Source organism: Mycoavidus cysteinexigens (assembly GCF_003966915.1).
Taxonomy (GTDB): domain Bacteria; phylum Pseudomonadota; class Gammaproteobacteria; order Burkholderiales; family Burkholderiaceae; genus Mycoavidus; species Mycoavidus cysteinexigens.
The window spans coordinates 2,537,544-2,593,262 of record NZ_AP018150.1 but is presented as its reverse complement, the minus strand read 5'-3'; the positions used below and the strand labels follow the sequence as shown (position 1 = coordinate 2,593,262).

The window sequence follows — 55,719 nt, the reverse complement described above, 5'->3', positions numbered from 1 at the left end:
TCACACATTTGCAAGAGTCTGTTGATTACTGGGGTTTGCTGTCAACCGGCTCGAGCAATTTGCCGGCGACGGTTTGGCGCGCTTGGTCAACCAGCAGCACGGGAATACCATCTTGAATTGGATAAGCGAGCTTATCCACCTGGCAAATCAATTCATCTGTCGTGCGATCATGAGTCAATGCGCTTTTGCACAAAGGGCACACCAAAATTTCAAGTAAGCGAGTGTCCACGGACTTTCTCTGTAATAAGGGTCAGTAGGCGCGCATCAAGTGTCGTCTCAGCGGGGACAACCCAGAGTCGAGGGTCGCGCCAATCCTGACATTTTACTGCATCCTTTTCGGTAATTAGAATGATTTCAGCGGAGACATCGACAAACGGATTAGTCTCGTAAGCGAAATGATCGGGGAGCGCGCGGGTAGCGGTTAAAGCTAGACCTTGTGCGCGTAAAGTTGAAAAGAAGCGTTCAGGCGCGCCGATGCCCGCAGCCGCCAGGATGCGCTTGCCAATAAATTGACTTAATGGACGGCGCACAGCAGGATGCTCTAAATGCCAAGCGGTGTTTGCGGTTAGCTTTAAGGCAAAAGTATTTGGCGAATTCGGCAGCGTATAAGAGGAAGGGCAGTTAATCAAAGTTGCGTCGCGCCGGCGCAAGAGGGGTTCGCGCAATGGACCTGCGGGCAGGAGGAAACCATTCCCGCCGAGCCGATGATCAAAAACTACCAATTCGACTGTGCGCGCTAGCCGATAGTGTTGTAAGCCGTCATCACTGATAATGAGATCTACATCTGGGTGCTGCGCGCAGAGCGCGCGCGCGGCGGCTACTCTATCGGGGCAAACCCAAACGGGTGCGCCGGTGCGCTGGGCAATTAAAAGGGGCTCATCGCCCACTGCCGTGGCGACGGATTGCGCGGTGACGGCGCAAGGCGCTTTGATCTGCACGCCATAGCCTCGTGCAATCACGCCAGGATGAAATCCCGCCTGGCGCAATCCTTCGATCAAAGCGATTACAGTCGGTGTTTTGCCCGTACCGCCGACGGTGACATTGCCAACAATAATAACGGGCACTGCAAGAGACTCAACGCGGCGCAAGCCGAAAGCAAAACTAGCATAGCGCAATGCAGTGACTATGCCGAACACAAGAGACAACGGTAGCAGGCCCCACGCAAATATGCCCCGACGTTGCCATTCACGCCATAAAAAATGTTCGAGATGCAACTTCCAGTGTTTGAGCATATTGAGACTGAAGTACTTTAATTGCCTTGGGCGGATTAAGATAGTGCCTAAGTCATTTAGGCAGAAGGCGTATTCTATGCAATATTTGTTGGCGGCAATAGGGTGGCTCTGTGGCTTGCAGCTAGCTATGACGCAACGTTGCCGCCTCTTTGAGAGTTTGCCTGACTAAACTGTCTGAGCTCTTGATTATGTCTTAAAAGAGCACTTTTTACGTACAATTAGATAAAATTTGCAACAAAATAGTTTTAAGCGAATGTAAGGTAAATGGAAATAAAAACCAGTTGGCCCATAGCGAGTAACGGCGAAGCCGTTGTTTCAGTTTCATCTTTAAATTATGCGATTAGCACAACCCTTGAGCGGACTTTTCCGCTCATCTGGGTCGCCGGTGAAGTGTCGAACTTTACCTGCGCAGCAAGCGGCCATTGGTATTTTTCTTTGAAAGATAGCGCGGCCCAGATGCGTTGCGTGATGTTTCGCACGCGTGCGCAGGCCATGCAGTTTGTGCCAGCGAATGGCGATCGAATTGAAGTGCGCGCATTGGTCACAATCTATGAACCAAGGGGTGAAGTTCAATTAAAGCTTGAATATATTCGCCGTACTGGACAAGGGCAGCTTTATGAGGCCTTTTTGCGGCTTAAGCAAAAACTCGAAAGCGAAGGGCTATTTGCGCCGGAAAGAAAGCGTGTGTTGCCGGCTTATCCGCGTGTCGTCGGGATTGTGACGTCATTGCAAGCGGCGGCGTTACAAGATGTTTTGACTACACTCAGGCGGCGTGCGCCGCATCTTTCAGTGATTGTGTATCCAGCACCGGTGCAGGGTGTCGAGGCGGCGGGCAAGCTGGCGGAAATGGTCGAATGTGCGAATCGGCGCGCTGAGGTTGAACTTTTGATAATTTGCCGCGGTGGCGGGTCGCTAGAAGATTTGTGGGCCTTTAATGAGGAAAAATTAGCGCGTGCGATAGCGGCTAGCCGCTTGCCGGTGGTCAGCGGGGTGGGGCATGAAACGGATTTCACCATGGTCGATTTTGTGGCGGATTTACGCGCACCTACTCCGACTGGGGCTGCTGAGCTCGTGAGCCCGGCTTATGAAATGTTGGTGCGCGCGCTTGAGCACTCTCAGCAACAACTTAGACGAGCGTGTACGCGTTTAATGGAGCGTCATGCGCAGCAGCTAGATGGGTTAGCGCGTGGTTTATTAAGTCCCACCGAGCGCTTAAGGCGGCAGAAAATTCAGTTACAGCAACACGCCACGCGTCTAGCTACAGTATTTGCTCAGCGCTATGAACGACGCTCCGCAATGGTGCGTGAAGCGGCGGCAAAAATTGATCTGTTAAGCCCGCAGCGCACGCTGGAGCGTGGTTATGCTGCGGTATTGGATCCCGTCAATCAGCAAGCGTTACGCTCACCTGCTGCGTTAGCTGCAACCTCACGGATTGTGGTGCATTTGGCGCAGGGCAGCGCGGAGGTCGAACTGGCTCAGGTGCAGGTGCGCTCACAGGCTGAGTTCTGATTGATGAAAGCCGATGAGATGGGGAATCCGCATGGCTGGATGGTGGCCATTGCTAGCGTATGCCAAGTCGCCTAAAATGAACGGTTCAATCCTCAAATTTACTTAATCCTACTAATCAGTCATCGATACAAAAAAGGAATTTACCCATGGAACACACTCTTCCTGCTCTGCCCTATGCAAAAAATGCTCTCGTTCCGCATATGTCAGAAGAGACGCTTGAATTTCACTATGGCAAGCACCATCAAACTTATGTCACGACCCTCAATAAATTAATTGTGGGTACAGAATTTGAAAATTTGTCGCTTGAGGACATTATCAAAAAGGCTTCTGGCCCGATTTTTAATAATGCTGCGCAAATCTGGAATCATACGTTTTTCTGGCATAGCTTGTCGCCACAAGGCGGCGGACAGCCAACGGGGGCGCTGGCTGAGGCAATCCAGCAGCAATGGGGTAGCTACGAGCAATTTAAGGAAGCCTTTACTAAGGTGGCAATCGGCACTTTTGGCTCTGGTTGGGCTTGGCTGGTTAAAAAGACGGATGGTTCGCTTGATCTGGTTTCAACCAGTAACGCAGCGACGCCACTGACGACCGATGCAAAACCACTCCTGACATTAGATGTTTGGGAGCACGCTTATTACATTGATTATCGCAATGTGCGTTTGAAGTTTGTAGAAGCGTTTTGGAATATGGTGAACTGGGATTTTGCAGCGAAGAATTTCGCGGCTTAATCTAGCGCTACCGGGCTGGCAAGAAGCGGATGCGGGCGTAAGCGCTAGCGAGAAGTTTCTTGCCGTTATGGCAAGCCACGAATAGCCGCGCCAGGCTTGATGCCTTTTGCTGCAAACCATCCCTGATTCATCTCCAGGGCGTAGCGGCCAGCTCGCCGCGGACAGTGATTTTCTGTGGTTTCGGGCTTCATTTCAGCAATATCGGTGATGATGCCGGACTCATCAATAAAGGCAATCGAGAGCGCGAGCTTAGTATTTTTCATCCAGAAGCAATGTTGAGCGTTTTCATCAAAGACAAAGAGCATTCCGTCATTAGGTCCAAGGCTGGTACGATGCATTAAACCCTGCTGGCGGTCAGCTTCTCGGCTCGCGACCTCAGCGTTTACTGAATATAAGCCGATTGTGAGCATGGTTATAGGGAGTGTGCTGTGCTGCTTGGGTGAGGCAGGCTGGGCCTGAGCGAGCCTGGGAAACAGCGCCATGCCGCTGATACTGACGATAGCGAGCGCCAATGTAGTGAGCGTAGCCAGAAATAAAGGACGTGACAAAAAGCGCACGAGAGGGCTCCTTAGACAAAACAATGACGCATAAGTATAGAGAAAAAACCGAGCGACATAAATAAAAGGCAGATCATACAATGATGATCTGCCTTAAAGGCGGTCAATTAGGAGTGGCCTTGCTGTTGGGGGGCCGCCCCAAAGTCCCGCCGCACGAAGCTCTATGGCATGTTTGCCAACTTTGAGCTTTACTTTACTCGGCGCTGGTGTTGCCGGTGCTTGCCTCTTTTGCTTTTTTGCTAGTATGTTTGCCAGCATGGGTTGTTTTTTTGGTTTCTTTGCTCGCTGCTGGTGCAGTAGGAGCGACGGCAGCGGCCGGTGCGGTGGTGGCAGCAGCATCTGCTACTGGAGCGGTGGCTGAATATTCGCCAGTGGCAGCGAAAGCGGTTGCGCTCATCAAGAAGCTAGCAGCCAAAACAGTGATCAGTTTGCTCATTTTTATCCTCGTAAGGTTGGGTATTAGTCAAAGACTCGAATTCTTGAGTCATGTCTATAAACGAACGATCAGGTATTCGGTTGACAGCGATTTCTAGCAAATTTAGAGAAACTTAAATATTGGAAAATAATCGAGTATAATTCTTATGTCTTATATAAGAGTTGACTGAGTTTTTTGAGTCTCTTACGTCTATCCAGCCAAGCCTTTTATTGGAGTCAGTTATGCCATACCAACATATCAAAATTCCATCTGGCGACAAAATTATCGTCAATGCAGATTTCTCAATTCATGTCCCTGATCAACCGATCATCCCTTTCATTGAAGGGGATGGGATTGGCGCCGATATTACGCCGGTTATGATCGAAGTCGTCGATGCGGCAGTGCGTAAAGCCTATGGCAGCAAAAAAAAGATTAATTGGATGGAAGTCTTTGCAGGTGAAAAATCGACCAAGGTTTATGGGGCGGATGTTTGGTTGCCTGGCGAGACGTTGGCCGCACTAAAAGAATATAGTGTTTCGATCAAAGGGCCGTTAACCACTCCGATCGGAGGCGGTATCCGCTCGTTGAATGTGGCGTTGCGTCAGGAGCTTGATTTGTATGTCTGCTTGCGTCCGGTGCGCTATTTTAACGGCGTGCCGTCACCGTTGCGTGAACCAGAAAAGACCAATATGGTGATTTTTCGTGAAAATTCAGAGGATATTTATGCAGGCATTGAATGGGCTGCGGATTCTGAGCAAGCGAAAAAAGTCATTCGGTTTTTACAAGAGGAAATGGGCGTAACGAAAATTCGCTTTCCGCACACGTCAGGGATTGGCATCAAGCCGGTGTCGCGCGAAGGGACTGAGCGGCTGGTGCGCAAAGCGCTCCATTATGCAATCGATAACGATCGTCAATCGGTAACATTGGTGCATAAAGGCAATATCATGAAATATACAGAAGGGGCATTTCGTGATTGGGGTTACGCGTTGGCGCAAAAAGAATTTGGCGCACAGTTGATAGATGGCGGTCCCTGGGCAAAATTGAAAAATCCCAAAACAGGTCGTGACATCATTGTTAAAGATGTGATCGCAGACGCATTTTTACAACAAATTTTGTTGCGCCCGGCTGAATATGATGTGATAGCGACGCTGAATCTGAATGGAGATTATATTTCGGATGCGCTGGCTGCCCAAGTGGGTGGAATTGGCATTGCGCCCGGCGCGAATTTGTCGGACTCAGTGGCTATGTTTGAGGCTACGCATGGCACCGCACCCAAATATGCGGGTAAAGACTATGTGAATCCAGGCTCAGAGATTCTTTCCGCTGAAATGATGTTGCGCCACCTCGGCTGGTGCGAGGCCGCCGAGATTATTATTTCAGCTATGGAAAAGTCGATCCTGCAAAAGCGGGTCACTTATGATTTTGCGCGCTCGCTTGAAGGGGCGACGCAAGTCTCTTGCTCCGGTTTTGGCCGAGTCTTAATTGAAAATATGGAATAGCCACAATAGGCCAGCCATAAAAGAAACGGCCGCATTCAGAATGCGGCCGTTTTTTAATGCAAGGAACTACTTAAATAAACAGACTTTAGTTTACTTTCTGGATATTTGAAGCCTGTTTACCTTTAGGTCCGTCTACGATGTTAAAGCTAACTCTATCACCTTCAGCTAATGATTTAAAACCATTAGATTGAATTGCTGAAAAATGGGCGAAGAGATCCTCCCCCCCTGTGTCAGACGTGATAAAGCCAAAGCCTTTGCCGTCGTTAAACCATTTGACGGTGCCTAGGCAGCGATCTGCGTTCTGATCATTCATATACAACTTCCTTCTACTCTTGTTACTTCAACCACGAGCGCGGTTCGAAAAGCTAGACGGCTTGCGCCGCTCCCTCCTCACTTAAGCTCACCTCGGCGCTTCTCTTATAAAAAACGCGCCACCCCGATTGTTGTTGCTCTTGCTCCGTGTGTCAAGCTTTTTTTGATGGCAGTAACGTTTTCGTTCTAAATAATTGCGCCACAGGCGGCGCAATCAGGCTGCTGAGCAATGTGTAAGAGACGCCAATGCATATGTAATGCATCTAGCGATAAGAGCCGGCCGCTTAGGGGGGCTTCTGCGTGAGCGATAAGACGTAGGGCTTCCGCGGCTTGCATAGAGCCAATCATGCCGACCAGGGGCGCAAATACCCCGCTTCTAGAGCAACTCATTTCTGTTGGGGCAGGCTCTGCTGGGAATAAGCAGGCATAACAAGGGGAATGTGCTAGACGTAGATCAAAGGTGCTAATTTGCCCATCAAAGCGCAATGCAGCGCCGGATACGAGCGGTTTGCGATGCCTCAGGCAGGCTTGATTAATGATATGTCGGGTTGCGAAATCATCCGTGCAATCAAGCACTACGTTGGCGCGGGCAACCCATTCGTCAAGCAGGGACGCATCGGCGTGCACCGCTAGCGCATTCACGTGGATTTCTGGATTAAGGCGCAACAGCGCGGCGCGCGCGGCAGTTACTTTGGGCTGGCCTACAGTTTCAGTGGCGTAAATAATTTGCCGTTGTAAATTAGCAAGATCAACCGTGTCGCCATCGACCAGCGTCAACGTGCCAATGCCTGCGGCGGCAAGATAAAGCGCCGCAGGCGCGCCGAGCCCGCCAGCGCCAATCATTAAGATGTGAGCATCTAGGAAAAGCTGCTGCGCTTCAATTCCCAGCTCATCTAGAAAAATATGCCGGGAGTAGCGTAACAGTTGTGCGTCGTTCATTGCCGCTCCCGGCGGACTGCTTGATTAATTGGCCGGCGTCGCTGCTGGGCGAGCAGGTTGGTTGACCGCCATGGAGCGCTCGAGTTTAGATTTAGATAGCTGTACCGGCTCGCCTTTCAATTGATGCAAGGCTTGTTGCAACATAAAGTCTTCTTTGCTGCCAAAAGTAGGGGGTACGCGTTCTCGATCTTTTTCGCGTTGCTCAGGAGTTTTTTTCGCGTTGTCTTTTTCAAGTTCGCGTAATTGCTCGATGCGTTGCTGCTCGCGGAGCTCTTGCTCTTTTTTCTCGTTCGGGTCCTGTATGTTGGCTAGGTGGTTCAGATAATCCACTTCACGTGTGATGAAGACATCATTCGGATCGCCTTCGGCGTATTGATCAATCGGGACGTCGGGCACAATGCCTTTGTTTTGGATGGAGCGACCATTTGGCGTGTAATAGTAGGCCGTGGTTAAGCGTAGGGCGGTATCCGTCGTGAGCGGGCGTACGGTTTGCACCGAGCCTTTACCAAACGTTGCTTGGCCCATAATCAATGCGCGTTGATGGCTTTGTAACGCGCCCGCCACAATTTCAGACGCTGAGGCCGAATAGGCATTGGTTAAGACAACCATGGGCAGCGTTTTGAAAATGGACGGCAAATTCTTTAAAGGGTCGGAGTTGAGTGAAGGTAGGCGATAATGCTCAAAAGTGCCGCGGTAAGTTTCTTTGGTATGAGTTTCTTGACCATTGGTTGAAACTATCGTTGCGTTGGGGGGCAAGAAAGCGCTGGAGATACCTACCGCACTTTGCAATAAGCCGCCGCCATTATTGCGCAAATCCAAAACTAAACCTTTTAGGGGCTGCGTTGGGGGCTGTTTTTTGACAAGTTCTTCAAGTCTGGTGGCGAGATCGGCGACCGTGCGTTCCTGAAAACTGGTGATGCGGACCCACGCATAGCCCGGCTCGACTATCTTGGTCTTAACGCTTTGCACATGGATTTCAGCGCGGGTGATGGTCATCGGAACCATCCGATTGGCGCTTTTGCGATAAATCGTCAGCGTCACAGAGGTGCCTGCTTTGCCTCGCATCAGTTTAACGGCTTGATCAAGCGTCATGCCGCGCACGGGTTTATCATCAATGCGAGTAATGAGATCGCCAGGTTGGATGCCAGCCCGAAATGCAGGGGTATCTTCAATCGGCGAAATAATCTTGATCAGCCCGTCTTCTTGAGAAATCTCAATGCCTAGGCCAGCGAAGCGTCCCCGCGTTTGTTCCTGGAGTTCTTTATATTCTTTTTGATCAAGATAGGATGAATGCGGATCCAAGCTTGAGACCATGCCCTTAATTGCGGCGGTGATCAGTTTTTTGTCCTCAACGGTTTCGACATAGTCATGTTTGACTTGCCCAAACACCTCAGCTAAAAGCCGTAATTGATCTAATGGCAACGGCCCAACTTGATTATTTTGCGCGGCCGCGGAAAACTGCAGTGTAGCCAGTACTCCCGTGACCAGACCAAGGGCAATGAGGCTGATATATTTGAGATGTTTACGCATGAAAAATAGGGCTGAGATCTGTCAAAGTGGGTTTAATTGTGGCACATTTTTTAATCCAAATGCCAATTTGCCGAGATTAATTAGCTTACACTGCGCGCCGCATGACTGACTATGGTTTGGCCTACTGGTTGCAGGTCTGCGCCTAGATAACCACGCGCAATTGGCTGGAGTGTTGCATCCAGTTCATAAATCAGCGGCACGCCATTTGGAATGTTGACGCCAATAATATCTTGATCAGAAATGCCTTCAAGATATTTGATGAGGGCCCGCAAAGAATTGCCATGTGCGGCAAGTATAATGCGTTGCCCGGCTTTAATGGCTGGCGCAATTGATTCCTTCCATAAGGGCAAAACACGGGCCACCGTGTCTTTTAAGCATTCGGCAAGCGGCAACTCACCCTGCGGGATCTGCGCGTAACGTTGATCATTATAGGGCGCGCGTAAGTCCGTAGGGACCAGCGCCGGCGGTGGCGTTTCATAGCTGCGCCGCCATTGCAAAACTTGTTCTGCGCCATATTGCGCAATAGTCTCGGCTTTGTTTAAACCAGTGAGTGCGCCGTAGTGGCGTTCATTCAGACGCCATGAGTGGACTACGGGTAGATACAGCAGATCCATTTCGTCTTGAATATGCCACAGCGTGCGGATCGCGCGCTTTAAAACTGAAGTGTAAGCAAGATCGAAGGTGTAGCCTGCCTCTTGTAGCTGCCGTCCAGCTTGACGAGCTTCGTTTATTCCCTGCTCAGTGAGGTCGACATCCATCCAACCCGTGAAACGGTTCTCTTTATTCCACGTCGATTCGCCGTGGCGGATGAGGGCAATTTTATACATGTAAAATAAGGGTAGTAAGAAGTACAAAAAATAACGCAAACAGACAGCTTGCACCGAGGCTTTGAATAATTGGGCCAGATTCAGTAACCGTCAAGCGTTTATTTTATATAATGTGAAGGTCATTTTTTTAATATTGAAGAAATTCTCGTGAAATTTTTTGCTGATTACACCAATCTTGGGTTCATGCTGGCCGCTCTTATTTCGAGCGGGTTATTGCTCTGGCCGAGTTTGATGCGGCGCGGCCGCGACTTATCTGCGCAGCAGGCGACTCAATTGATTAATCACCGCAATGCTGCGGTGATCGACCTCAGAAGCGCTGATGAGTACGGACGAGGCCATTTGCCGCAAGCGCGTCATTTGGCCTTCGATGCGTTGCCCGCGAAAGTGATGCAGGTGGCGAAAAACAAGGCGCATCCGGTACTGTTAATTTGTCAGACTGGCCGGCGCGCGCACAAAGCGCAAGTAATTTTGCGCCAGGCTGGCTATACTGATGTGTTCGTTTTGCAAGGTGGTTTAACCGCGTGGCAACAAGCTGGGATGCCTGTCACACAATAAGGGTCGTCATGAAAAAAGTGCTCATGTATAGTAAGCAAGTATGTCCATATTGCGACATGGCTGAACGTCTGCTCAAGGCGCGCGGCGTCGAACATATAGAAAAAATCGCGATCGATAGTGATCCAGCTAAGCGTGATGAAATGATTCAGCGTACCGGTCTGCGCACGGTGCCACAGATTTTCATCGATGAAGCCCATATTGGTGGCTATGATAAATTAGCGGCGCTTGATCGTAATGGCGAGTTAGCGCCTTTGCTTACGGGGAACGCGTAGGTCGAAGAATTATTGAGTTTAAACTAAAAATTGTAAGGAATATGATGGCAACCGAAACTACACAGCAAAATGCACAACCTGTTTTTAATATTCAGCGCCTCTATCTCAAGGATTTGTCGCTTGAGCAGCCTAACTCGCCAGCCATTCTAGCTGAACTTGAAAAACAAGCGCCGACGATTGAGATAGAGGTTAGTCTCAAAGCGGACAAGGTTTCAGAGGAGATTTATGAGAGCGTGGTTTCGACCGTGGTGACGGCTAAACTTAAAGATAAAGTTGTCCTTTTAATCGAAGCAAAACAGGCGGGTCTATTCGAAGTGCGCAATATCAAAGAAGAGCAGATGGAGCCATTGCTCAATATTGCCTGTCCTTCAATCGTTTTCCCTTATTTGCGTGCAAATTTGGCCGATGCGGTCACGCGCGCGGGTTTTCCGCCGATTCATCTCGCCGAAATCAATTTTCAGTCGCTGTATGAGCATCGTTTGGCGCAGCAGGCGCAAGCCAAAAAGGAAGCGCCAGTGCAAAAACCCAAAGCCATGGAAGGCAATGGCGCAACCTCCGCTTTCACGAATAATCTGAAGCGGCCGCCCCTGCCTCGCGCATGATCGACTTAGTGTTGCATGATGCAAAATTTCTCTTCAGGCTGACATATATTGGCTGTCTTGAAGAGAAAAAGGTCTTCTCTCGGCCCGTTATCCGATGAATATTACAGTTTTAGGTGCGGGTGCTTGGGGGACCGCGTTGGCTCATCATCTGGCCAGCCGTCATTCAACTTTGCTGTGGGCGCGTGCTCCGGCATTGGTTGAGCAATTAGCGCATGATCAGCAAAATAAAGTTTACTTGCCTGGCGTGCGCCTGGCTAGCGCTTTGCGTTATGAAGCGGATCTGGCGGCGAGCTTACAGTATGCGGCGGCGGAAGATGCATTATGCATTATTGCAACGCCAGTCGCCGGCCTGCGCGCGATGTGCAAGACCATGCGCGAGCTTAACTGCATCCCCGCTCGTCTGATCTGGTTATGTAAGGGATTTGAGGTGGCTACGCGCTGCTTACCGCATCAAGTTGTGGCGGCTGAGTTAGGAGAACATCGTAGCTGCGGGGCTTTATCTGGCCCGAGCTTTGCGCGTGAGGTGGCGCAAGGATTGCCGGTGGCATTAACCATTGCGAGCCAATCCGCGGCTTGCCGTGATGCGGCAGTGCGCGCGTTTCACCATGCCGCAATGCGGATCTATACGGCGGATGATGTGATCGGTGTCGAAATCGGCGGGGCGGTTAAAAATGTCTTAGCGATTGCGGCCGGCATCGCCGACGGGCTTGGGTTTGGCTTCAATGCGCGCGCCGCATTAATCACGCGTGGGCTAGCTGAAATGACACGGTTAGGCATGGCTCTAGGCGCTCGGGCGGAGACTTTTATGGGGCTGGCGGGTCTTGGCGATTTAATCCTGACGGCAACCGGTGACTTATCTCGTAACCGCACAGTTGGCTTGCAGTTGGCGCAAGGGCGCTCATTGGACCAAATTCTAGCGTCGCTGGGTCATATTGCAGAAGGAGTGCGCTGCGCACCAGAGGTATTAGCGTTGGCGCATGCGCGGGCGGTTGAAATGCCGGTGACTCAAGCGGTATGCTCGGTGTTATTTGACGGCTGTGCGCCGCATGCGGCGGCTGAGGCGTTGTTACAAAGAGCCGCCAAAGTAGAGGCGAGCTTGGTCAGTGCCTAGTATTTCAGCTTGATTGAGGTTTTTTTGGCGCGTGTGTGGTAGTGGCGCTTACACGCCGCCGGCAAAGTCTTGCTGTCGCCAAGCTTCGAAAACCGTAATGGCCACTGCATTTGATAAATTAAGGCTCCGATTGCCAGGTCTCATCGGTAACCGTACGCGTTGCTCCGGTTTGAATTGCGCCAGTAGCTCGGTGCTGAGTCCTCGCGTTTCCGGACCAAAGATAAACCAGTCATCTTGAGCAAAGGTGTGGTGGTGTAACTGGCTGGCGCCCCGCGTAGTGAATGCGAACATACGCGCGGCGTGGACAGTCTCATGACTGATAAAATCTTGCCAACTGCGATGTACCCGCATTGAGACAAATTCATGATAATCCAGTCCAGCGCGGCGCATTTTGGCATCGTTAAGCTTAAAGCCAAGCGGCTCAATCAAATGAAGTTGAGCGCCGGCATTCGCGCATAAGCGGATGATATTGCCTGTATTAGACGGGATTTCGGGTTCGACCAGAACAACGTTAAACATAAAAAGGACAGCTCAGCGGTGTATAGCGCGCAGATTATAGCCTGGCAGAGCGACTTCACCCAACACAGCAGCAAATTTATGGCGTGCGTAGTGCGACCCAATTGGTAACGCGCGCTGCGCCGGCGTTTTTTAATATACGAGCGACGGCTGCCAGCGTTGCGCCAGAAGTCATGACATCATCCACCAGAGCAATATGTTGGCCGCGTACGCTGGCTAATTGTTGCGTATTCATTGCGGCCATGAATGCGCCGCGCATATTGCGTTGTCTTGCTTGGAGATGACTGAGCTGGGTTTGCGGTGGCGTATCAAGTACGCGCTTAACCCATCTGGCTTGCGCTGGAATTTGGAGGATCCGAGCCAAGGGGCGGGCAATCTCCCAGGCTTGATTGTAGCCGCGCGTTGCAAGTCGACCCGCGGAAAGCGGTACGGGCAGAATTAGACTGGGATAACTCAGTTTGTCATGAGCGTAGGTTTGTTGCACTAAGCGCGCGAGACGTTCGGCAAAAATTGCGGCGATGGTGAGTTGTGCATTAAATTTTAATGCGAGTGCAAGCTGATCAAGAGGGGCAGCATAGTGAGTGAGCGCGAGCGTTGCATCAAAGGCCGGTGGCGCAACAATACAGTGACTACAGAGCCGAGAAGGGGGGTGATTGGGGCCAGCGTGGTCGGACTGCAACGGCAATGCGCAACGCATGCAACGGTCATCATGAGTTTGCCAATAAGCGTTGTCACAGCCGTTGCAGAGAGCGTGCGGCGATAAACTACCGCAGAGTGCGCAACGGCACGGTAGCGCGAGATGCATGAATGCTTTGCATCGATTGAACGTATGCTGGGCAAATGCGGTAACCGTCAAAAATGGGGACGTCATAAGCAAGACGCAAGGAAATTTACCTTAATTTTTGAATCTTTAAGCCTGGTTCCTTAAGTAGGCAAGTATACTCACAATTCTTAATTTACTTACAGTCATCTTTGTTTCAGCCGTGGACTCTTCTCAGCCTGCTGTCAATCTTCAGCGTTTGCAACAAATTTTCGATCGGCGCGCAGACGCTTTTGCTGCAGTGCATTTCTTGCCACGCGAGGTCGCGCAGCGTATGCATGAGCGCCTTAAGTGCGTGAAATTGATGCCGCAGCGCATATTAGACGCCGGCTGCGGGCTGGGCGATGATTTGCTGGCGCTGCAAGCGCGGTTTGAGTCTGCGCAAATATATGGGCTGGACGTCTCCCATCAGATGTTGGTGCGGGCCTTGGCCGCCACTGGCGCGCCGCGGCTGGGTTGGCGTGGGCGTATAGCGGATACTTTATATCGGACGGTGAATTTTAACCGTCCTTTTATCAGCCAATTAAGAAAGGTTTTTCAGCCACGCCCGCGGCAGACCGTGCAAGCCGATTTTGCAAATCTTCCTTTTGCCGCCAATACCTTTGATTTATTTTGGTCAAATCTGGCGTTGCATTGGCATACTCGACCCGATCAAGTTTTACCGGAATGGCGGCGTGTCCTAAAAACGGGTGGCCTTTTAATGTTTAGTTTGCTAGGGCCTGATTCACTGTGTGAGTTACGCGCCGCCTGGCGGCATGCGGATGCGCAAACGCCGCAGGCGCGCGTGCTTGATTTCACGGATATGCATGACTTTGGCGATATGCTGGCGGCGAGTGGCTTCGAAATACCTGTGATGGAGATGGAAAAACTCACGATTACTTATCCCTCGCCGGCAGCTTTATTAAATGATGTGCGGCGCTGGGGGGCTTATCCGTTTACGGGGGAGCGGCGCCCGCTGGGGTTAACCAGTCGTCGCTTGCAACAAGAGTTGGTAGGGGGGCTAGAGGCGCAGCGGCGCGCTGATGGCAAAATTCCACTCACCTTTGAAATTATTTATGGCCATGCCTGGAAAGTGGCTGAGAGAACCACTGCGGAAGGCTATGCGATAGTGCGTCCTGATGAAATTACTAAAGCGACAAAGCAAAAGTAGGAAAACGGAATTATAATGTTCCGTTTGATTCGATTTTAAAATGAAGAAGGCGTCATGCGCCTGATGCATAGATCTCAGATAAAAACGCCAATGAAAACGATTAAGCGAATCCTAATAGGGGCGCTAGCAGGTAGTGGCTTGTTGCTAGCGAACGTGGCCCATGCGGTGAATGATATGCCTGGCGGCCCAGTGGTCAACGGGCTTAACTTTCAAACGCCTGTGACCAAGATAGCTGAAGGGCTATACGGATTGCACACGATGATGCTGATTATCTGTCTAGTGATTCTAGTCGGTGTCTTCGGTGTGATGTTTTATTCGATCTTTGCTCACCGTAAGTCTAAAGGGCATCAGCCGGCGCATTTTCATGAAAGCACCACAGTTGAAATTATTTGGACCGTGGTGCCATTTTTGATCGTAATCTTAATGGCATGGCCAGCGACAAAAATGGTGATTGCGATGAAAGACACTAGCAATGCCGATGTCACTGTAAAAGTCACGGGCTATCAATGGAAATGGGGTTACGACTATATCAATGGCCCAGGCGCGGGAATTGGTTTTTTATCCACGATTACCACGCCGCGCGATCAAATAAATGGGCGGCAGCCGATTTCCGATACATATTTACAGGAAGTCGATCACCCGCTAGTAGTGCCAGTGAATAAAAAGATTCGCATTATTACGACCGCGAACGATGTGGTGCATTCCTGGTCGGTGCCAGCTTTTGGCGTAAAACAGGATGCGATTCCTGGTTTTGTGCGCGATACATGGTTTAAAGCTGAAAAAGTAGGGACTTATCGTGGTTTTTGCACTGAGTTATGCGGCAAAGATCACGCCTATATGCCGGTGGTGGTCAAAGTTTTATCCGAGCAGGATTACGCGCAGTGGGTGGCGGAGCGGGTAAAAAACACGCCAATCGGCGCCGAGCTGGAGAAAACTTGGACGATGAGCGAACTTAAAGTGCGCGGCGAACAAATTTATGCCGCACATTGCGCCGTTTGCCACCATGCGAACGGCAAAGGTATCGGCCCGTTTCCAGCGCTTGATGGCGGTCCGGTGACCAATGGTCCATTAGGAAGTCATTTGAATCTGGTGCTGCAGGGCAAAGCACAAATGCCGCCGTGGGCTACTACGCTGAATGACATTGATCTTGCCGCGGTTGTGACCTACCAGCGTAATGCGTGGAGCAATCACACGGGAGACCTAGTCCAACCGCGACAAGTTGCGGTGGCACGCAATCAAGCGTTAAACAGCGCTGCTAGCCAAGCGCAAGGCGCGCCTAATGAAAAGTCTGGCGCAGCTCGCAAAGCAGCCGCAGCAGTAGATAAAACGCCACGGCTAAGTCAAACGCTCACCTCAGATTCAGCCGCATAATCTGTCCCGTCAAACCAAACAAATAAGGAAATTTTATGACCACGATCGGACACGACCAGGCAGCGCAGCACGATCATACGCATGAACGTCCATCTGGATGGCGGCGCTGGTTACTCGCGACGAACCATAAAGATATTGGTACTTTGTATTTGCTGTTTTCGTTCGTCATGTTTTTGTCTGGCGGCGTGCTGGCGCTGTTGATCCGGGCGGAGCTGTTTGAGCCCGGCTTGCAAATTATGCGCCCTGAATTTTTCAATCAGCTCACCACGATGCACGGTATCGTCATGGTGTTTGGCGCAATCATGCCAGCATTTGTGGGGTTTGCTAATTGGATGCTGCCTTTGCAAATTGGGGCATCGGATATGGCATTCGCGCGCATGAATAACTTCAGCTTCTGGTTACTGCCTCCAGCTGCGTTGCTCTTGACCGCCTCATTTTTTGTGCCAGGGGGCGCGACGGCGGCGGGTTGGACATTATATGCGCCGCTTTCAGTGCAAATGGGGCCAGGCATGGATTTGGCTATCTTTGCTGTGCATATTATGGGCGCTTCTTCAATTATGGGCGCAATTAATATTGTGGTGACCATCTTGAATATGCGCGCGCCTGGCATGACGCTGATGAAAATGCCAATGTTTGCTTGGACTTGGCTGATTACGGCTTATTTGCTGATTGCCGTAATGCCAGTATTGGCGGGCGCTGTGACGATGCTGCTGTTCGACCGCCATTTCGGCACCTCGTTTTTTAATGCGGCAGGCGGCGGAGACCCCGTCTTATATCAACATATTTTTTGGTTCTTCGGCCATCCTGAAGTCTATATTATGATTTTGCCGGCTTTTGGCATGATCTCGCAGGTGATTCCGGCTTTCTCGCGCAAACCCTTGTTTGGTTACCATTCGATGGTTTACGCCACGGCGTCAATCGCTATCTTGTCTTTCATGGTGTGGGCGCACCACATGTTTGTCACGGGCATGGTGGTGAGCGGTCAGCTTTTTTTCATGTATGCAACGATGCTGATTGCGGTGCCAACCGGAGTTAAAGTATTCAATTGGGTTGCGACCATGTGGCGCGGCGCGCTCACTTTCGAAACGCCAATGTTATTCGCCATAGGCTTTTTGCTGGTCTTTACAATCGGTGGCTTTTCCGGCTTGATTCTGGCGATGGCCCCGCTGAATGTGGCGGCGCACGGGACGTATTATGTGGTTGCGCATTTCCATTATGTGTTGGTTGCGGGCTCGCTATTTTCGCTTTATGCAGGTTGGTATTATTGGGCGCCAAAATGGACCGGTTACATGTATAACGAAGTCCGCGGCCGAATTCATTTTTGGGGATCTTTGATTTCGTTTAATATAACCTTCTTCCCGATGCACTTTCTGGGCTTATCTGGGATGCCGCGTCGCGTGGTTGATTACTCCGCGCAATTTACCGACTATAACCAGCTAGCGACGATTGGCGCATTTGGTTTCGGTTTAATGCAGGTGTACTTTTTGTTTTGGGTCGCTTTGCCGACGTATTTTGGCAAACGTTGCGCACCGGCCCCAGCTAAACCATGGGAAGGCGCTCAAGGACTCGAATGGACGATCCCTAGCCCCGCGCCTTTTCATACTTTTGAAACCCCTCCAGAGGTTAAATAATGGTATGGCTCATCCAATTGAATGGATGAGTTTTATCCCAGAACAAAAACCACGGAAATAGCCAAATAGACGCTTGAAATGGAACTACAACGATGAGTAGTCAAGATCAAAAACCTTATTATTTTGTGCCGAGTCCATCGCAGCACCCCATTTTGGCGGCGTTAGGTTTGCTTGGCATGATGCTTTCGCTAACAGCCTGGCTTAACGATCAAGGCTGGGGGGCTTTTGCTTTTGCCGTCAGTTTGGCTTGGTTGTTGTTTGTATTGTGGCGCTGGTTTGGCGATTCAATTACTGAATCTGAAGAGGGAAAGTACGGCAAGCGCATTGATATTTCCTATCGCTGGAGCATGAGTTGGTTCATTTTTTCCGAAGTCATGTTTTTTGCCGCGTTCTTTGGGGCGCTATTTTACGCTCGCTCATTTGCTAGCCCGCTGCTTGGCGATCTCAATCATAGGGTGTTGTGGCCGGATTTCATGGCGGCCTGGCCGAATGTTGGGCCGGCCGACTTAGTGCCGCATTTTAAAGCCATGACAGCGTGGCCAATCCCTACCATCAACACGGCTTTGCTGCTGACCTCAGGCGCTACGTTAACCGTTGCGCACCATGCATTACGGGATGATCATCGTAAACCAGCGATTATTTGGCTGGCCGCAACGGTGTTGCTGGGTGTGATTTTTCTATTTATGCAGGGCTACGAGTATGTTCATGCTTACCGTGAGCTGAACCTTAAGCTGAGCTCCGGTATGTACGGCTCGACCTTTTTTCTGCTCACGGGTTTTCATGGCTTCCATGTGCTGATGGGGACACTGATGCTGAGTGTCGTGCTGGCGCGCCTAATCCGTGGGCATTTTAGCGCAGAGCATCACTTTGCTTTTGAAGGGGCGGCTTGGTATTGGCATTTTGTGGATGTGGTCTGGCTTGGCTTATACATTGTGGTGTATTGGCTTTAGACGTTTTGGATGATTTCGAAGCGCTTAGAAGACGGGAGGGTATTTTAGGCGCTGCGAGGTTTTCTTTAATTGCTATAAGGAATACCGGTGCTTTGAATCCATCCCATCCAATAGGCAAATAAGATGAATAAGAAAAGCCCAATTGAGAGCCCAACGCGGGCCATCAGTGAATATACCATGCGCTTCGTGGTGCCGCGGTCGTGCATCATAAAATACAATGCGCAGATTAGGCTCGCGCCAATTAGGAGAAAAGCAAGGGCAATAAGAACAGACATATGGGTAGAAATAAATCAGCAAAATTTCAAAAAAGCAGCGTAAGCTTGGCTATTATCGCATTAACAATTCTCTCCTGCGCGGTCAAATAGCGATGCTAAAAATTCGCTTTTGGCCGTTCTTAGCGATACTCATTGCGGTTGCGTTGGCGGTGCGCTTAGGATTTTGGCAGCGCGACCGCGCGCACCAGAAAGAAGCGCTTGCCGCCCAACTGATGCGCTATCAGAATAGCACGCCAACCCCGCTCGGTGCGTCACGGTTACCGCTCGAAGAAATCGAATATCATCGCGTGCGGGCGCGTGGGCGTTTCATGCCCGAGCGCGTCGTGTATCTGGATAACCGAACTTACAATGCCCGCCCTGGCTTTCATGTGCTGATGCCGTTAGCGTTGGAAGAGGGGACTTATGTTCTAGTAAACCGGGGTTGGATACCGTGTAATATGCAAGATCGCGCGGTGCTTGCGCCCTATTCCACACCGACGGATAAAGTTGAAATAGAGGGAATTGCCCGCGCTGATCCGGGGCAGGCATTTGAACTTGGCGCGGGCGGTTCAGCCGCGCATTTGCGGATACGGCAAAATTTGGATCTTGCGGCATATCAGTTAGAGACAGGACTGCCTTTGCAGCCCTTTGTTATCTGGCAGACAAACGAAATAGATGACCAACTGGTGCGTGCGTGGCCGAACATTTTAACGGGAGTGGAGCGTAACTATGGTTACATGCTCCAATGGTGGGGAATCGCTGCCGCGATATTATTATCTGGCCTGTATGCAGCACGCCGCGCTGCGCTAAGTGCGGTGAAATAACCTGTATTTTTAGAGCCGCGGTCAATCAAAATCATTAATTAGGAGCACAGGCGCGAGCCGTATTTAACATGCATGCAAGTAACAAAAACACGCATCGGAAGACGTTGCTGCTAGTGGTGCTGGTTTGTTTGGCGCCAGTCATTGCATCTTACCTCTCTTATTATGTTTTCAAGCCGGCTGGCGGCGTGGTGAATTACGGTAAATTAATTGAGCCAGCACAACCCATTCCGCCTAGTTTAGTGGTGCAAACAGAAAATGGTGACGTCACTCCCTTGCAAACTTTAAAAGGCAAATGGCTATTGCTTGCAGTCGATGCGAGCGCATGCCCTGAAAACTGTGTAAAGAAACTCTATTTTATGAGGCAAGTACGGGTAGCGCAGGGTATTGAGCGGGAGCGCGTGGAAACGGTCTGGCTGCGCACTGACAGCGCTCCAGTGTCGCCGGTCGTGCAGCAAGCGTATCCCGAGATGCGTTTTTTGAGTGCCAATGCCATGGCTCTTGCCAAATGGTTGCCGGTTGAGGGCAGTATGCAGCTCACTGACTATATTTATTTAGTAGATCCAAACGGTAATCTCATTATGCGTTTCCCCCCCAATCCGAATCCCGGAAAAATCAAAAAAGACCTCAGCAAATTGTTGAAATGGTCGAGCATTGGTTGAAATTTTTTAGGGCCTCTAAGTGTTTATTTTGCAGCTTAGCTTGATTGGCATTTGCATTGCGCTCATTCCGCTGGCTTGGGTGTGGCTACGCAGCGGTGCGGATCGATTCGGCAAATTGGTCTGGGTCACGACAATCCTCACCTTTGACCTAGTGTTATTTGGCAGCTTTACGCGTCTCACAGATTCGGGCCTCGGCTGCCCTGATTGGCCGGGCTGCTATGGCGCAGCATCGCCATTTATTGCACATCAAGCGATCCAAGCGGCGCAAGCTGCCTTACCCAGTGGCCCAGTCACCATGGCTAAGGCTTGGATTGAAATGATGCATCGCTATCTGGCGTTGGCGCTGGGCGTATTGATTATTGCGCAGGTTGTGGTGGCGTGGTGCAAACGTAAAACGTTACCAGTATCGCCCTGGTGGCCCGTTGCATTACTGATATTAATCTGCGTACAGGGCGCGTTTGGCGCTTGGACGGTCACTTTAAAATTACAGCCGATCATTGTTACGATTCATTTATTGCTGGGGTTGACGTTACTGGGCGCGCTGGCCAGGCTGGCGCTGAGCTGCATGCCAGTGGTTGTCCCCGAACCAGCGGCTAGCCGTTGGCAGCCGGCAGTATGGATTGGGCTGGCGCTACTTGTGGTGCAAATTGCGCTAGGCGGTTGGGTGAGTGCGAATTACGCGGTGCTAGCTTGTACCGACTTTCCGACCTGCCATGGTGCTTGGCTGCCGCCGATGGATTTTGCGCAAGGCTTTCAACTATGGCGCGCGTTAGGCCAAACTAAAGCCGGGGACTTTATTACACAAGATGCGCTAGTAGCAATCCATTGGACGCATCGCAATTTCGCTTGGGTGGTCAGTGTCTGGTTGCTTGGGCTTGGTTTGCGCTTGCGCCAATTTAAGGCGTTGCTCACTTTAGCGAATGGCTTGCTAGCGCTGGTAGCATTGCAATGTTTAACTGGCTTAGCCAATATTCTATTGCAGTGGCCTTTGCTGATGGCGCTCGTGCACAATGGCGGTGCGGCATTACTCTTGTTGTTGCTCATCATGCTAAACTACCGTATCGCAATTAGCAGACAAAGCGTGCGGCATACCGCAGCTAAGGTCTGAACTCATGGAAAGCACCGCTTTTTGCCCATCTGTTAGCAGCCGAATCTCCCAATACTGGGCACTGACTAAACCTCGTGTTACGCAGCTCGCAGTGTTTTGTGCGGTGATTGGCATGCTCTTATCAACCCCTGGCAGCGTCCCATGGTCTATTGTGCTGGGTGGCGCAGCCGGAATTTGGCTATTAGCCAGTGCGGCTTTTGCAATCAATTGTTTGCTTGAACGCAAAATCGATACATTAATGCGTCGCACGGCATGGCGGCCGTCCGCCCGAGGTGACTTAACTTCTGTCCAGATTCTTTTATTTTCAGCGCTGCTGGGCGGGCTTGGCATGTGGACGCTCTATGCCTCTACCAATGCACTAGCAATGTGGCTCACGCTGGCTACCTTCATTGGCTATGCAATTATTTATACGCTTATTTTAAAGCCGCTGACGCCGCAAAATATCGTGATTGGCGGCGCCGCTGGAGCGATGCCGCCGGCTCTTGGGTGGGCGGCGGCAACTGGCACGGTGCCGGCTGATGCGTGGTTGCTTGTCTTGATTATTTTTGTTTGGACGCCACCGCATTTTTGGGCGCTGGCGCTATACCGTCGACAAGACTATGCGCAAGCGGGTTTGCCGATGTTGCCGATTACCCATGGTGAGCAATTCACGCGCTTGCAGATTTTGCTTTACACCATCGTTCTATTTGGAGTGTCGTTGTTGCCATTTGCTTCACGCATGAGTGGGGTGGTTTATCTAGTCGCAGCGATTGTGCTAGGCGCAATTTTTTTGGCGTATGCCTGGCGCATCTGGCGCACTTATTCGGATACGCTAGCGCGCCAGCTGTTTCGCTATTCAATTATTTATCTGTCGTTGCTATTTGCGGCATTACTGGCTGACCACTATGTACAAATCTATCGCAGCGGCTTCTAAATTTACGGTCTGTCTACTGTGCCTGCTGCTGATAGGGTTGGCAGGTTGCACGCGCGCGCCCGCGTTCAAAAATACTGATTTGACTGGCAACACAAGTTTTGGCGGTGATTTTATGCTACCGGACACGGATGGTCAGATGCGTACCTTGGCTGATTTTAAAGGAAAAGTGGTGGTGCTGTTGTTCGGCTATACGCATTGTCCTGACATTTGTCCCATGACGCTTGCAACGCTTGCGCAAGCTCTAAAACAATTGGGCGCGCAGGCAAAGCGGGTGCAGGTATTGTTTGTTACTGTCGATCCAGCGCGGGATACACCCTCTTCGTTAGCGCGTTATGCCCCGGCTTTTGATCCGAGCTTTATCGGTTTGCGGCCAGCGAATGAAACGCAGCTTAAAAAGGTAACGCAAGATTTCCGGGTGTTCTTCGCGCGAGAGCACGCCAGCGTAGACGAAATGGCGAAGAATCCTGCCGCAGATGAAACCGCTGACACTTATACAATGGATCATACAGCGGCGGGCTATGTATTTGATGCAAGCGGCAAACTGCGTCTTTTTGCGCGTGATGGGCAAGGACCTGAGCCGTGGGTGCATGATTTAAAAATATTGCTTAATTAATTGATGTTCAGCGCTCAAGAGTAGCCCGTGAAGAGCCTAAAGTTGTGCGGAAATATCTTAACCTCCGAAGGCTGGCGGCTGGGTCATATAATGCTTGAAGGAGGGCGGGTTGTGGCGCTCAATGGCGCATCTAGCGAACCGGCGACAAACCAAGAACCCTATATCTTGCCCGGTTTTATTGACCTGCATGTGCATGGCGGAGGTGGAGCTGATGTGATGGAGGGCGGCGCAGCGACTCAAACCATGGCACGTATGCATGCGCGTTATGGCACCACAAGTCTATTAGCCACCACAATGACAGCGCCGCGCGCTGAGCTGGCCGCGGTTTTGGCGACGCTTGCGTCTGAAGTGCGGCAGCGCGCGCCAGGTTGCGCCCGCATACTCGGCGTGCACCTTGAAGGGCCGTATATCAATCCTGGCAAGCTGGGTGCGCAACCTTCTGCAACCGCGCTCGCGGCACTGGATGAAGTGCTCTATTATTTGGAGCTAGCCCCGCTGCGGGTGGTAACGTTGGCGCCGGAGCTGGCTGGCCATTTAGGTGTCATCGCCCAGCTCGCCGCGCGCGGGATACGGGTACAGCTTGGCCATACGTTAGGCAGTTATGAGGATGGCGTGAACGCCCTTAAGCAGGGGGCAACAGGGTTTACCCATATATTCAACGCGATGACTGGCTTGCACCATCGAGCGCCAGGCATGGTGGGCGCGGCGCTTGCGCATGCTGAGTATGCGGAACTCATTCCAGATTTGTTGCACGTGCATCCAGGAGCAATTTACACGGCGCTGCGCGCGATTCCCAAGCTCTACTGTGTGACTGACAGCACGGCGGCAGCGGGTATGCCAGATGGCGCTTATCCATTGGGTAGCCAGACGGTGCTTAAGTGCGTCAATGGCGTGCGCTTGGCGGATGGCACATTGGCCGGGAGCACATTGACGATGGACCAAGCGCTGCGTAATCTAGTCTCGCTGGGTTTGCCGTTAGCCGAAGCCTCCCACCGCTTGTCACGCTATGCGGCGGATTATTTGGGCTTAACGCAACGTGGTCGGCTCGCAGTCGGCGCCTGGGCAGATTTAGTTGTGCTTGATCGCCAACTGATGGTGCAGGCAACGTATGTCGAAGGTGAAAAAATCTAGATTTGGTCGAACTGATTTTGGTTCGGTGAGGCGGTTGCAAACAACCTGCATGAAGTTAGTTATTCTACTCTAATGAGCCCGGCCACAATGCAAGTGCATGCAACTTGTTTAAAATAAAGAAGAGTATGGCGATTTTCTCGAATCTCGAAGATAACATTGTGGTTGAGCGGCAAAAGCAAAAAATAAAACCGCCGCCTATGTATCAAGTCGTGTTGTTAAATGATGACTTTACGCCGATGGGGTTTGTCGTCATGATTCTTCAAAAATACTTTAGAAAAGACCAAAAGGCCTCAATTCAGATTATGCTGAAGGTACATTGCGAAGGTAAAGCAATTTGTGGGGTTTATACGCGTGATGTGGCAATGACCAAAGTTAAGCAGGTAACCACCCATGCAAAGCAGGCCGGTCATCCGCTGCGATGCGTTATGGAGAGAACATGATCGCTCAAGAACTAGAGGTTAGCTTGCATATGGCGTTTATGGAAGCGCGCCAAGCCCGGCATGAGTTTATTACGGTAGAGCACCTATTGCTAGCGCTGTTAGATAATCCGACCGCGGTTGAGGTATTGCGCGCTTGCGCGGCCAACATTGATGACCTGCGCCACAATTTGCACCATTTTATTCACGATAACACTCCGGTCGTACCGGGTTCGATAGACGCCGATACACAGCCTACATTAGGTTTTCAGAGGGTGATTCAGCGTGCGATTATGCATGTCCAATCTGCCTCAAATGGCAAAAAAGAAGTGACCGGCGCAAATGTATTGGTTGCGATTTTTGGAGAAAAGGAGTCGCATGCGGTTTATTGCTTGCAGCAACAAGGGATCGCGCGCTTAGATGTGGTCAATTTTATTGCGCACGGAATCGCTAAAACCGGCGAGAGTGAAGCCACAAAATCGGCGGATGCCAGCACAGATCAAGACGGAGCGGCTGGACAAAAAGAAACCCAGCTAGCGCAATTTACGCAGAACTTGAATCAACTCGCCAAAGAAGGGCGCATTGATCCATTGATTGGGCGGGAGCCCGAAGTTGAACGCGTAGTGCAAGTTTTGTGCCGACGTCGGAAAAACAACCCGCTATTAGTAGGGGAGGCCGGCGTAGGTAAAACGGCTATCGCGGAAGGGCTTGCCTGGCGGCTCACGCGTGGCGAAGTGCCTGATATATTGGCGAATGCAGTGGTTTATTCATTAGATATGGGCGCTTTGCTGGCCGGCACTAAATACCGTGGCGATTTTGAGCAACGTTTAAAAATAGTGCTTAAAGAATTAAAAGAGCGCCCTCATGCGATACTTTTTATCGATGAAATTCACACTTTGATTGGCGCAGGCGCTGCCTCAGGCGGGACGCTAGACGCATCAAACTTATTAAAACCAGCGCTTTCGTCAGGACAAATAAAATGCATTGGAGCGACTACTTTTACCGAGTATCGCGGGATTTTTGATAAAGATGCCGCTTTGTCGCGGCGTTTCCAAAAAATTGATGTGTCTGAGCCCACGGTGGCCCAAACCATAGCGATTTTGCGTGGATTGAAGTCGCGCTTTGAAGAGCATCACAATGTTAAATATTCTGGCGCTGCATTATCCGCTGCGGCTGAATTATCGGCCCGTTTTATTACGGATCGGCATTTGCCTGATAAAGCGATTGACGTGATTGATGAAGCGGGCGCAGCGCAACGCGTATTACCTAAATCGAAACAAAAAAAGATCGTAGGTAAAACTGAAATTGAGGAAATTATTGCAAAAATCGCCCGCGTGCCGACCCAAAGCGTTTCACTCGATGATCGCAGCAAATTGCAGACCCTTGAGCGCGACCTCAAAAGCGTGGTCTTTGGACAAGACCTAGCCATTGAAGCTTTGGCCTCCGCGATTAAAATGGCGCGTGCCGGACTGGGTCAAATTGGCAAACCTATCGGCGCGTTTCTATTCTCAGGCCCAACGGGCGTTGGTAAAACCGAGGTCGCCCGTCAACTTGCTTTCACCTTGGGGATTGAGCTGACGCGTTTTGATATGTCTGAGTACATGGAGCGCCATGCGGTCAGCCGTTTAATCGGCGCGCCGCCGGGTTATGTTGGCTTTGATCAAGGTGGCCTCTTAACGGAGGCGATCACGAAAAAGCCGCACTGCGTGTTGCTGCTGGATGAAATCGAAAAAGCGCATCCAGATATTTATAATCTTCTGTTGCAAGTGATGGATCATGGCACATTGACGGATAACAATGGCCGTAAAGCCGATTTCCGTAATGTGATTGTCATCATGACCACCAACGCGGGCGCTGAAGCCCTGCAAAAAGCCAAAATTGGTTTTACTACGCGCAACGAAGCTGGCGATGAAATGGCCGAAATTAAAAAGACCTTCACTCCTGAGTTTCGTAATCGGTTGGACGCAATCATTAACTTCCGCCCACTCAACGAAGAAATTATTCTGCGTGTAGTTGACAAGTTCTTAATCCAATTGGAAGAGCAGCTCCATGAAAAGAAGGTAGAGGTTATTTTTACTGATGAGCTGCGCAAATATCTTGCTAGCAGCGGTTTCGACCCACTCATGGGCGCGCGGCCGATGCAACGTCTGATTCAAAGCACTATCCGGCGCGCCTTGGCAGATGAATTACTATTTGGCAAGCTGTCAAATGGGGGGCGTGTTAAGGTCGATGTGGACCAGCAAAACAACGTGCAACTTATCTTTGATGAAAACGGCGAGTCACACAATACAAACCCTGAAACGGCGGAGATTGACTGATAGCTTAAGCGCGGTTGACCCAGATGCATTGAAAGCCGTCTCATTGAGTACGGGAGTACTCAATGAGACGGGCAAAATTAATACAGCTAATTGCTCTTTGCCCACTAGGCCACTCTCCAGGCCGGAATGGTTAGAAAGAGCCGAGAGACTCATGTTCTGTTGCGTAAGCGTTAATCAACTATCCAATAATAGTCCATCTGATTGAACCTTAAAATATCCTGTTTACGTGCAGCTTTTCTAAACGCATCAATCGTAGCTGGATTAATTTGTTCTCTGTAACTTTTTCTTAAACCAGAATTTAAGATAGATTCTGGACTGCGCTCGATGAAAGAGTTAAAAATCTCCAATACTCTAATTCTTTGCTCTGTACTTTTGTTGAGTAGCTCTGCGGTAAATTCATATAGGAATCTATAGGTGTTATCTTTAAATGCAGATTTTTCTAAATAAAGATCTTCACCTATTTGCGTTAATCGGTCTGATGGACTGAGAAATGAAAAATAGAAGAATTCTTCTATAAAATCCTCTCCGAATGGATCGCTGTCAGTCATAGAATCTATGAAAGAAGCGGGTAGCGTTTTAGTAGAGTTTTCTGCTTTGAGAAGATCTTCTGAAGTGAAACATAGCACTTTGATGCTGGGGAAAGATTGCGTTAAATTATTTAACCACTCTATATGACTTCCTGAAATTTTCTTTGGACCTTCAGAAAAATTATCTAGTAACCACCACTCTCCATTATCTTCTTGACGTAATACTAAAAAATATCCTTTTATATCAATCATTATTCGATTTGCATTGAATAAATTGGCATTTTCAATTGTATTAAATTGATAAGGGAGCGCTAAATTATAAAGAAAATTAACCGTATGGATAGCATTCTGCATATGTTTGGGGTAACCAAAAATTCCTATTTGGCGGATATAATCTTTGTATGGAATAGCATTAATACACGGAAATTGATCCCACTCTGTTCCTAATCTTTCTTGTGTATAGAGTTCGTGGGTTATTTTGCCGCCATCATAATATTTTCGCATGAGCCTAAGTTGTTTTTTTGGAACATATGGATTTTCCTTAATAGCAATTAAATTCATGTAATGCTCGTAATCCTGCGATGAAATAAAATTTCCCCCTAAAGTTGTATTAATCGCATGAATGGCATCATTTTCTTTTATTTTAAGTTCAGAATAGGGTGGTAAAGTTTTATTAAAGTATTGCCGATCTATTTTTCCCTCTTCATTTCCTCCTCCGCCGCAGGCGGAAATAAATATTCCCCAAAAAACTAAGTTGATTATTCTAAATAATTTCATTGGAATGGATGTATTTATTGGAGGAAATTTTATGAGAGCTAAATTAAGTGTTTTAGCCGTTGGGGTGGATTGTAGTGACTTTTTTAACGCGCTATAAATTCATTATATTAGGCCTAGCGGTGCAATCGAACTTCATTGATAAGCTATTCGAAATTCGACAAAAAACGCAGACAAGCCAATCATCGAGCCTCGCAAGCCTTAAAAGTCGGTACAAACCTACTTTACTCGCTTTTTCGTCAAATAATTCCAAAACACCCAAAATAGGGCAAATCAACTTCACAGTTAGTATCTGTTGCTCACGCGGTTTTTCTACCCCAGTAAAACTTCGGATCAGCGTATCTTGTCTCCTATTCGCCGGCGGCTGTCTGTCCATGATGGCACCGTAAGTATGGGGCGACTCTAACTCAGATTTAATGGCTTTGAGTGCTTTCCCTTAGGATGAAAGCCGTCATTTATTTGCCTGTTTAATGGGTTAGATGGAATTGCTATTTGGCGCAGCGTGACCCTATTTAGGGGGCCGAATCAACTTCTAAAAGTCCTCTTTAAGCCGGTGAGGATGTCAAGCTGTATAAGCAGTCAATGCATTGCGCATCTTTTTCATGGCACTGACTTCGATTTGGCGAATGCGCTCGGCCGAGACGCCGAATTCAGCCGCCAGATGATGCAACGTTGCGCCGCCAGAACCCTCCGCATCAACCTGTAACCAGCGCGCTTCAACAATGCGGCGGCTACGGGCATCGAGCGTATTTAGCGCACTTGCTAAGCCATCGCTTTGTAAACGATCAAACTGGCGATTAGCCAGCACCTCAGTTGGCTCATGTTGGATGTCTGTGAGATATGCAATGGGCGCAAAGGATTCTTCATTGTCGTCAATTTGTCCTTCTAGCGCAACATCTCCGCCCGTCATACGGGTTTCCATTTCAGTCACATCTTCACGCTTGACGTTCAACTCTTTAGCTAAAGCATCGACTTCACTCGAAGTCAGTGCTTGCACGCCCCGTTTATGGCGGCGTAAATTGAAGAAAAGTTTGCGCTGAGCCTTGGTGGTGGCGACTTTTACAATCCGCCAGTTACGCAAGATATATTCATGAATTTCGGCCTTAATCCAGTGAATTGCATAGGATACGAGTCGCACATTTTGCTGAGGATCGAAGCGTTTCACGGCTTTCATTAGCCCAATATTGCCTTCCTGAATCAGATCGGCATGGGGCAATCCATAGCCTAGGTAGCCACGGGCGATTGAGACAACCAAGCGTAGATGGGATAAAACCAGCTTGCGAGCTGATTCAAGCGTCCCATGTTCACGATAATTCGTGGCGAGCTGTTGCTCCTCCTCTGCTTGCAGCATTGGAATACGGCTAACAGCTTGGATATAGGCATTAAGATCGCCTAATGGGCCAAGTAACGGCATACCGGGAGTAAGAGCCAGTGCTCCGCCTAGTTCGGATCTCTTTAATTCAGGTTTTGTGATCATTTACGCTCCTTAAGAGAGGTATTTTTATAATATTAGCACTCTTCTGCGTAGAGTGCTAATTTGCTCTAGAGAGGTCTTTCTATGAGGCTCAGTTGGAGCGAAGTTGCAATAAGCGGCACGTAATATTTTATTCGGCAAAAGGCAAGCGCGGCTCCATATCCAGTTGGCTTTAACCATATGGATTGTGACAAAGTGGTAAATCAATGGCATGAGGCCGCGCCGATCGTGCACCTTTAGGCGCTTATCCCCTTCCAGGGCGGCGACCCTTAATCCCTAATTTTTTATCGCGGTTCAGGCTGACTCAATGGCGAGTTCTTTGTAGTGTTCCATGGCGCTCGCTTTTTTGGGCACTTCTATGGTAAGTATGCCATCTTTAAAACTTGCTTTGGCTTTTTCTATATCCACTGACTCTGGCAAGGGTATAGTGCGCTGGTAAGCTCCATAGGCAATTTCCCGTACAGCGTAATTCCGGTCCTTATCCTTGTGGGAAACGGTTTTTTCCCCTTTGATCGTCACGGCATGGCTCTCCGTGGTTACTTTAAGGCTTTCAGGGCCGATTCCTGGCACCTCTACCTCTATTTTAAAAAGGTCCTGACTCTCGGTAATATCGATGGATGGCGTAATCATTAAGCCCTCCATTTCATTGACAAACCCTGACGTGCCTTTAAAATCTGTGTAGAAATCTTCCAGCATTCGGTCAAATGCAGTTTGTACTGCCTGAAAAGGGTTGACTCTGTTTCGCTGAGTGGAAAAAGGTATATATTTTCTCCAGGGAGCAAGCATATTACTCATGGTTAGATCCTCCGAATATTTACGATTGCGACTCATCAGTTTAAAGTCAATTCAATGCTGTGAAATTTGGCGTTTGGTTTAATTATAGGTTCTATTGTTATAAATTCAACACCTCGTAACTCTAATGGCTTGCAATTGAAAGCGCCTCGACCTGCAATCAATTAGATTTTCGACCCGAAATAATTGCAACTGTATGGCGCGAAGCTGTGTCAGTAATTCTGTTGGTTTCAGTGCAATAAACGCAGTGTCCTTTTCTCAGTTTAAAGAAATGCAAAAATTGACGGATAGAATTCAAAATTACTATACTAATTTATATGCTAGTTTTTAATGAGGTGGCTGTGCGTGTTTAATTTGTCGATTGACTAAAATTTTACTTTCTGGAGGAAAAATCCTATGCTTGAAATACTTGAGAAGTATCAGCATTCACTCGCAGGACTAATAGCCGTTGCAGGATGGATCGTGACATATCAGTTTGGCGTTTTCAGAGACCGTAAGAATAAACAACGCGATCTCATTACTGATTATTTATTGGAGGCCTATCGGAAACTAGAGTCGGCTTCCCAGCGAAAAAAATTGACAGACACTCAAGTCGCTGATATTGAATCGGCGCTAAGGGATATTCAAATTTTTGGTTCAAAAGAGCTTATCGATGCAACAGATAAATTCATAGAGGAATTTACCGTAAGTAAAAACATTGATTTAAGCCAGCTTTTATTTTTATTGCGCAAGGATTTACGGGAGGCACTTCATCTGCCCTGGTCTGAGAACAGAATACGTGCTTTTCGATTATAAATGAATTTCCTAATCCAGCTTGCATATAATAATGAAATCTATTTTCTCGTTTTATTAAAAAATATGCTGCCGATAGTATTTATTAAGCTTATGTGGTCATTAGTTTAGCGTGGCGCTATAAATTTTATATATTATTTTTCTAAGATTTTTTAATTGACAGAAATAAATTACTTTTAGGTATCGGTGATTCTCGTCTCACTTTTTTATAAGGAGCATGAAATGGTAACGTTAGTCGGCACACAAGAAGATTTTCTAAAGGCGCTTACCGAGCTTATTGAGCTCGACTACGATGCTGTTGAAGCGTATCAGGCCGCGATTGAGCGTATAAAGGATCCGGTCTATAAAGAAAATTTAGAAGAATTTCAACAGGATCATAAACGCCATATTCAGGTACTTTCTAAGCTTATCGCTCAACATGGAGAGACGCCTCCCAACGGGCCAGATATGAAACAACTTTTGTTAAAAGGGAAAATAATAGCAGCTAGTATATTGGGAGACAAAGCCATTTTAAATGCAATGAAAGATAATGAAATCGATACCAACACCGCCTATGAGCGGCTTACTCATCATAAACATAAATGGACAGAAGTATATGACTCCTTGGAAGATGGCTTAAAAGACGAAAAGCGTCATAAAACCTGGTTAGAATCAGTCACTTAGCATATCGATAATATTTGGAAATTCGTTTACCGGAAATCACGCAGTCAAGTGGATGATTGTTCGAGTTTGCTATCTTTCTTTCTTAGCCTTTTTAGGCAGTGGTATCTATACAGTTTATTCTCGCAAATGTGGGGAAACGGGATTCAGCGAAACGAGAGTAACTTTAACTTTAAACTACCTGCGTGATTTTTGGAAAAGTCTAAATCTATTCAGATAGAGCGGATTATAATGTTGTGAGACATTTAGTATGTTTAGGTCGAGCAAACCAATCAATCCGCATGAGGCTGAAAAAGTATAATGAGTGAAATATTTGCAGCAACACCGCCAATCACTGTGCCGATTGCACATTCAAATGACTCTTTCGCGGTGCGCCGCATTTATTGTATTGGCCGCAATTATCTAGAGCACGCCCGTGAGATGGGGCATGTGTCGCAGAATTCGTCTTTAGTATTTTTCAATAAACCGGCTGACGCTATCTTGTATGTAGCGCCGGACGTGGTCGGGCAATTTCCTTATCCACCGGGTTCAAATAACGTGCATCATGAAGTGGAGCTGGTGGTTGCATTAGGTAAACGTGGCCGCGATATTTCCGTTGAGCGTGCGCTGGATTATGTGTTTGGTTATGCTGTGGGTCTTGATATGACGCGCCGCGATTTGCAAGCAGAAATGAAACGGCAAGGCTATCCATGGGAAAGTGCCAAAGCTTTTGATGCTTCAGCGCCACTGGGTCGGATCCATCGCGTAGAGGAGGTGGGGCATTGTCAGCAGGGCGCAATTTGGCTCAAAGTGAATGGGGTTGAGAGGCAACGTGCTGATGTGGCGCAGCTTATTTGGCCGATTGCGGATGTTATATCTTATTTGTCAACCTTATCTGAGCTCGCGCCAGGAGATTTGATTTATATGGGAACTCCCGGCGGCGTAGGGCCGATCGTGAAAGGTGACCTAATGACGGCAGGTATTGACGGTTTAGGCGAATTGACGGTTAAGGTGACTTAAAAGCTCGGTTGAACTTTAATTCAGCAGCGCGTTGGCGAATTCTTCGGCGTAAAATGGCTGCAGATCGTCAATTTGTTCTCCTACGCCAATGAAGTAGACGGGGATCGGCCGCTGTCGCGCAATTGCGGCAAGGATGCCGCCTTTCGCTGTGCCGTCGAGCTTGGTCACAATCAATCCGGTTAGGCCAAGCGCATCATCAAACGCTTTGACTTGTGCGAGGGCATTCTGCCCAGTATTCGCGTCAATCACAAGCAGTATCTCATGCGGGGCGTCATGCATGGCTTTGCCAATGACGCGTTTGATCTTTTTTAACTCGTCCATTAAATGCAATTGCGTTGGCAAGCGCCCAGCGGTGTCCGCCATAAGGATGTCTAACTTGCGCGCGCGCGCCGCGTTGAGGGCGTCGAAAATGACTGCGGCGGGGTCTCCGCTTTGCTGTGAAATCACATTAATCTGATTGCGTTCGCCCCATAGCGCAAGCTGCTCGTGCGCGGCGGCGCGAAAAGTGTCGCCCGCGGCAAGCAACACAGATTGTCCATGCCGCTGTAAATGTTGGGCGAGTTTGCCAATGCTAGTGGTTTTGCCAGCGCCGTTCACACCTGTGATCATCATCACTAAGGGTTGCGCACGGTCAAGCACTAATGTGCGCTCAAGAGGTTTTAATAAATCCGCTAATAAAGAGCGTAACGCCGCTTTGACGGCTTCACCGTCATTAAGCCGCTCCGCGAGGATTTTTTGGCGCAGAGCATTGAGCAAAAATTGGCTGGCTTCAAGCCCCGTGTCCGCCATTAAGAGAGCGGCTTCTAGTTCTTCAAAAAAATCCTCGTCGATCTTGACGTTGGTAAAAAGGTTTGTAAAGTTGTTACGGGTTTTCGCCAGACCAGATTTTAGCCGTTTTACCCAGGAGGTTGGACGATCTGGAGTCAGCTCTGGGGCGGGAGGATTTTTATCCTGAGTATCGTTTTTTGATTTATTCTCTGCCTCAGTGAGCTCAGAGGTTGATGTTGAGCTCTTATGAAGCTTTTTGAAGAAGCTAAACATGGTTTATAGTTTGAAAGATTTGGTTTGCAAAACGCTCAGGGTGGATGTAAACGAAAGGTGCATTTTAGCAGAGCCTAATCAGCCGCTGTACGTGATTGGGTATTGGGGGCATAGCAAATTTGTTGGGCCGTCTGCAGAATGTCCTGTTGTTGAATAAACATTGAATTAAATGAATCTATGCTCCTGAAAAAGAATACCGTGAAAAGCTTGTTGGAAGCCGTTAAGCCATTATGCTTGAGGGCGCTCACTTCTATGCGAGCTTATTTCTTACCGCGCGGCATATGTATTGCGACGCTGTTATGCGTCGCTAGCGTATCTGCCGCTGACTTGAAAGCTGAAGCCACAGGGGCCCAGCACACGTTGCCTACGACGGAGTTTGCTTTAGCTAACGGGTTACGGGTGATTGTGCGGGAGGATCACCGCGCGCCGACAGTCGTACAGATGCTTTTTTATAAAGCCGGTTCGCTCGATGAACAGAGCGGCACAACCGGAGTTGCGCATGTACTTGAGCATATGATGTTTCGTGGTACTCAGCAAGTTGGACCAGGTGAATTTTCGCGGCGTGTAGCGGCCCTTGGCGGCAGCGAGAATGCGTTTACGATGCAGGACTGCACCGCGTATTTCACGCGCATAGAAAAATCACACTTGCCTGACATCATGGAGCTCGAGGCGGATCGCATGCAAAATCTCGCGCTTACAAGCGAAACTTTTGATCGTGAAATTCGGGTGGTGATGGAAGAGCGGCGTTTATCCGTAGAGGACAAACCCGAAGCGTTGCTGGATGAAGTCTTGCAGGCAACGGCATATAGCGCGTCGCCGGTGCGCTGGCCAGTGATTGGCTGGCAGGATGATTTACAACATATGACTTGGCTTGATGCCCGCGCCTGGTATGAGCGCTGGTACGCGCCGAACAATGCCTTGTTGGTGGTGGCGGGAGATGTCGATCCTGCATCAGTCCGCCAGCAAGCTGAGCGTTGGTTTGGGGCGATTCCAGCACGCCCCTTGCCGTTGCGTAAACCGCAGAATGAACCGCCACAGCAGGGTTTAAAACGGGTCGCGTTGAACGCCTCAGTCAGCGTGCCGCGCGTCACGCTGGCATTTAAGGCTGTCCCATTAGAGGAAAGTTCCACGGGAAAGCACGATGCTTACGCTCTGAGTGTGTTGGCCGCAGTGCTTGACGGCTATCCGAATGCGCGGCTTGGAAAACATCTGGTGCGTGAACAACGTCTGGCCGATGGGGTCGATGCCTCTTACAGCATGGTGGCACGTGGGCCAAGGTTATTTACGCTCAGCGCGCTTCCAGCGCAGGGTAAATCGGTCAAAGAATTAGAAGTCGCTTTGCGTCGTGAGTTACAGAGCATTGCTCAAAATGGCGTGGGCGCTGAGGAATTGCAACGTGTCAAAACGCAATTGTATGCGGCGCGTATCTATGAGCGAGATTCAGTATTTAGCCAAGTCATGGAGATTGGTTTAATGGAAATGGCCGGGCATTCATGGCGCGCTATCGAACAAATTGACCAAGCCTTAAATGCGGTGACAGCGCAGGATGTACAAGCAGTCGCGGCGCGCTATTTCATAGATGACCAGTTGACCGTGGCGACGCTTGTGCCGCAGTCAATACGCTCTGCCACGCGTCTGAAAAAACTGGCGCAGAAAAACTAATGGAGCGAATCAGGATGCTAATAAGAACTCAATTCTTATATTTAGCTTGTGCGACTTTTTTGGCCGTCATCATGCTGGGGCGACCTTCTGCGTCGCTAGCTGAACCGTTGATTCAGCAATGGCGCACCGCGTCCGGAGCGAAGGTGCTGCTGGTTGAAGATCATGCTATCCCAATGCTGGATATTCAAGTCAATTTTGATGCGGGCAGCCGTTATGATGCGCCTAGTCGGAGCGGCCTGGCCGCCATGACGGCGCGCATATTGCGTACGGGTACGCGCGCGACCCAAGGTTGCTTAGGCTTAACTGAAGCTCAGATCGAGAATCGTGTTGCCGATATAGGTGGTGTAATCTCCGATACAGTGGATAAAGATAGCGCGGCTTTGCATTTGCGCACCTTATCAACTGCGCCTGAACGTGATGCAGCGTTAGCGACTTTTGCGACACTCTTGCAATGTCCGTCTTTCCCGAAAAAAAAGCTGGACCGTGAAAAACAGCGGTTTATTACGGCCCTTAAAGAGCTGTCAAACCGCCCGCAAGCACAAGCTGAAAAAGCCTTCAGCGCAGCAGTATTTGGCGTGCACCCATATGGCGTATCGCCTGATCCTAAAAGTATCTCAGCGCTCACGCCAGCAGCCTTGTCCGCCTTTTATCAGACGCATTATGACGCTCAGCATGCAGTCTTAAGCATTGTGGGCGATTGCGACCGGTTGCAAGCAGAGCGTATCGCGGAGCAACTTATGCGCGCGTTACCGCGTGGCATGCCAAGAGCTGAGCTGCCACCTGTTGTCTCGTTGGCGAGCCCACGCGAGATTAAAGTGCCGCATCCAGCCTTGCAAGCGCATATTTTGCTTGGGGCGCCAGCCATTGCACGAGGCGACCCAGATTATTTTGCGCTACTCGTAGCGAACCAAGTGTTGGGCGGTGGTACATTAATCTCTCGACTGGGGCATGAAGTGCGCGAGCAGCGCGGTTTATCCTATGGCGTATATAGCGCTTTTGTGCCCGCAGCGCAGCCTGGCTATTTTCAAATTAGCTTGCAAACGCAGCAGGGTCAAGCGCCTAAGGCGCTCGCTGTGGTGCGCGAAACACTCGCAAAATTTATTGCCCAAGGGCCTACGCAAGCAGAATTGGAGGCTGCCAAAAATTACTTGGTTAATAGCTACCCACTGCAACTTGACAGTAATAGAAAACGCTTGGAAATCGTGGCAACCATAGGTTTTTATGGGTTGCCGCTGGATTATTTGAACACCTGGACGGCGCGGGTTAACGCGGTGACGCGTGAAGAAGCGCAAACCGCATTCGCCAAACATGTCAATCTGAGCAAGATGGTGACAGTATTAGTGGGCGCGCCGGAGTAGTGCGGTAAAATTGAGCTTAGCATGGTTATTTCATCTGAATTTTCTAACGGAGCAGCGCGCGCCGCGGCGCATTCGGTGCGCATCATTGGCGGGCTTTGGAAGCGCACGCATTTGCCGGTGCTGGATATGCACGAATTACGGCCCACCCCAGACCGAGTGCGGGAAACGTTATTCAATTGGCTAGGCCAAACGCTGGATGGACTGGTCTGCCTGGATTTATTCGCAGGGAGCGGCGCATTAGGTTTTGAGGCGGCTTCGCGTGGCGCGGCGCGTGTGCTGATGATTGAACGGCAACTGCGTATCGTGCAGCAACTACGGCGCAATCAAGAGAAACTAGCTGCTCATACCGTGGAAATTGTACATGCTGACGCGCTTAACTTTGCGCGCGGACTTGCCGCAGGCAGCTTCGATCTGATTTTCCTTGATCCTCCTTTCGCCGCGGATTTACTTGAGCCTGCATTAAATGTATGTTTGCCGCTAATGCGGCGAGGAGGCGCAATCTATATTGAATCCTCTAGGCCGTTAACTCTGGGCAAACCGTTGATATTGCAAACGGAGGCTAGAGCGGCGGGTAACCTGCCTGCGCTAGAATCCGCGCAGCGCATGGGGTGGAGTGTTGTGCGGCGCGGTAGGGCAGGGGCTGTGCACTATCATTTATTACGCCATCTGGCTAGCCAAGATAGAGATATTTTGCCTTTTGAGGGGGAAACGGCATGATCGTTGCAGTTTATCCGGGGACTTTTGACCCGTTCACGCGTGGTCACGAGGATATTGTGCGCCGCGCCTCGAGTATTTTCGATAAACTCATTATTGGCGTTGCCGATAGCCGCAATAAACGGCCTTTTTTCACGCTAGAAGAACGGTTAGCTATTGCGCGTGAAGTGCTGGGACATTACTCTAATGTGCAGGTCGAAAGCTTTAAGGGCTTACTCAAAGATTTTGTGCGCAGTCATGAAGCGCGTGTAATTGTGCGCGGCTTGCGTGCCGTATCAGATTTTGAATACGAATTTCAAATGGCGGGGATGAATCGATACCTAATGCCTGATATTGAAATGATGTTTATGACACCAGCCGATCAATATCAGTTTATTTCCGGCACAATTGTGCGTGAAATAGCGCAATTGGGCGGCGATATTAGCAAATTTGTCTTTCCCTCGGTTGAGAAATGGATTAAAGACAAAGCTGCTAAGTTGGCGGCTGAGGTCGATGATAATAGCCAGCAGCAACTGGCGCGTGGATAAGCTCATGGCATTGAAGATTACTGAAGAATGTATTAATTGCGATGTTTGCGAGCCAGAATGCCCAAATAATGCGATTTCAATGGGCACCGAGATCTATGTGATCGACCCGAGTAAATGCACTGAATGCGTTGGGCACTTTGATGAACCGCAGTGCCAACAAGTTTGCCCAGTAGAGTGTATTCCACTTAACCTTGAATATATTGAAACGCGCACACAGTTACTTGAGAAATATCATAAATTAGTGGCGCACAAAGAGGTTTAATCAAGCGCGCCTGGCTGTTAGCCCTTAATCATTCGGAATCAAGAGCTCAGACGAAGTTCCATACATCTATTTTCATAGATTGAGTATATGCTAGTTATATATGCGATCAGATTACGTCCTTGGCTATGTCTAGTTTAGGTGAACGGCACACCTGCCATATAGGATAGAATATGTCGGTCTCGCCGCTTTAGCGGGGTTTTAGCAGTTGAATTTTTGGTAGCGCTGAGCGGGTGTTTTTTATTTTTTAATGGGAGGCGGCCATTTTGTTGCACGCTTTGCTTGATTTTTTCTCTCATGGTTTATTGCGTTGGTCGTATTGGCAGGTTGCTGCTTATACATTGGTCGTTACGCATATAACAATTATCGGGGTGACGGTTTATCTACACCGTTGCCAAGCCCACCGTGCGCTTGACCTACACCCAATCGCCAGCCATTTTTTCCGCTGTTGGTTATGGTTAACGACGGGTATGGTGACCGGCCAATGGGCGGCGATTCACCGTAAACATCATGCCAAGTGTGAAACTGATGAAGATCCGCACAGCCCGCAACGGCGCGGCATCTGGAAAGTGCTGCTAGAGGGCGCTGAATTGTACCGAGCGGAAGCAAAAAATCAAGAAACGCTTAGCAAATATAGCCGTGGCACGCCGGATGATTGGCTGGAACGAAATATCTATGCAAAGCATTCGGTGCTTGGTGTTTCATTGATGATGATTATCAATGTTGCGCTTTTTGGCGTGCTTGGCGTGTCGGTGTGGGCTTTGCAGATGATTTGGGTGCCGTTTTGGGCTGCGGGCGTGGTCAATGGACTTGCTCACTATTGGGGCTATCGTAATTTCGATTGCGCTGATGCAAGCACCAATATTTTCCCCTGGGGGATCATCATTGGCGGCGAAGAGTTGCATAACAATCATCATACTTTTGCTACTTCAGCTAAACTCTCTAATAAATGGTATGAGTTTGATATTGGCTGGATGTATATTCGCATTCTGTCTGCTTTGCGGTTAGCTAAAGTCAAAAAAGTGGCGCCTGTCCCCAAACTTACACGAGGCAAACCAGCGCTGGATCTTGAGACTTTGCACGCGGTCTTGGCGAATCGTTATGATGTGATGGCGCGTTACGCCCAGGCCATAAAGCGCGCTTACCGCCATGAATTGGCGTACCTTAAAGAGGTTGGCGCTAAAGAAAAATATTTGTTGGTTAAAAGTGCGCGCAAATGGTTTCATGATGAAGGCGCACGCCTTGAAAAACTCCAAAAAGAGTTGCCGCAAATTTTAGCGCATAGCAATGCTTTGCGTACCTTTCATGAATTGCAAGGCGAGCTGGCGGCTATTTGGGAGCGCTCAAATGCTTCCGGCGAGCAACTTTTGCATCAGCTGCAAGCTTGGTGCCGCCGAGCTGAAGAAAGTGGCATTAAAGCCTTGCAAGATTTTTCGCTACGCCTACGCTGTTATTCATAAAAATGCATTCTTCGTCACTGCCAGCCATTAAGGCTGTTGATTTTGACCAACCACAAATGCAAGGCGCCGTTTGCGGCACAGGGCAAGCGTGGGCGCGCTTGCCCGCCACGCCTACTGCGGCTGAGCAACGCGCGTTAAAAGAGCGGATCCGCGCCTTACTGGTGCGCCAGCAAGCGGTGTTGGTGGCGCATTATTATGTGGATGCTCAATTGCAGGAATTGGCTGACGAAAGCGGTGGTTGTGTGGCGGATTCACTCGAAATGGCCCGCTTTGGCCGCGACCATCCGGCGCGTACTTTAGTCGTGGCAGGCGTGCGCTTTATGGGGGAAACCGCAAAGATTTTAAGTCCGGATAAGCGCGTACTGATGCCTGATCTCGATGCGACCTGTTCGCTAGATTTGGGTTGTCCAGCAGATGAATTCTCAGCATTTTGCGCGGCTCACCCAGAGCGCACAGTGGTGGTGTACGCTAACACGAGCGCCGCCGTTAAAGCGCGCGCGGATTGGATGGTGACCTCCTCCATTGGCTTAGACATCGTCGCCGAGTTGCACCGTCAAGGAAAAAAAATTCTGTGGGCGCCGGATCGTCATTTGGGTCAATATATCCAGCAAAAAACTGGCGCTGATATGTTGCTTTGGCAAGGCTCATGTGTGGTGCATGATGAATTTAAAGGCGTTGAGTTAGAACTGCTACGTGTTGAACATCCGCAGGCTAAAATACTCGTGCATCCAGAGTCGCCCGCGGCAGTGGTGGCACAGGCTGATGTAGTCGGCTCGACAACGCAATTAATTGCTGCCGCCCAAACGCTTGATGCAACTGAATTTATCGTGGCTACCGACTTAGGTATTTTGCATAAAATGCGCGCCGCCGCTCCTACTAAACATTTTATTGCAGCCCCTACAGCGGGCCATAGCGCAACCTGCAAAAGTTGTGCCCACTGCCCTTGGATGGCGATGAATGGGCTGGCCAACTTGGCCGACGTGCTTGAGCATGGACATAATGAAATTCATGTTGAGGCTGAGATTGCTGCGCGCGCGCGTTTGCCAATTGATCGCATGCTTGATTTTGCCGCGCGGCGTCAGAGCAACGTGCGTGCTAGCGGCGATCTTGCGCGTGATGGAGCGTTATTCGCCCAAGTTGGACCGGCCTGAGTCATTGGCTACAAAAATCCTCTTTTTAGGCTCAATGCCACCCCCTCTTTCTTCTTTGTAAGATGACGCCACTTGACGCAATCCGTACCGAATATGGTGAGTTATTTGAGCAGGCGTTGAGCCGCAATGTGACCGATGCATTGCAAGAAGACATTGGCTCCCAAGATCAAACCGGCCTTTTACTTGATGCTCAGCAGCTTGGCGTAGCGCGCGTTATTGTGCGTGAAGCCGCGGTATTGTGTGGTACCCCCTGGTTTACAGAGGTCATGCGCCAGCTTGATGCAAATATCAAGCTCGAATGGCGTTATCGGGAGGGCGAGCTGATGCGGGCTAATGATGAGGTTTGCATATTACGCGGACCGCTGCGCGCGTTACTCACGGGTGAACGAGCTGCTCTCAATTTTTTGCAATTGCTCTCAGGCAGCGCCAGCGCGACACGGCTTTATGTTAACGCTATTGCCGGGACGCGAGCGCGCATTTTCGATACGCGTAAAACTCTGCCAGGCTTACGGCTGGCGCAGAAATATTCTGTCCGGGTTGGGGGAGGTGAGAATCAGCGGCTTGCGCTATATGACGGTATCCTCATTAAAGAAAACCATATTGCCGCAGCAGGCGGCATCACCCAAGCGCTTGCCGCTGCCAGCGCGTTGCAGCGATCAGTGCCGGTTCAAATCGAAGTTGAAACATTGGCTCAACTTGCAGAAGCACTTGGTGCACAGGCGCGGTTAATTTTGTTAGACAATTTTACCCTCGATGAACTGCGTGAAGCCGTGCGCATCAATGCTGGACGTGCTGTGCTAGAGGTATCGGGCGGGGTGAATTTAGATACCGTGCGTGCAATTGCTGAAATAGGGGTTGATCGAATTTCGATTGGCGCTTTGACAAAGCATTTGCAGGCAATCGACTATTCATTGCGGGTTGTTGATAGAGTCTAGTCATTTGGCCATGGCCAGAGTTAAAGCTAGCGAATTTCGTTCTGCGCACCTGTTCGACGTTTGGCCTCTTGAATTGGATTGTTCTCAAAAATCATCAAAGTCAATCTAACCGCTTAAGCCCTCTTGCAATTCGTCTATATTGCGAAATTTATTCAAACAAGACCAGCGTAGGTAATTCCACCACTCCCTCTTTTTTAATATCACTTCTTTTACTTTAGCAGAAGGCTTATATTATGCCGATTTACAGATCGGAAAATTGAATCGATGTCTATGAATTACACATAAAATTGACGATCGCTTAGCTGTATTTACATAAATTGATGTGTTGTACAACCCCGAGCGTAGGCATTCGGCACTCAATTCACCCATCCACTTCGAAAGAAATCCTTTACACGTAAAAATTATATTATTATTCAGTCTACTGATCTCCTGTACGAGTTGGGCTGCACAAAGCTAGACGAGGCAGATACCGATTTGCATGGCTTTAACATTTCATAGCAAAATATTTTTTCAATTAATTCCATTTAAAAATGGAAGCTTTTAACTGTTCATCAAATGAGGTTAACTCCAACGTTCAACATGCCGAACGACCACGTTGCTTCCACTGTCGCTGTCATCATTCCCTTCTACAATGGTTCAAAATGGATTGAGCGCGCACTCGCGAGTGTCGCCGAACAGACCATGGCGGCCAACGAAGTGTTCGTCGTAAATGACGGCTCGCGCGCCGAAGAGCGGGCGGCGCTATATGAATTGTCCAAAAAATATGATTTTCGCATCGTCGATAAGCCGAATGGTGGCCAAGGATCAGCTCGCAATGCCGGCGTAGAAGCTGCTGACTCCGAGTACATCTGCTTTCTCGACCAAGATGATTTCTATCTTTCTGACCACATTGAGATCTTGATGCATGCGATTCCAAGGAAAGATAGTCGCTTCGGTTTTGTTTATGGCGATGCGATAGAAGCCGATGGCGATGGGAATGTCGTGCGCACGGCCATGGTCAAGGAGCTATGCACGAGCCATCCTAAGCGAGCGATCATTGATCTATTGCAGGAGGACATGTTTGTCTTGCCTTCAGCGTCATTGGTTAGTCGCAAAGCGTTTCTTGCGGTCGGAGGCTTCGACCCGCGTTTCATCGGCTATGAGGACGACGACCTGTTCCTCCGCATTTTTCGCAAAGGCTATACAAACTATTTCGTCGATCGCCCAGTGTACGTCTGGTGCATCCATGCGGAGAGTGCCTCCTACACAATTCATATGAGCCGCAGCCGCTTTCTCTATTTTCAAAAGCTCGTTGAGATGTTCCCTGATGAGAGGGACAAGCAGCGCTTCTATTTCCGAGACTGCCTAGTCCCGCGCTTCGGCAGGGCATTTATCGTCGATGTGATTAAGGCAGCGAGAAAGCGCAGCGAACACCGGCCTGAGATTATATCGACTCTGCGCAAATATGCATCGATGGTCTACGCTAATCCCTATGTGGGCATAACGTCCAAAATGAAGCTATGGCTGATAACACTTTTGCTGTCCTCGGCCCTATTTAATCTGTCGGCCAAGTACTATTTAAGGAATTTGTAACGCGTTTTTCTATTTTAGAATGGAACTAATCTTGGGGCAGGATCAGCTGAGAAACGGGGCCTAACTAGGCCGCTCCTGTATAATCCTGCTTAATCTGTTTTCCAGACATCCATTTTTTCCCCGATCGCGCTACCGACTGTCCTGACTACCTTGCGGGAAGGTTTGTGCGTAGTCGTGTTTTTTAGAGTTAAAGGTATGATTCTCGTAACGGGCGGCGCCGGGTTCATCGGCGGTAATTTCGTGCTTGACTGGTTGCGCGATAACGATGAAGCTATTCTCAATGTCGATAAACTCACTTACGCAGGCAATCTGCGCACGTTGAAGTCGCTTGAGGGTGACCCGCGTCATTTATTCGCGCGCGTGGATATTTGCGATCGTGCCGCGCTCGATACATTGTTTGCGAAGCATGCGCCGCGTGCGGTTGTGCACTTCGCAGCCGAAAGCCATGTCGACCGGTCAATCTACGGACCGGCCGAGTTCGTGCAGACAAATGTAATCGGCACTTTCACGTTGCTGGACAGCGCCCGAACCTACTGGAGCGGGCTAGATGCCGGTGCGAAGGCTGCATTCCGGTTTCTGCACGTATCCACCGACGAGGTATTCGGTTCGCTCTCCGAGAGCGAGCCACCGTTCTCCGAGGTGACGCCGTATGCACCGAACAGCCCCTATTCGGCCACCAAGGCCGGCGCTGACCACTTGGTGCGAGCGTATTACCATACTTACGGACTGCCTACGCTGACGACAAACTGCTCCAATAACTATGGGCCGTATCATTTCCCTGAGAAGTTGATTCCGCTGATGATTGCCAATGCGCTCGCCGGTAAGCCGCTGCCAGTATACGGCGATGGGCAAAACGTGCGGGATTGGTTGTACGTTGGCGATCATTGTGCCGCGATCTGCGCCGTGCTCGCGCGCGGCACGCCTGGCGAAACTTACAATATAGGCGGTTGGAACGAGAAAAAAAATATTGAGGTTGTGCATACGCTGTGCGATCTGCTCGATCAACTCAAACCGAAAACTGCCGGTTCGTACCACGACCAGATCACGTTTGTCACCGACCGTCCAGGCCACGATCAACGTTACGCAATCGACGCGCGAAAGATCGAGCACGATCTAGGCTGGAAGCCTGCTGAGACGTTCGAGAGTGGCCTGAAGAAGACTGTCCTATGGTACCTTGGCAATCAGAGCTGGGTGGATGAGGTGCAGTCGGGCGACTATCGCAAGTGGGTCGAACTGAACTACGCACAGCGTGCGGGATAATCGAGAACAATAATGATGGCACACATTGAGCGTAAGGGCATTATTCTTGCTGGCGGCTCCGGCACACGGCTTTATCCAATCACGCACGCCGTCTCCAAGCAGTTGCTGCCAGTGTACGACAAGCCGATGATTTACTACCCGCTTTCTACGCTTATGATGGCGGGCATTCGAGACGTACTGGTGATCTCGACGCCAGAGGACACGCCGCGTTTTGAAGCGATGCTGCGTGATGGTCACCAATGGGGCATGAACCTCCATTACGCGGTCCAGCCCTCGCCAGATGGCCTGGCGCAAGCGTTCATCATCGGGCGCGAGTTCATCGGTGAGGCTCCTTCCGCGTTGATTCTCGGCGACAATATTTTCTACGGGCACGATTTGGTTGGGCAGCTTGAGAGGGCGAACCAGCGAACTGCGGGCGCTACCGTGTTCGCATATCACGTGCACGATCCGGAGCGCTATGGTGTGGTCGAGTTTGACCGAGAGTTTCGGGCGCTGAGGATTGAGGAGAAGCCGACGAAGCCGCGCTCGAACTATGCTGTCACAGGCTTGTACTTCTATGACAACAATGTGTGTGACATCGCGGCGACAATCCAGCCGTCGCCGCGCGGCGAGTTAGAGATTACCGATATCAATTCCGTTTATCTCGAACAGGGCAATCTGAACGTCGAAATCATGGGGCGCGGCTACGCATGGCTTGACACGGGAACGCATGATTCCTTGATCGAAGCGGCGACATTCATTGCGACGCTGCAAAAACGGCAAGGGCTCGTGGTTGCGTGTCCAGAAGAAATTGCGTATCGGCTCGGCTGGATTGATGCTGAGCAATTGCACAGGCTGGCCGCGCCACTCACGAAAAACGGCTATGGTAAATATTTGCAAACTATTTTGACGGACCAAATCGCATGGCCATCCAAGTAACGCCGACTGCATTACCCGAAGTGAAGATCATTGAGCCGAAAGTGTTTGGTGATGCGCGAGGTTTTTTCTTTGAGAGCTTTAACGCGCGTGAGTTTGCTGAACTTGTCGATATGCGTGCGGTGTTTGTGCAGGACAACCATTCACATTCTGAAAAGGGCGTGTTGCGTGGTTTGCACTATCAGATCCAGCGCGCGCAGGGCAAGCTTGTGCGTGTTGTGCAAGGTGAGGTGTTTGATGTGGCGGTGGATATTCGCAAGAGCTCGCCGAACTTCGGCAATTGGGTTGGCGTGCATCTGTCGGCCCAGAACAAGCGACAGCTCTGGGTACCAGCGGGCTTCGCGCATGGCTTTGTAACTCTGTCGGAATCGGCGGAGTTTCTGTATAAGACGACTGACTACTGGTTTCCAGAGTTTGAGCGCAGCATTGTCTGGAATGACCCGCGGATTGGTATCGAGTGGCCGTATGATGGTGAACCGCTGGTCGCCGCGAAAGATGCTGCGGGTAAACACCTTGCAGAAGCGGAAGTTTTCGCTTAGAGGAGGCGCTGATGAGTTTGGAGCATGAAAGGCGTACGATACTAGTCACCGGCGTGAATGGTCAGGTTGGCTTCGCGCTGACGCGTGCGTTGCAGGGGCTCGGTCGAGTGGTAGCGGCTGACCGTTCAATGCTGGATCTATCGAATCTCGAGCAGATACGCTCGGTTGTACGCGAGGTGCGTCCCACGCTAATTGTGAATCCTGCCGCATATACGAGTGTTGACAAAGCCGAGAGCGAGCCTGACCTGGCAATGACGATTAACGGTCAAGCACCGGGTGTACTCGCCGATGAGGCCAAGAGGCTCAATATCCCGCTGATTCATTATTCGACTGATTATGTGTTTAATGGCGAGAAGGATGGGGAGTATGTCGAGAGCGATCCGACCGATCCGCAGAACGTGTATGGTCGTACGAAACTTTTTGGCGAGCAGGCAATTGCGGCGAGTGGTGCGAATTATCTGATTTTCCGAACCAGCTGGGTGTATGGCAGGCGCGGAAAAAACATGCTGCTGACAATGCTAAGGATTGGCGCTGAGCGGGAGGAACTGAACGTGGTTGCTGACCAGATTGGGGCGCCGACATGGAGCAATACAATTGCAATGCTGACAGCGCACGTGGTTGCGCAGGCGCTAGCGTCGCAAGATCAAAAATCCTGGTGGCATCAGCGGTCTGGGGTGTATCACCTGAGCGCAGGCGGTGCAACATCGTGGCATGGATTCGCCTCGGCAATTTTCGAGTTGTCGCAACTTGATAGGCGGCCTGTGGTGAAGCAGATTTCGACAGCTGAGTATCCGACACCGGCTAAGCGTCCGGCCAATTCGCGGATGTCGAATGAGAAACTCGTGCGCGTGTTCGGGTTGCGGGCGCCCGATTGGAGGGAGGCATTACGCCTTTGCATGATTGACTAAGATATGGAATCATGAGGCTGCGCAGGACGGCCTAAGCGGTGGTATTGTCGTGGTCTTCTATCGGCCCGATGTAGAGTGCGTGCGGCGCGCGAACGCGCTTGCTAAGATGGCACTTTGCGTGGTTATCGATAATACAGAGCAGGTTAGTCGCGCATCTGACCTTGGCTTGGACAATGAGATTGTGTATGTTGCCAACGGAGCAAACCGCGGTATCGCGGCCGCAATCAATCAGGGGGTGGAAGTCTTAATTGACGCCGGATGTAAGAGTGCGTTGATCTTCGATCAAGACAGCGAAGCGTCCAGCCAGCTGGTTCGGGACTTGCCGTGCCTGCTCGAGGAGCAATTAAATCAAGGTAAGCCGGTCGCGCTGATTGGCCCCGCTTACGAGGATGCACGATTCGGCAGCGTGACCCCTTTCGTACGCTTTGGGTATTGGAAGCTGCGACGCATCGCGCCGGTCGGCACTCAGCCGATTGAGGTCGATTTCTTGATTAGTTCGGGTTCGTGCATCAATCTTGCGGCATGGCGTGACATCGGGCCCATGGACGAAGGGCTTTTCATCGATTTTGTGGACCTGGAGTGGTGTGTCAGGGCGCGCGCAAAAGGCTATTCAGCGCTTGGTGCGCCTATGTTGCGTCTCGCGCACGAATTGGGTGGGGAACCGGTTCGCGTGCTCGGTCGCGTCTATCCAAGTCATAGTCCATTGCGTCATTATTATTTGTTCCGTAATGCGGTCGCGCTCATCAAGCGGGGCTATGTGCCGTGGAGCTGGAAATCCACTGAGCTGGTAAAACTTCCTGTTCGCCTTATGATTTATAGTCTCTTCATGAGGCCTCGTCTGGATCATCTGAGGATGTCCTTGATTGGGTTATGGCATGGATTGACGGGACGGATGGGTCCACTGCACTAATTTTGGGGAATAGGACCAATGGTGGTTGCAATTTTGTATAAATTGCATAAAAAAATTTAAAGTCGTTTAACGCTGCCGCACCAGTACCGTCGGTAGCGCTTCAGCTAACTGCTCAGGCCAATCGCGGCTGAAATGTAAGCCGCGGCTTTCGCGCCGCAAGCACGCACTCTCTACAATCAGCGCAGCGACCTCGACGAGATTACGTAATTCGAGTAAATCCCGGCTGATGCGGAAATTAGCATAATATTCATCGATTTCACTACGCAACAACGCAATTCTATGTTTGGCGCGCGATAAGCGTTTATCCGTGCGGACAATCCCAACATAATTCCACATCAGTCGGCGTAATTCATCCCAGTTATGGGTAATCACCACTTCTTCGTCTGGATCTGTCACGCGGCTTTCATCCCAGATCGGCAAGGGTGTGCTCGGACGATATGCATGGTTAGCGAGGTCTGTTTGAATCGCGGAGGCGCTGGAGTGAGCCATGACGACGCATTCTAGTAAAGAGTTGCTCGCTAGCCGGTTAGCGCCATGTAAACCCGTATAAGCGGTTTCTCCAACTGCGAAGAGCCCAGCAATATCGGTGCGTCCAAAGGCATCGGTAACGACGCCGCCACATGTGTAGTGCGCCGCCGGCACCACCGGAATCGGTTGCTGCGTAATGTCAATGCCAAATTCTAGGCAGCGCGCGAGAATGGTCGGAAAATGCGCGCGCAAAAATTCCGGAGGTTGGTGGCTAATATCGAGGTGAACGTAGTCGATGCCGTGTTTTTTAATTTCAAAATCGATGGCTCGCGCCACAATATCGCGTGGCGCGAGCTCAGCGCGCGCATCGTGCTTGGGCATAAAGCGTAGACCGTTGCCATCATGCGCGGGGAGTTTAAGTAAACCGCCTTCGCCACGCACGGCCTCGCTAATTAAAAACGACTTTGCATAGGGGTGATACAGGCAGGTGGGATGGAACTGGATAAATTCCATATTTGCAACCCGGCAGCCTGCCCGCCAGGCGATTGCGATGCCGTCGCCGGTTGCTGTATCAGGATTGGTTGTATATAGATAGACTTTGCCTGCACCACCCGTAGCGAGCACGATATGCGGTGCTTCTAGGGTGAGCGTATGCCCATTGCGTATATCGAGTACGTAAAGGCCATTACAACGCCGCCCAGGCGCGCCAAGCGGGGCGGACGTAATGAGGTCAATGGCAAAATGCTCTTCAAGCAGCGTTATATTCGGATGTGTCCGTACGCGCTGAGCTAGAGTGGACACTACCGCATGGCCGGTTGCATCTGCGGCGTGCATAATTCTTCGGTGGCTATGGCCGCCTTCGCGCGTTAAGTGAAACCCCAGCTCGCTGGCGGCATCACGGGTAAAAGGCACGCCCTGTTCAAGCAGCCATTTGATGGCTAATTCGCCTCGTTCGAGGATAAAGCGGGTGATGTGTTCATTACAGAGGCCACCGCCGGCAATCAGCGTGTCTTGTACATGGTTTTCGATACTGTCAGCGGAATCCAGCGCAGCGGCAATTCCGCCTTGAGCCCAGTCGCTCGCGCTATCGTGTAGCGAGCGTTTAGCAATGACCGCGACGCGCAAAGTGGGGGCGAGCTTCAGGGCTGCGCTTAAGCCGGCCAAGCCGCTGCCTACGATGACAACATCGAAATTTAATGGGTTGGTAGATTTTTCGCGGTTTGACATCTGCCAGCCACTTGCAGCAAAAACCCCGCACACAGTCGCTACAAAAAAATCTAAAGCAGCGCTGGGCGGGGTTTGGGTGTATCAGGTCGTCTGAAACCGTTTATTTCAGCTTAGTTTCTGTATAAGAAACATGCTTACGCACGACAGGATCGAATTTCATGATTTCCATCTTTCCTGGTTGTGTGCGTTTGTTCTTTGTCGTGGTATAAAAATGACCTGTGCCAGCCGATGATGCCAGCTTAATTTTTTCGCGTCCGCCTTTAGCCATGATTTATCCTTTAAATTTCGCCACGTGCGCGTAAATCAGCGAGCACGGCATCAATTCCTATCTTGTCGATCAGGCGTAGTGCGGCATTCGAGATGCGCAGTCGCACGTCACGATTTTCGCTTTCTACCCAGATGCGGCGATACTGCAAATTCGGTAAATAGCGGCGTTTTGTTCTATTATTGGCATGGGAAACGTTATTGCCAACCATTGGCCCTTTCCCAGTTACCTTACATTTTCGTGCCATTGAGCACTCCTGGTACGCTAAATTCTACGCGGTAACAATCGCTACAGCGCGTTGTAAAATAAAAATCGAAAGGCCGAATTCTAGCATACAATTTTGCAGAAGTTGCAGGAGTTTTTATGGTTGGCTTTATATCCAGCCTTTTTCAGAAAACGACAAAATCGCGTTAGAAGCGACGATAAAGTGATCCAGTAATTTTATCTCAAATAGCGCCAGCACGGTTTGTAGTTGTTGAGTCAAATGCCGGTCGGCAGGGCTGGCGGCCACAGCGCCTGATGGATGATTATGCGCTACGATCAAAGATGCCGCGTTTAATAGCAATGCTTGTTTGGCAATTTCACGTGGATAGACGACGGTTTGGGTTAATGTGCCGCGCGCTGATTCTTCCGCACGAATTAGCCGATGGCGCGCATCCAGATATAAGCAAACAAAAACTTCATAAGGACGTGCGCCGATCAACAATTTTAAATAATTTCGTACGGCCGTAGGCGACTCAAGATAGGTGTTATTGCGTAATTGCTCGGCTAGCGCGCGTTGGATCAGTTCACTCATCGCATGCAGTTGAGCAATTTTGGCGGGGCCCATTCCATGCACGGCTTTAAGATCTGCATGTGAAGCGTTTAATAAAGCGCGTAACGAACCAAAGTGATGGATTAACGTGCGGCCAAGGTCAACCGCGCTTTGTCCGGCGACTCCAACGCGCAAGAAAATGGCGAGCAGCTCGGCATCTGACAAAGCGGCAGGGCCGGCTTGAGCTAATTTTTCGCGCGGGCGCTCACTATTGGGCCAAGTGCGAATGGCGTGCCCCCTTTGGGGCGTTAACTGTCTCATCTGAGCTAAGTCGCTTACAATATCGTTTTTTTATGCTCTACGGCGCGGCTTTTTGGTCGCCGGTTTGATAAATATTGATTTAGCATCGCATGACCCTGATTAATCTTTCTGAAGTGAAGCAAGGCTCGCACGTTACACTGCACTACCGCCTCTCGTTAGCGGATGGTGCGGATATCGTGAATACGTTCGGCGATCGGCCGGCTACCTTATTATTAGGAGCGGGTCAGATCGCACCGCCGCTTGAGGCTATTTTGCTCGGAATGAAGGTAGGAAGCCACTCTACCTTTCGGTTAATGCCAGAGCAGGCGTTTGGAGTGCGCAATCCGGAGCTGATTCAAAAAGTAACGTTAGCGGCTTTGCGCGACCATGGCGTGAGTAGCGATGAATTTGTGCCAGGAGATTTGGTTGAATTCAATGCGCCCAGTGGTGGGCGTTACGCTGGTGTTTTAAAAGAAATTGACGCCAGCGGAGCACTCTTTGATTTTAATCACCCGTTAGCGGGACAAGCACTTTCTTTTGAGGTGCAGATTATTGGTATTTTATAGAGACGGATCATGGCGCATGCTGCTTTAACTGAGACTGAAGCCGAGATTTTACTCGCCCAGCCGCGCGGATTTTGCGCTGGAGTGGATCGCGCGATTGAAATTGTCGAGCGGGCGCTGGCGCGTTTTGGTGCACCGGTTTATGTGCGCCACGAAATTGTTCATAATGCTTATGTGGTGCGCGATTTGCGCCAAAAAGGCGCGGTTTTTATTGAGTCGCTCGAGCAAGTGCCAGCCGGCAGTACGGTGATCTTTAGTGCGCATGGGGTAGCCAAAGAAGTGCACCAACAAGCTCAGCAGTTGGGTTTACACATTTTCGATGCAACCTGCCCGTTAGTGACAAAAGTGCATGTCGAAGTGGCTAAAATGTGGGCCAATGGCTATGAGATCGTGATGATTGGGCATATCGGTCATCCCGAAGTTGAGGGGACCATGGGACAAGTGCCCGATAGAATGCACTTAGTAGAAAAAGTATCAGATGTTGAGCAGCTCCAAGTGGCTGATCCGCAAAAGCTTGCTTATGTGACGCAAACCACCTTGTCCGTTGACGATGCTGCGCAAGTGATTGGGGCTTTAAAGAAACGTTTCCCGACGATTTTAGGGCCTAAAAAGCAAGATATTTGTTATGCCACGCAAAACCGGCAAGATGCAGTCAAATTAATGGCGCCGCAATGCGATCTGGTGATTGTAGTGGGCAGCCCGAATAGTTCAAATTCGAATCGTCTGCGCGAGGTTGCGCAAAAACTTGGCATTTCAGCATATATGGTGGATGAGCCGGCGCAGATTGATCCGGCTTGGCTGGTGGGCAAGCGCCGCATTGGCGTTACCGCCGGCGCATCGGCGCCTGAAGCCTTGGCGCAATCGGTGATTGAACGCTTGCGCGAGCTTGGCGTAGCGAAGGTGCGCACCTTAGAGGGGGTGGATGAAAACGTGTCTTTCCCGCTACCGCGGGAACTCAGCGCATTAGTCGGTAAGCCAAAAAATTAAAGTAAGCTAAATTGAGGAGGGCAAATGGATATTTTTATCCAGCAAATTCTGAATGGTTTAGTGCTGGGTAGTGTTTATGCGCTGATCGCACTAGGCTACACAATGGTGTATGGCATTCTAGGTATTATCAATTTTGCGCATGGTGATGTGTTAATGGTGGGCGCGCTGATTGCGCTTTCCGTGATTAAGCTGATCCAAACCTATTTTCCGCAGCTAGGCCCGATACCGACGCTATTAATTGCGTTGATGGTTGCCGCCTGCGTCTGCGCTTTTCTTGCCTATTTGATTGAGCGAGTAGCATACCGGCCGTTACGTAATGCGCCGCGGCTGGCGCCTCTCATCACGGCGATTGGCGTGTCGATTCTGTTGCAAACGCTAGCCATGATGATCTTTTCGCGGGCGCCATTGATGTTTCCGCAACTATTGCCAACGGATCCAATCAACGTCATTGCGCCTCAAGGAGAGCACCCAGGCGCGGTGATTTCAATGACTGAAATTATTATTGTAGTGGTCGCGTTTGCCACCATGGGGGGGCTCTTATGGCTTGTACATAAGACGCGACTTGGCCGCGCCATGCGCGCCACAGCGGAAAATCGAGCGCTAGCGAGCTTAATGGGGGTGAATCCCAATTTTGTGATTTGCGCTACGTTCATGATTGGCGCAGCGTTAGCTGCGCTGGCGGGGGTGATGATTGCTTCTGAATACGGCAATGCGCGTTTCGACATGGGCTTTATTCCAGGCATTAAAGCATTTACTGCGGCGGTGTTAGGTGGGATTGGCAATTTAGGTGGCGCGATGGTAGGTGGAATCTTGCTGGGGATTATCGAACAACTGAGCGCAGGCTATATCGGCGATTTGACCGGCGGGGTTTTCGGGAGTAACTACCAAGATGTATTTGCCTTTATCGTATTAATTGTCGTATTGGTGCTGCGGCCCTCTGGCTTGCTAGGCGAGCGGGTTAGCGATCGCGCATAAATACCTAGGCCGGATTCACTTTACTCCAACTTCTGTATAAGGTTTTGCTTAAATACATGATAGCGTCTACTACGAAAAAATCAGTGACGGCCTATGCAGGTATGGCGCTGCTCGCACTCACAATACTTTTAGCTCCGCTGGTGATCGGGGCGGTGGGTGGAAATTATTGGGTGCGAGTGCTTGATTTCGCCATGCTCTATGTGATGTTGGCATTGGGTTTGAATATAGTCGTCGGTTTTGCCGGTTTGCTTGATCTGGGCTACATCGCCTTTTATGCGGTGGGCGCATATATCGCGGCTCTTTTATCATCTCCTCATCTAGCGCAGCAATTTGACTGGATCGCTCAGTTACTGCCGGCCGGGCCACACCTTACGATTTGGTTAATCTTGCCGATTGCGCTTGCCATGGCGGCTTTGTTCGGTGTTTTGTTGGGTGCGCCCACACTGCGTTTGCGCGGTGATTATTTGGCTATTGTGACGCTGGGTTTTGGCGAGATTGTGCGGATTTTCATGAACAACCTGGACCGTCCTCTCAACCTCACTAACGGCCCACAAGGGATTGCGAATATTGCGCCAGTGACTCTATTTGGTTTTGATTTATCGAAAACACATACCCTGTTTGGAATAGATTTCCCCTCTGTATATTTATATTATTATTTGTTCGCTGCGCTTGCGTTATGCGTGATTTTTATTTGCATTCGCCTACAACATTCACGCATTGGTCGGGCTTGGGCCGCCATCCGCGAAGACGAAACGGCAGCCAAAGCAATGGGCATTAATACGCGCAATATGAAATTGCTCGCATTTGCAATGGGCGCTTCGTTTGGTGGCGTTTCAGGGGCAATGTTTGCGGCTTTTCAAGGTTTTGTCTCGCCCGAATCGTTCACCTTTTCAGAATCTATTGTGGTGCTAGCATGCGTTGTGCTGGGCGGCATGGGGCATATTCCAGGCGTTATTTTGGGCGCGCTGCTGCTCTTGATTTTTCCCGAGTTTTTGCGCTCAACGATGGGACCTTTGCAGGATGCATTATTCGGCCGCGAGATTTTCGCTGTAGAAGCCATTCGGCAACTATTTTATGGTTTGACCATGATTATTATCATGCTCTATCGTCCGGCTGGCCTATGGCCGGCTGCTAAGCATGAAGATCGAATCGCAAAAAAAGCTAAGCGCAATTAATTCAGCGTATATGAACTGCGTCGTCTTGCTACCTAAGCAAGTCGGATATTGTTTACTTCAGCCCGAGACTAAGTCTATACAAGACCGCGGGCTGTCAGATGAAAGAGGCCGTGATTGATAGCACAAACTCAACCTATTCTTTTGTCGGTCAACGGCGTCAATAAAAGTTTTGGCGGCTTGCAGGCACTCCATGATGTGAGTTTAGAAATCGCCAGCGGCCACATTTATGGCTTGATTGGCCCAAATGGCGCTGGCAAAACGACTTTTTTTAATGTGATAACGGGTTTATATGAGCCAGATGCCGGTACTTTTATACTGGATGGCAAACCGTATGAGCCAACCGCAGTGCATGAAGTGGCACGCACCGGAATTGCACGCACTTTCCAAAATATCCGTTTATTTGGCGGTATGACCGCACTTGAGAATGTCATGGTCGGACGTCATGTGCGCACCCGCCAAGGATTATTAGGCGCGGTCTTGCGCACGCCTGCTGAACGGCGCGAAGAAAAAGAAATTGTAGAGCATGCCCGCGCCTTACTCGATTATGTGGAGATTGGACAATATGCGGGTTACACCGCACGCAATTTGTCATATGGCCATCAACGTCGGCTTGAGATCGCGCGCGCATTGGCGACAGAGCCGAAACTGCTGGCCCTCGATGAACCTGCGGCTGGCATGAATGCGACTGAAAAAATCGGTTTGCGTCAATTACTCGAAAAAATTCGCAACGATGGCAAAACCATCTTATTGATCGAGCACGATGTAAAACTCGTGATGGGTTTATGTGATCGGATGACAGTGCTCGATTACGGCAAAGTGATTGCTGCGGGTCTGCCGCAGAAGGTTCAGAAGAACCCTAAAGTTATTGAAGCCTACTTGGGCGCAGGAGGCAGCTAATGTCAGCACTCTTAAAAATCAGAGGATTGCAACTTGCCTATGGCGGCATTCAGGCCGTTAAAGGGATTGATCTAGACATTTTTGAAGGTGAATTGGTCACGTTGATTGGCGCGAATG

At 50.0% G+C, this 55,719-nt stretch carries 60 protein-coding genes and 2 pseudogenes (2 of these 62 running past the window's edge); 42 read left to right on the top strand and 20 right to left on the bottom strand.

What is annotated here, in order from left to right:
* The 3 genes in view from kdsB to lpxK are tightly spaced (at most 17 nt apart) and all read right to left on the bottom strand, a layout consistent with a single transcriptional unit that may run on beyond the window.
* Positions 1-8 carry the 5' end (the start) of a 3-deoxy-manno-octulosonate cytidylyltransferase gene (gene kdsB, locus MCB1EB_RS11005; RefSeq protein WP_045364276.1) on the bottom strand. Its footprint begins 838 nt before the window's first position, so only the first 8 of its 846 coding nucleotides appear in the window; it begins with the start codon at positions 6-8; its stop codon lies off the left edge, out of view.
* A gap of 17 nt (positions 9-25) precedes the next feature.
* On the bottom strand, positions 26-229 hold the full coding sequence (locus MCB1EB_RS11000; protein ID WP_026921587.1) for a Trm112 family protein: 204 nt from the start codon (positions 227-229) through the stop codon (positions 26-28).
* Positions 210-1,232, bottom strand: a complete 1,023-nt coding sequence (lpxK, locus tag MCB1EB_RS10995) for a tetraacyldisaccharide 4'-kinase (protein WP_045364279.1) — start codon at positions 1,230-1,232, stop codon at positions 210-212. Before lpxK ends, MCB1EB_RS11000 begins: the two co-directional genes overlap by 20 nt.
* Positions 1,233-1,496: 264 nt before the next feature.
* Between lpxK and xseA the strand changes: the two genes are divergently transcribed.
* Both xseA and MCB1EB_RS10985 read left to right on the top strand, forming a co-directional pair.
* Positions 1,497-2,741: an exodeoxyribonuclease VII large subunit gene (xseA, locus tag MCB1EB_RS10990; protein ID WP_045364282.1), complete on the top strand. Its 1,245-nt coding sequence runs from the start codon at positions 1,497-1,499 to the stop codon at positions 2,739-2,741.
* Positions 2,742-2,887: 146 nt separating this feature from the next.
* Positions 2,888-3,469: a superoxide dismutase gene (locus tag MCB1EB_RS10985; RefSeq protein WP_045364285.1), complete on the top strand. Its 582-nt coding sequence runs from the start codon at positions 2,888-2,890 to the stop codon at positions 3,467-3,469.
* Between the two features lie 65 nt (positions 3,470-3,534).
* On the opposite strand, the gene MCB1EB_RS10980 is transcribed toward MCB1EB_RS10985, so the two are convergent.
* Positions 3,535-4,026: a DUF192 domain-containing protein gene (locus tag MCB1EB_RS10980; protein WP_232034112.1), complete on the bottom strand. Its 492-nt coding sequence runs from the start codon at positions 4,024-4,026 to the stop codon at positions 3,535-3,537.
* A 193-nt stretch (positions 4,027-4,219) separates the two neighbouring features.
* The gene (locus MCB1EB_RS10975; RefSeq protein ID WP_045364288.1) at positions 4,220-4,462 is read right to left on the bottom strand and encodes a hypothetical protein; all 243 of its coding nucleotides are present in this window, start codon (positions 4,460-4,462) and stop codon (positions 4,220-4,222) included.
* A gap of 221 nt (positions 4,463-4,683) precedes the next feature.
* Here MCB1EB_RS10975 and icd point away from each other — a divergent pair, with 221 nt between their 5' ends.
* Positions 4,684-5,940, top strand: coding sequence for an NADP-dependent isocitrate dehydrogenase (gene icd / locus MCB1EB_RS10970; protein ID WP_045364291.1), 1,257 nt, complete (start codon positions 4,684-4,686; stop codon positions 5,938-5,940).
* An 85-nt stretch (positions 5,941-6,025) separates the two neighbouring features.
* On the opposite strand, the gene MCB1EB_RS10965 is transcribed toward icd, so the two are convergent.
* The 4 genes from MCB1EB_RS10965 to gpmA form a co-directional block, all read right to left on the bottom strand.
* Positions 6,026-6,253 carry a cold-shock protein gene (locus MCB1EB_RS10965; protein WP_026921581.1) on the bottom strand — a complete coding sequence of 76 codons (228 nt, stop codon included), beginning with the start codon at positions 6,251-6,253 and terminating at the stop codon, positions 6,026-6,028.
* A gap of 185 nt (positions 6,254-6,438) precedes the next feature.
* On the bottom strand, positions 6,439-7,191 hold the full coding sequence (locus tag MCB1EB_RS10960) for a HesA/MoeB/ThiF family protein (protein ID WP_045364294.1): 753 nt from the start codon (positions 7,189-7,191) through the stop codon (positions 6,439-6,441).
* 24 nt (positions 7,192-7,215) lie between these two features.
* The gene (locus tag MCB1EB_RS10955; protein WP_045364297.1) at positions 7,216-8,721 is read right to left on the bottom strand and encodes a S41 family peptidase; all 1,506 of its coding nucleotides are present in this window, start codon (positions 8,719-8,721) and stop codon (positions 7,216-7,218) included.
* Positions 8,722-8,801: 80 nt separating this feature from the next.
* A complete protein-coding gene (gene gpmA, locus MCB1EB_RS10950) occupies positions 8,802-9,548 on the bottom strand; it encodes a 2,3-diphosphoglycerate-dependent phosphoglycerate mutase (protein WP_045364300.1) in 747 nt (248 codons plus the stop codon).
* A gap of 147 nt (positions 9,549-9,695) precedes the next feature.
* On the opposite strand from gpmA, the gene MCB1EB_RS10945 reads away from it, so the two are divergent.
* The 4 genes from MCB1EB_RS10945 to MCB1EB_RS10930 all read left to right on the top strand — a co-directional run bounded on the left by MCB1EB_RS10945 (position 9,696) and on the right by MCB1EB_RS10930 (position 12,088).
* Complete coding sequence (locus tag MCB1EB_RS10945) at positions 9,696-10,103, top strand: rhodanese-like domain-containing protein (RefSeq protein ID WP_026921579.1); 408 nt, start codon at positions 9,696-9,698, stop codon at positions 10,101-10,103.
* 8 nt (positions 10,104-10,111) lie between these two features.
* Entirely contained in the window at positions 10,112-10,375 is a 264-nt protein-coding gene (gene grxC / locus MCB1EB_RS10940; protein WP_026921578.1) for a glutaredoxin 3, read from the top strand.
* 44 nt (positions 10,376-10,419) lie between these two features.
* Positions 10,420-10,977 carry a protein-export chaperone SecB gene (gene secB / locus MCB1EB_RS10935; protein WP_081678016.1) on the top strand — a complete coding sequence of 186 codons (558 nt, stop codon included), beginning with the start codon at positions 10,420-10,422 and terminating at the stop codon, positions 10,975-10,977.
* A 94-nt stretch (positions 10,978-11,071) separates the two neighbouring features.
* Entirely contained in the window at positions 11,072-12,088 is a 1,017-nt protein-coding gene (locus MCB1EB_RS10930) for an NAD(P)H-dependent glycerol-3-phosphate dehydrogenase (RefSeq protein WP_045364303.1), read from the top strand.
* Positions 12,089-12,136: 48 nt separating this feature from the next.
* On the opposite strand, the gene trmL is transcribed toward MCB1EB_RS10930, so the two are convergent.
* Together trmL and MCB1EB_RS10920 are read right to left on the bottom strand one after the other, a co-directional pair.
* Positions 12,137-12,607, bottom strand: a complete 471-nt coding sequence (gene trmL / locus MCB1EB_RS10925; RefSeq protein ID WP_045364305.1) for a tRNA (uridine(34)/cytosine(34)/5-carboxymethylaminomethyluridine(34)-2'-O)-methyltransferase TrmL — start codon at positions 12,605-12,607, stop codon at positions 12,137-12,139.
* A gap of 76 nt (positions 12,608-12,683) precedes the next feature.
* A complete protein-coding gene (locus MCB1EB_RS10920; protein ID WP_232034111.1) occupies positions 12,684-13,475 on the bottom strand; it encodes a ComF family protein in 792 nt (263 codons plus the stop codon).
* Positions 13,476-13,572: 97 nt separating this feature from the next.
* On the opposite strand from MCB1EB_RS10920, the gene MCB1EB_RS10915 reads away from it, so the two are divergent.
* From MCB1EB_RS10915 to MCB1EB_RS10900, 4 genes and pseudogenes are all read left to right on the top strand, one after another.
* Positions 13,573-14,574 (top strand): methyltransferase domain-containing protein, encoded by a 1,002-nt coding sequence (locus MCB1EB_RS10915; RefSeq protein ID WP_045364308.1) that lies wholly within the window; start codon positions 13,573-13,575, stop codon positions 14,572-14,574.
* A gap of 90 nt (positions 14,575-14,664) precedes the next feature.
* A pseudogene (coxB, locus tag MCB1EB_RS10910) lies at positions 14,665-15,906 on the top strand (cytochrome c oxidase subunit II); the annotation flags it as partial.
* Between the two features lie 74 nt (positions 15,907-15,980).
* Positions 15,981-17,576, top strand: a complete 1,596-nt coding sequence (ctaD, locus tag MCB1EB_RS10905) for a cytochrome c oxidase subunit I (RefSeq protein WP_026921573.1) — start codon at positions 15,981-15,983, stop codon at positions 17,574-17,576.
* Between the two features lie 92 nt (positions 17,577-17,668).
* Positions 17,669-18,526, top strand: a complete 858-nt coding sequence (locus tag MCB1EB_RS10900; RefSeq protein ID WP_045364311.1) for a cytochrome c oxidase subunit 3 — start codon at positions 17,669-17,671, stop codon at positions 18,524-18,526.
* 65 nt (positions 18,527-18,591) lie between these two features.
* Here the strand turns inward: MCB1EB_RS10900 and MCB1EB_RS10895 are convergent, their stop codons facing one another.
* Positions 18,592-18,801, bottom strand: coding sequence for a twin transmembrane helix small protein (locus tag MCB1EB_RS10895; RefSeq protein ID WP_026921571.1), 210 nt, complete (start codon positions 18,799-18,801; stop codon positions 18,592-18,594).
* Between the two features lie 92 nt (positions 18,802-18,893).
* Between MCB1EB_RS10895 and MCB1EB_RS10890 the strand changes: the two genes are divergently transcribed.
* From MCB1EB_RS10890 to clpA, 8 genes are all read left to right on the top strand, one after another.
* A complete protein-coding gene (locus tag MCB1EB_RS10890) occupies positions 18,894-19,604 on the top strand; it encodes an SURF1 family protein (protein WP_045364314.1) in 711 nt (236 codons plus the stop codon).
* Positions 19,605-19,672: 68 nt separating this feature from the next.
* A complete protein-coding gene (locus tag MCB1EB_RS10885) occupies positions 19,673-20,263 on the top strand; it encodes an SCO family protein (RefSeq protein ID WP_045364316.1) in 591 nt (196 codons plus the stop codon).
* Positions 20,264-20,282: 19 nt separating this feature from the next.
* Positions 20,283-21,371: a COX15/CtaA family protein gene (locus MCB1EB_RS10880; RefSeq protein ID WP_045364319.1), complete on the top strand. Its 1,089-nt coding sequence runs from the start codon at positions 20,283-20,285 to the stop codon at positions 21,369-21,371.
* 4 nt (positions 21,372-21,375) lie between these two features.
* Positions 21,376-22,284 carry a heme o synthase gene (cyoE, locus tag MCB1EB_RS10875; protein WP_045364322.1) on the top strand — a complete coding sequence of 303 codons (909 nt, stop codon included), beginning with the start codon at positions 21,376-21,378 and terminating at the stop codon, positions 22,282-22,284.
* Positions 22,256-22,897 (top strand): SCO family protein, encoded by a 642-nt coding sequence (locus tag MCB1EB_RS10870; protein WP_045364326.1) that lies wholly within the window; start codon positions 22,256-22,258, stop codon positions 22,895-22,897. The genes cyoE and MCB1EB_RS10870 overlap by 29 nt, the downstream gene beginning before the upstream one ends.
* 90 nt (positions 22,898-22,987) lie before the next feature.
* The gene (gene nagA, locus MCB1EB_RS10865) at positions 22,988-24,028 is read left to right on the top strand and encodes an N-acetylglucosamine-6-phosphate deacetylase (RefSeq protein ID WP_045364329.1); all 1,041 of its coding nucleotides are present in this window, start codon (positions 22,988-22,990) and stop codon (positions 24,026-24,028) included.
* 125 nt (positions 24,029-24,153) lie between these two features.
* Positions 24,154-24,468: an ATP-dependent Clp protease adapter ClpS gene (gene clpS, locus MCB1EB_RS10860; RefSeq protein WP_026921564.1), complete on the top strand. Its 315-nt coding sequence runs from the start codon at positions 24,154-24,156 to the stop codon at positions 24,466-24,468.
* Positions 24,465-26,762, top strand: a complete 2,298-nt coding sequence (gene clpA, locus MCB1EB_RS10855) for an ATP-dependent Clp protease ATP-binding subunit ClpA (protein ID WP_045364333.1) — start codon at positions 24,465-24,467, stop codon at positions 26,760-26,762. The genes clpS and clpA overlap by 4 nt, the downstream gene beginning before the upstream one ends.
* A gap of 170 nt (positions 26,763-26,932) precedes the next feature.
* Here the strand turns inward: clpA and MCB1EB_RS10850 are convergent, their stop codons facing one another.
* From MCB1EB_RS10850 to MCB1EB_RS10840, 3 genes are all read right to left on the bottom strand, one after another.
* A complete protein-coding gene (locus MCB1EB_RS10850; protein WP_045364336.1) occupies positions 26,933-28,066 on the bottom strand; it encodes a hypothetical protein in 1,134 nt (377 codons plus the stop codon).
* 559 nt (positions 28,067-28,625) lie between these two features.
* Positions 28,626-29,477, bottom strand: coding sequence for an RNA polymerase sigma factor RpoH (rpoH, locus tag MCB1EB_RS10845; protein ID WP_232034167.1), 852 nt, complete (start codon positions 29,475-29,477; stop codon positions 28,626-28,628).
* Positions 29,478-29,831: 354 nt separating this feature from the next.
* Positions 29,832-30,332 carry an Hsp20/alpha crystallin family protein gene (locus MCB1EB_RS10840; RefSeq protein ID WP_052393941.1) on the bottom strand — a complete coding sequence of 167 codons (501 nt, stop codon included), beginning with the start codon at positions 30,330-30,332 and terminating at the stop codon, positions 29,832-29,834.
* 393 nt (positions 30,333-30,725) lie between these two features.
* Here MCB1EB_RS10840 and MCB1EB_RS10835 point away from each other — a divergent pair, with 393 nt between their 5' ends.
* The 3 genes from MCB1EB_RS10835 to MCB1EB_RS10825 all read left to right on the top strand — a co-directional run bounded on the left by MCB1EB_RS10835 (position 30,726) and on the right by MCB1EB_RS10825 (position 32,780).
* Positions 30,726-31,124, top strand: coding sequence for a hypothetical protein (locus tag MCB1EB_RS10835; RefSeq protein WP_045364341.1), 399 nt, complete (start codon positions 30,726-30,728; stop codon positions 31,122-31,124).
* Between the two features lie 219 nt (positions 31,125-31,343).
* Positions 31,344-31,784: a DUF892 family protein gene (locus tag MCB1EB_RS10830; protein WP_045364344.1), complete on the top strand. Its 441-nt coding sequence runs from the start codon at positions 31,344-31,346 to the stop codon at positions 31,782-31,784.
* A gap of 297 nt (positions 31,785-32,081) precedes the next feature.
* Positions 32,082-32,780 carry a fumarylacetoacetate hydrolase family protein gene (locus tag MCB1EB_RS10825; RefSeq protein ID WP_045364346.1) on the top strand — a complete coding sequence of 233 codons (699 nt, stop codon included), beginning with the start codon at positions 32,082-32,084 and terminating at the stop codon, positions 32,778-32,780.
* Between the two features lie 15 nt (positions 32,781-32,795).
* Here the strand turns inward: MCB1EB_RS10825 and ftsY are convergent, their stop codons facing one another.
* Positions 32,796-33,821, bottom strand: coding sequence for a signal recognition particle-docking protein FtsY (gene ftsY / locus MCB1EB_RS10820; protein WP_045364349.1), 1,026 nt, complete (start codon positions 33,819-33,821; stop codon positions 32,796-32,798).
* A gap of 252 nt (positions 33,822-34,073) precedes the next feature.
* On the opposite strand from ftsY, the gene MCB1EB_RS10815 reads away from it, so the two are divergent.
* From MCB1EB_RS10815 to MCB1EB_RS10750, 14 genes are all read left to right on the top strand, one after another.
* Positions 34,074-35,483, top strand: coding sequence for a M16 family metallopeptidase (locus tag MCB1EB_RS10815; protein ID WP_052393945.1), 1,410 nt, complete (start codon positions 34,074-34,076; stop codon positions 35,481-35,483).
* A 14-nt stretch (positions 35,484-35,497) separates the two neighbouring features.
* On the top strand, positions 35,498-36,841 hold the full coding sequence (locus MCB1EB_RS10810; protein WP_045364352.1) for a M16 family metallopeptidase: 1,344 nt from the start codon (positions 35,498-35,500) through the stop codon (positions 36,839-36,841).
* Positions 36,842-36,862: 21 nt separating this feature from the next.
* On the top strand, positions 36,863-37,558 hold the full coding sequence (rsmD, locus tag MCB1EB_RS10805) for a 16S rRNA (guanine(966)-N(2))-methyltransferase RsmD (protein ID WP_045364355.1): 696 nt from the start codon (positions 36,863-36,865) through the stop codon (positions 37,556-37,558).
* The gene (coaD, locus tag MCB1EB_RS10800; RefSeq protein ID WP_026921553.1) at positions 37,555-38,082 is read left to right on the top strand and encodes a pantetheine-phosphate adenylyltransferase; all 528 of its coding nucleotides are present in this window, start codon (positions 37,555-37,557) and stop codon (positions 38,080-38,082) included. Before rsmD ends, coaD begins: the two co-directional genes overlap by 4 nt.
* A 4-nt stretch (positions 38,083-38,086) precedes the next feature.
* A complete protein-coding gene (locus MCB1EB_RS10795; RefSeq protein ID WP_026921552.1) occupies positions 38,087-38,344 on the top strand; it encodes a YfhL family 4Fe-4S dicluster ferredoxin in 258 nt (85 codons plus the stop codon).
* 263 nt (positions 38,345-38,607) lie between these two features.
* Positions 38,608-39,801 (top strand): DesA family fatty acid desaturase, encoded by a 1,194-nt coding sequence (locus tag MCB1EB_RS10790; RefSeq protein ID WP_045364358.1) that lies wholly within the window; start codon positions 38,608-38,610, stop codon positions 39,799-39,801.
* Positions 39,802-39,803: 2 nt separating this feature from the next.
* Entirely contained in the window at positions 39,804-40,952 is a 1,149-nt protein-coding gene (gene nadA / locus MCB1EB_RS10785; protein WP_034956960.1) for a quinolinate synthase NadA, read from the top strand.
* 62 nt (positions 40,953-41,014) lie between these two features.
* Positions 41,015-41,887 carry a carboxylating nicotinate-nucleotide diphosphorylase gene (gene nadC / locus MCB1EB_RS10780; RefSeq protein WP_045364362.1) on the top strand — a complete coding sequence of 291 codons (873 nt, stop codon included), beginning with the start codon at positions 41,015-41,017 and terminating at the stop codon, positions 41,885-41,887.
* 579 nt (positions 41,888-42,466) lie between these two features.
* Positions 42,467-43,459: a glycosyltransferase family 2 protein gene (locus MCB1EB_RS10775; protein WP_045366219.1), complete on the top strand. Its 993-nt coding sequence runs from the start codon at positions 42,467-42,469 to the stop codon at positions 43,457-43,459.
* Between the two features lie 195 nt (positions 43,460-43,654).
* Positions 43,655-44,719 (top strand): dTDP-glucose 4,6-dehydratase, encoded by a 1,065-nt coding sequence (gene rfbB / locus MCB1EB_RS10770; protein WP_045364365.1) that lies wholly within the window; start codon positions 43,655-43,657, stop codon positions 44,717-44,719.
* Positions 44,720-44,743: 24 nt separating this feature from the next.
* Positions 44,744-45,637 (top strand): glucose-1-phosphate thymidylyltransferase RfbA, encoded by an 894-nt coding sequence (gene rfbA, locus MCB1EB_RS10765; protein WP_045366222.1) that lies wholly within the window; start codon positions 44,744-44,746, stop codon positions 45,635-45,637.
* Positions 45,622-46,173 carry a dTDP-4-dehydrorhamnose 3,5-epimerase gene (rfbC, locus tag MCB1EB_RS10760; protein ID WP_045364368.1) on the top strand — a complete coding sequence of 184 codons (552 nt, stop codon included), beginning with the start codon at positions 45,622-45,624 and terminating at the stop codon, positions 46,171-46,173. The genes rfbA and rfbC overlap by 16 nt, the downstream gene beginning before the upstream one ends.
* Before the next feature lie 11 nt (positions 46,174-46,184).
* The gene (gene rfbD, locus MCB1EB_RS10755) at positions 46,185-47,081 is read left to right on the top strand and encodes a dTDP-4-dehydrorhamnose reductase (RefSeq protein ID WP_045364371.1); all 897 of its coding nucleotides are present in this window, start codon (positions 46,185-46,187) and stop codon (positions 47,079-47,081) included.
* Positions 47,074-47,991 carry a glycosyltransferase family 2 protein gene (locus MCB1EB_RS10750; RefSeq protein ID WP_232034110.1) on the top strand — a complete coding sequence of 306 codons (918 nt, stop codon included), beginning with the start codon at positions 47,074-47,076 and terminating at the stop codon, positions 47,989-47,991. Before rfbD ends, MCB1EB_RS10750 begins: the two co-directional genes overlap by 8 nt.
* Before the next feature lie 66 nt (positions 47,992-48,057).
* Here MCB1EB_RS10750 and nadB read toward each other — a convergent pair whose 3' ends face one another.
* The 4 genes from nadB to radC all read right to left on the bottom strand — a co-directional run bounded on the left by nadB (position 48,058) and on the right by radC (position 51,026).
* A complete protein-coding gene (gene nadB, locus MCB1EB_RS10745; protein ID WP_045364373.1) occupies positions 48,058-49,686 on the bottom strand; it encodes an L-aspartate oxidase in 1,629 nt (542 codons plus the stop codon).
* A 100-nt stretch (positions 49,687-49,786) separates the two neighbouring features.
* The gene (gene rpmG / locus MCB1EB_RS10740) at positions 49,787-49,954 is read right to left on the bottom strand and encodes a 50S ribosomal protein L33 (RefSeq protein WP_034956958.1); all 168 of its coding nucleotides are present in this window, start codon (positions 49,952-49,954) and stop codon (positions 49,787-49,789) included.
* A gap of 10 nt (positions 49,955-49,964) precedes the next feature.
* Positions 49,965-50,198: a 50S ribosomal protein L28 gene (rpmB, locus tag MCB1EB_RS10735; RefSeq protein WP_026921540.1), complete on the bottom strand. Its 234-nt coding sequence runs from the start codon at positions 50,196-50,198 to the stop codon at positions 49,965-49,967.
* Positions 50,199-50,324: 126 nt separating this feature from the next.
* Positions 50,325-51,026, bottom strand: coding sequence for a RadC family protein (radC, locus tag MCB1EB_RS10730; protein WP_045364377.1), 702 nt, complete (start codon positions 51,024-51,026; stop codon positions 50,325-50,327).
* Between the two features lie 89 nt (positions 51,027-51,115).
* Here radC and MCB1EB_RS10725 point away from each other — a divergent pair, with 89 nt between their 5' ends.
* The 6 genes and pseudogenes from MCB1EB_RS10725 to MCB1EB_RS10700 form a co-directional block, all read left to right on the top strand.
* Positions 51,116-51,571 carry an FKBP-type peptidyl-prolyl cis-trans isomerase gene (locus MCB1EB_RS10725; RefSeq protein WP_045364380.1) on the top strand — a complete coding sequence of 152 codons (456 nt, stop codon included), beginning with the start codon at positions 51,116-51,118 and terminating at the stop codon, positions 51,569-51,571.
* Between the two features lie 9 nt (positions 51,572-51,580).
* Complete coding sequence (gene ispH, locus MCB1EB_RS10720; RefSeq protein WP_045364383.1) at positions 51,581-52,555, top strand: 4-hydroxy-3-methylbut-2-enyl diphosphate reductase; 975 nt, start codon at positions 51,581-51,583, stop codon at positions 52,553-52,555.
* 24 nt (positions 52,556-52,579) lie between these two features.
* Entirely contained in the window at positions 52,580-53,530 is a 951-nt protein-coding gene (locus MCB1EB_RS10715; protein ID WP_045364386.1) for a branched-chain amino acid ABC transporter permease, read from the top strand.
* A 131-nt stretch (positions 53,531-53,661) separates the two neighbouring features.
* Positions 53,662-54,705 (top strand): annotated as a pseudogene (locus MCB1EB_RS10710) (ABC transporter permease subunit); the annotation flags it as partial.
* 117 nt (positions 54,706-54,822) lie between these two features.
* A complete protein-coding gene (locus MCB1EB_RS10705) occupies positions 54,823-55,602 on the top strand; it encodes an ABC transporter ATP-binding protein (RefSeq protein ID WP_045366228.1) in 780 nt (259 codons plus the stop codon).
* A protein-coding gene (locus tag MCB1EB_RS10700; protein WP_026921533.1) for an ABC transporter ATP-binding protein crosses the window boundary here: on the top strand, positions 55,602-55,719 show its 5' portion. It continues 596 nt past the right edge of the window; the window shows 118 of its 714 coding nt (coding positions 1-118); its start codon is at positions 55,602-55,604; its stop codon lies beyond the right edge, outside the window. The genes MCB1EB_RS10705 and MCB1EB_RS10700 overlap by 1 nt, the downstream gene beginning before the upstream one ends.

Coding starts and splice junctions, on each gene's coding strand:
- lpxK (WP_045364279.1), bottom strand. CDS start 1,232: ATGCTCAAACACTGGAAGTTGCATCTCGAACATTTTTTATGGCGTGAA.
- xseA (WP_045364282.1), top strand. CDS start 1,497: ATGGAAATAAAAACCAGTTGGCCCATAGCGAGTAACGGCGAAGCCGTT.
- MCB1EB_RS10985 (WP_045364285.1), top strand. CDS start 2,888: ATGGAACACACTCTTCCTGCTCTGCCCTATGCAAAAAATGCTCTCGTT.
- MCB1EB_RS10975 (WP_045364288.1), bottom strand. CDS start 4,462: ATGAGCAAACTGATCACTGTTTTGGCTGCTAGCTTCTTGATGAGCGCA.
- icd (WP_045364291.1), top strand. CDS start 4,684: ATGCCATACCAACATATCAAAATTCCATCTGGCGACAAAATTATCGTC.
- MCB1EB_RS10965 (WP_026921581.1), bottom strand. CDS start 6,253: ATGAATGATCAGAACGCAGATCGCTGCCTAGGCACCGTCAAATGGTTT.
- MCB1EB_RS10960 (WP_045364294.1), bottom strand. CDS start 7,191: ATGAACGACGCACAACTGTTACGCTACTCCCGGCATATTTTTCTAGAT.
- MCB1EB_RS10955 (WP_045364297.1), bottom strand. CDS start 8,721: ATGCGTAAACATCTCAAATATATCAGCCTCATTGCCCTTGGTCTGGTC.
- gpmA (WP_045364300.1), bottom strand. CDS start 9,548: ATGTATAAAATTGCCCTCATCCGCCACGGCGAATCGACGTGGAATAAA.
- grxC (WP_026921578.1), top strand. CDS start 10,112: ATGAAAAAAGTGCTCATGTATAGTAAGCAAGTATGTCCATATTGCGAC.
- secB (WP_081678016.1), top strand. CDS start 10,420: ATGGCAACCGAAACTACACAGCAAAATGCACAACCTGTTTTTAATATT.
- MCB1EB_RS10930 (WP_045364303.1), top strand. CDS start 11,072: ATGAATATTACAGTTTTAGGTGCGGGTGCTTGGGGGACCGCGTTGGCT.
- trmL (WP_045364305.1), bottom strand. CDS start 12,607: ATGTTTAACGTTGTTCTGGTCGAACCCGAAATCCCGTCTAATACAGGC.
- MCB1EB_RS10920 (WP_232034111.1), bottom strand. CDS start 13,475: ATGACGTCCCCATTTTTGACGGTTACCGCATTTGCCCAGCATACGTTC.
- ctaD (WP_026921573.1), top strand. CDS start 15,981: ATGACCACGATCGGACACGACCAGGCAGCGCAGCACGATCATACGCAT.
- MCB1EB_RS10900 (WP_045364311.1), top strand. CDS start 17,669: ATGAGTAGTCAAGATCAAAAACCTTATTATTTTGTGCCGAGTCCATCG.
- MCB1EB_RS10895 (WP_026921571.1), bottom strand. CDS start 18,801: ATGTCTGTTCTTATTGCCCTTGCTTTTCTCCTAATTGGCGCGAGCCTA.
- MCB1EB_RS10890 (WP_045364314.1), top strand. CDS start 18,894: ATGCTAAAAATTCGCTTTTGGCCGTTCTTAGCGATACTCATTGCGGTT.
- MCB1EB_RS10885 (WP_045364316.1), top strand. CDS start 19,673: ATGCATGCAAGTAACAAAAACACGCATCGGAAGACGTTGCTGCTAGTG.
- cyoE (WP_045364322.1), top strand. CDS start 21,376: ATGGAAAGCACCGCTTTTTGCCCATCTGTTAGCAGCCGAATCTCCCAA.
- MCB1EB_RS10870 (WP_045364326.1), top strand. CDS start 22,256: ATGTACAAATCTATCGCAGCGGCTTCTAAATTTACGGTCTGTCTACTG.
- nagA (WP_045364329.1), top strand. CDS start 22,988: ATGCTTGAAGGAGGGCGGGTTGTGGCGCTCAATGGCGCATCTAGCGAA.
- clpS (WP_026921564.1), top strand. CDS start 24,154: ATGGCGATTTTCTCGAATCTCGAAGATAACATTGTGGTTGAGCGGCAA.
- clpA (WP_045364333.1), top strand. CDS start 24,465: ATGATCGCTCAAGAACTAGAGGTTAGCTTGCATATGGCGTTTATGGAA.
- MCB1EB_RS10850 (WP_045364336.1), bottom strand. CDS start 28,066: ATGAAATTATTTAGAATAATCAACTTAGTTTTTTGGGGAATATTTATT.
- rpoH (WP_232034167.1), bottom strand. CDS start 29,477: ATGCCGTTACTTGGCCCATTAGGCGATCTTAATGCCTATATCCAAGCT.
- MCB1EB_RS10840 (WP_052393941.1), bottom strand. CDS start 30,332: ATGAGTAATATGCTTGCTCCCTGGAGAAAATATATACCTTTTTCCACT.
- MCB1EB_RS10835 (WP_045364341.1), top strand. CDS start 30,726: ATGCTTGAAATACTTGAGAAGTATCAGCATTCACTCGCAGGACTAATA.
- MCB1EB_RS10830 (WP_045364344.1), top strand. CDS start 31,344: ATGGTAACGTTAGTCGGCACACAAGAAGATTTTCTAAAGGCGCTTACC.
- MCB1EB_RS10825 (WP_045364346.1), top strand. CDS start 32,082: ATGAGTGAAATATTTGCAGCAACACCGCCAATCACTGTGCCGATTGCA.
- ftsY (WP_045364349.1), bottom strand. CDS start 33,821: ATGTTTAGCTTCTTCAAAAAGCTTCATAAGAGCTCAACATCAACCTCT.
- MCB1EB_RS10815 (WP_052393945.1), top strand. CDS start 34,074: ATGCGAGCTTATTTCTTACCGCGCGGCATATGTATTGCGACGCTGTTA.
- MCB1EB_RS10810 (WP_045364352.1), top strand. CDS start 35,498: ATGCTAATAAGAACTCAATTCTTATATTTAGCTTGTGCGACTTTTTTG.
- rsmD (WP_045364355.1), top strand. CDS start 36,863: ATGGTTATTTCATCTGAATTTTCTAACGGAGCAGCGCGCGCCGCGGCG.
- coaD (WP_026921553.1), top strand. CDS start 37,555: ATGATCGTTGCAGTTTATCCGGGGACTTTTGACCCGTTCACGCGTGGT.
- MCB1EB_RS10795 (WP_026921552.1), top strand. CDS start 38,087: ATGGCATTGAAGATTACTGAAGAATGTATTAATTGCGATGTTTGCGAG.
- nadA (WP_034956960.1), top strand. CDS start 39,804: ATGCATTCTTCGTCACTGCCAGCCATTAAGGCTGTTGATTTTGACCAA.
- nadC (WP_045364362.1), top strand. CDS start 41,015: ATGACGCCACTTGACGCAATCCGTACCGAATATGGTGAGTTATTTGAG.
- MCB1EB_RS10775 (WP_045366219.1), top strand. CDS start 42,467: ATGCCGAACGACCACGTTGCTTCCACTGTCGCTGTCATCATTCCCTTC.
- rfbB (WP_045364365.1), top strand. CDS start 43,655: ATGATTCTCGTAACGGGCGGCGCCGGGTTCATCGGCGGTAATTTCGTG.
- rfbC (WP_045364368.1), top strand. CDS start 45,622: ATGGCCATCCAAGTAACGCCGACTGCATTACCCGAAGTGAAGATCATT.
- rfbD (WP_045364371.1), top strand. CDS start 46,185: ATGAGTTTGGAGCATGAAAGGCGTACGATACTAGTCACCGGCGTGAAT.
- nadB (WP_045364373.1), bottom strand. CDS start 49,686: ATGTCAAACCGCGAAAAATCTACCAACCCATTAAATTTCGATGTTGTC.
- rpmG (WP_034956958.1), bottom strand. CDS start 49,954: ATGGCTAAAGGCGGACGCGAAAAAATTAAGCTGGCATCATCGGCTGGC.
- rpmB (WP_026921540.1), bottom strand. CDS start 50,198: ATGGCACGAAAATGTAAGGTAACTGGGAAAGGGCCAATGGTTGGCAAT.
- radC (WP_045364377.1), bottom strand. CDS start 51,026: ATGAGACAGTTAACGCCCCAAAGGGGGCACGCCATTCGCACTTGGCCC.
- MCB1EB_RS10725 (WP_045364380.1), top strand. CDS start 51,116: ATGACCCTGATTAATCTTTCTGAAGTGAAGCAAGGCTCGCACGTTACA.
- ispH (WP_045364383.1), top strand. CDS start 51,581: ATGGCGCATGCTGCTTTAACTGAGACTGAAGCCGAGATTTTACTCGCC.
- MCB1EB_RS10715 (WP_045364386.1), top strand. CDS start 52,580: ATGGATATTTTTATCCAGCAAATTCTGAATGGTTTAGTGCTGGGTAGT.